The sequence below is a fragment of the Roseococcus sp. GW821-FHT12F05 genome (assembly GCF_058806835.1).
The window spans coordinates 671178-727006 of record NZ_JBXAQB010000003.1; the positions used below are offsets into that span (position 1 = coordinate 671178).

Sequence of the window (55829 nt, forward strand, 5' to 3'; positions counted from 1 at the left end):
ACGGCGGGCATCAAGGGGTTCCGCACGGGGTCGGTGACGGCGAGCGCACGCAGCCGCCCCGCCTCCACGAGTGGCTTGGAGGGCGAGAAGGACATGAAGCCGAGATCGACATGGCCGGCAACGAGGTCGGCCAGCGCCGGCGTGTCGCCGGCATAGGGCACGTGCTCCATCCGGATGCCCGCCATGTCCATCATCAGCACGGCCGCGAGGTGCGGCGGCGCGCCGGCCCCGGAGGAGGCGAAGTTCAGCCGGCCCGGCTCGGCCTTCGCGCGGGCGATCAGCGCCTGCACGTTCTCGACGCCGAGATCGTTGCGGGTGACGAGGATGAAGCTGGACGCCGCGACCCGGCTGATCGGCCGGAAGTCCGCGACGATGTCGTAGGGCAGGTTGGGCTGGAGGGCGGGCGCGAGCGTATGGGCGCCCGCCGCCATGAGCAGGGTGTAGCCGTCCGGCGCCGCGCGGGCTGCCGCCCCCGCGCCCACCGTGCCCGCGGCGCCGCCGCGGTTCTCGATGATGATCGGCTGGCCCAGGACGGCGCGCATGTGCTCGGCCACGGTCCGCGCGACGAGGTCGTTGGCGCCGCCGGCGGGGTAGGCGACGATGAAGGTGATCGGGCGCGCCGGCCAGCCGGGCCGCGTCTGGGCCAGGGCAGGGAGGGGGGCGGCGAGCCCGGCTGCCAGGATCGCGCGACGGCGGGTCATGTGGCCTTGCTCCCTGCGAAGGCGGCGCCGGCCTGCAGCACCTGCGGCGGGTCGAGCTCGACAGCCATGCCGATGATGCTGGAGGCGAGGCAGAGATAGTAGCCGGAGGTGATGTTGACGTCGGTGATCTGCCGCGGCGTGAAGTGCTGCGAGATCCGGGCGAAGAGCTCCGCCGGCACGCCCTTCAGCGTGCTGTAGGCGAGCACGTATTCGGCGAGCACCGTCTCGGCCGGACCCAGGCGCGGCGGAATGCGGCCGGCCTTCATTTCGTCGAGCTGGCCCTGGTCCAGCCCGGCCCTGAGCGCGATCGGCCCGTGGTGATGCCAAGCGTAGTCCACACTGCGCCCCGTGATGAGGATCACCAGCTCCCGCTGGAGCTCGGAGAGATCGGTGCCGTAGCGGCAGTAGCTCCCCAGTTCGACGATCGCGGAGAGCCCCGCCGGCGCATGCGCGAAGGATTTCATCACGTTGGAGACGATCCCGCGCGTCCGGCGGAAATCCTCGACGGCCGCCGCCAGCTCGGGCGTTTCAGCGGGATCGGCCTCCGGGAGGAGCATGGCGTTCAGACCCCTTGCCGGCTCAGGAAGGCGAGGACGTCCCGCGCGCAGCGCTCGGGCACGGCGTCGCCGAGGTTGTGCGGCATGCCCTCATAGGTCAGCAGCTCGGAATTCGGGATGAGGTCGCGCATGACCTCGTACTGGTTGTGCGAGCCGATGGGCTCGTGGCCGGGTGCGACGATCAGCGTCGGGCAGGCGATGCGCGGCAGGTCTTCCGTCCATTCCCGGCTGGACATGTGGGTGACGAAGCGGCCGATCCAGCCGAGGTCGTTGGTGCCGGTCTGGCGGCAGAACCAGTCGACGAGGGCGGGGTCGGCATCGGAGGGGAATCGATCCTGCGCGGTGGCGCGGACGAAGGCCTCGATGCCCGTGCGGGCCATCTCGGCCGGCCAGGTGTGGGCCTTGCTGTTGCGCAGGCCGGGCGTGGAGGCGAAGAGCATAAGCGTCGCGATGCGCTGCGGATCCTCCATGGCGAGGCGCTGGCCGACATAGCCGCCGGCGGAATTGCCGACGAGGTGAACCCGCGGAACCTCCAGCGCATCGAGCAGCTCGCGGACGTCGTCGGCGAGGCGCTCGACGGTGATGGGCTTGCTCTCGTCCGGAATCTCGGAGGCGCCGTGGCCGCGCAGCTCCAGCGAGATCACCGGATATTCCCCCGCCAGGATGGGAATCCAGCCGTACCAGCGGCGGTACTCGCCCATGGCCGGATGCAGCAGCAGGATCGGGTCGCGCGGCGGGAGCCAGGGCTTCGTGAAATCATCCACTCGCCAGGCGAGGCGGATGCCGTCGCTGGCGGTGAGGAAGGACATGTTGGGCGCAGGCGTCATCAGTAGTTCGACCTTCCGCCGTCGGCGGGAATGGTGGCGCCCGTGATCATCCGGGCGCCGTCGGAGGCGAGGAAGACGGCGGTGGCCGCGATGTGCTCGGGCTCGCCGATCCAGAAGGGGTATTCCTTCTGGCGGCCCACGGGATCCTGCGGGTCGCCGCCTGCGGCGGCCTGCTCCAGCGTGCCCCAGGTGCGGATGATGCGGTCGGTCTGCACGCGGCCGGAGGCGATGCAGTTCACGCGCACATTCTGCTTGGCATAGGTGCCGGCCATGGCCCGCGTCAGCGAGATGATGGCCCCCTTGGCCGCGCTGTAGACGTGGTAGGGGCTGGCCCCGCGCAGCGCCGCCCCGGAGGACATGTTGATCACCGCGCCGCCGCCCGAGGCGATGATGGCGGGGATGGCATGCCGGCAGCAGAGAAAGGTGCCGCGCAGGTCGAGGTTGATGGTGGCCTCGAAGATCTCCAGCGGCACGTCGGTGACGTTGCCGTCCCGCGGGTTGGTGCCGCCGGCGCAGTTGTACAGCACGTCGAGCCGGCCGAACTCGGCGACGGTGCGCTCCACGGCGGCGGCGACGGAAGCGTCCTCCCGGATGTCGGCGGCGATGGCGATGGCCTGGCCGCCCGCCTCGCGCACGGAAGAAGCGGCGGCCTCGGCGAGGCCGGCATCCAGGTCCAGGACGGCCACGGCATAGTCAGCGGCGGCGAAGGCCCGGGCGGCGGCGCTGCCGATCCCGCCGCCGCCGCCGGAGATGAGGACGGCCTTCATCAGTCGGCCCCCATCAATCCGCTCGGGCGCCGGACGCCCGCACGATGGGCCCCCAGGTGGCGAGCTCGCGCGCGAAGCGCTCGCGGAACTCGGCCGGGGTGGAGCCCTCGGGCACGAAGCCGAGGTCGATCGCGCGGGCGCGGATCGCGGGGATGGCCAGGATCTCCTTCACCTCGCGCGCGAGGCGTTCGCCGATCTCGGGCGGCGTGCCCGTCGGCGCCCAGAACCCCCAGATGGTCTCGGCACTCATGCCCGGCAGGCCGGACTCAGCGAAGGTCGGCACGTTGGGCAAGGCGGGCGAGCGCGAGGCGCCCGTCACCGCGATGGCGTTGAGCCGCCCGGTCTCGACATGCTGCCGCGTGGAGCTGATGCCCGCGAACATCATCTGCACGGTGCCGCTGAGCAGCGCGGTGACGCCCGGGCCCGTGCCGGGGAAGGGGACATGGACGATGTCGACATTCGCCACCATCCGCAGCATCTCGCCGGAGAGGTGCGTGGAGGCGCCATTGCCGCCCGAGGCGAAGTTCACCTTGCCGGGGTTGGCGCGGAGATAGGCCAGCACATCGGCCAGCGTCTTCGGGGCGAAGGACGGATGCGTGACCAGGATCACCGGCGCCGTCGCCAGCAGCGAGACCGGCTGCAGGTCGCGCTGCGTGTCGAAGGGCAGCCGCGTGTAGAGGAAGGGGTTCACCGCGATGGCGCTGTCGATCGCCAGCAGGTTGTACCCGTCCGGCGCGGAGGTCGCGATCAGGTTGGTGCCGATGGTGCTGCCGCCGCCCGGCCGGTTCTCGATGACGATGTTCTGGCCCAGCCGCTCCTGCAGCTGCGGCTGGAGCAGCCGGCTGATGATGTCGGTGCCGCCGCCGGGCGGGACGGGGACGATGATGCGGATGGACCGCGCCGGCCAGGCCTGGGCGCGCAGGGCGGCCGGGGCCGCGAGCGCGCCGGCCAGCGCCAGGGGAAGGGCACGCCGGCGCATCAGGTCAGGCCTCCCTTCGCGCGCCCGCGGAACTCGGTCTGCAGCTGGTCCAGCGTGAGGAACTCCGCGCCCATCTCGGTGAGTGCGTCGATCAGCTTCTCCAGGATCGTCATGCGGTGACCGCGGCCGATCACATAGGGATGGAAGGTGTAGACCAGCGCGCCCCATTCCTCCGTGCGCCGCATGTACTCGAAATCGGCGACCCAGTTCTCCAGCACGCCGCTGGCGTTCTGCAGCCCCGGCAGCAGCCCGTCCTTGCTGCGCAGGAACTCGAAATGGGGAAAATCGTCGAGCGACCAGGAGATGGGGATCTCCACGAGGTTGGTCGTCTCGCCGAAGACCATCGGCGCATCCGCCTTCACGACGTCGCCGCGGCGGGCGAAGTAGGGGTGGCAGTCATGCGCCATCATGCTGCTGTCATAGGCCATGCCGTGGTTGAGGATCAGGTCGATGGTGCGGTCGCTGATGTCCCAGGAGGGCGAGCGGTAGCCCTTCGGCTTATGCCCCGTCAGCTCGACGATCGTCTCGACGGCACGGCCGAACTCGTCGGCCTCGCGCGCGGCCTCGAGCTGCGCCGGCGGCACGTGGCTCCAGCCGTGATGGCCGATCTCATGACCTTCCCTCACCACGCGGTTGCAGGCGTCGGGATAGGTCTTGATGACGACGCCTGGCACGTACCAGCTCGCCTTGATGCCGCGGCTCGCCAGCAGGTCGAGGATGCGGCCCGCGCCGACAACGCCGAACTCGCCGCGCGAGACGGGGGAGGGCGTGTCCAGCCCGCGCGCGACGAGGCCGGACCAGGTGTCGAAGTCGAAGGACAGACAGGCGATGTGGCGTGGCACTTCGGGGCCCTCTCGCAGCAATGAATTCACGTGGTATGTTCGTCCAGCGTGTCCGACAAATCCCCTCCTCGCAAGGCCTTGCCGCCGATCATGTCCGTATGAGGATTCCCGCCTGGATCGGCGCGCTCTACGCCACGCTGCTGATGCAGACCGTCGCCGCCTTCCTCGCGCAGAGCCTCACCGTGGTCGCGCCGCTGATCACGCGGGACGCCGGCCTGTCGCCCGAAGCCATCGGCCATCTCTCCGCGCTGGTCGCGGCGGGGACGGCGCTGTTCCTGCTGCTGGGCGGGCCCTTCCTCACCCGATGGGGGCCGGTGCGCTCGCTGCAGGTCGGCGCGCTGGTCTCGGCCGGCGCCATCATGCTCGCGGGCTTCGGCACGGCGAGCGCCCTGATGATCGCCTCGCTCTTCCTGGGCATCGGCTATGGGCCCTCGCCGCCGGCGGGCAGCCGCATCCTGGCCGCGACGGCGCCGCCGAAGCACCGTGCGTTGATCTTCTCCGTGAAGCAGGCCGGCGCGCCGCTGGGCGGGGCGGCCGCGGGCCTCATCCTCACGCCCATTTCCACCGATCACGGCTGGATGGCGGGCGTCCTGGTCGCAGTCGTCATCGCCCTGGCCGCGGCCGCCTCGATCCAGCCCTTCAAGGCCGAGCTCGACGCCGAGCGCGATCCCACCCAGAAACTCAACCTGCACGTGGTCTTCCAGCGGCAGACCTGGCTCGCGCCCATGGTCGCGCTGACGCACCACTCCGCGCTGCCGCCGCTCACCACGCTCGCGGTCTCCTTCGCGGTGGTGCAGGGCTGCCTCTTCACCTTCACGGTGACCTGGCTGACCATCACGCATGGCGTCTCCCTCGTGCAGGCCGGCGGCGTCTTCGCCACCATGCTCTTCTCGGGGGTGGTGGCGCGCATCGTGCTGGGATGGATCGCGGACCGCATGGGCCGGCCCATGCGGCACCTCATGATCCAGTCGGTCGCCGCGGCGGTCGCCACGGCCGCCTTCGGTGCCATGCCGGACGACCTGCCGCTCCCCGCCGTCCATCTCCTCGCGGGACTGACGGGCTTCCTGGCGGCGAGCTGGAACGGCATCTACCTCTCCGAGGTCGCGCGGCTGGCGCCGCCCTCGCAGATCTCGGCGGCGACGGCCGGCTCCACGCTCTTCACCTTCCTCGCCTATCTCCTCGCCCCCGTCGGCTTCGCGCTGCTCGTCTCGCTGAGCGGCAGCTGGACGCTGGCCTTCGCGGTCTGCGCGGCTCAGCTGGCCGTCGTGGCGGGGATCGTCGCCCTGGCGCTGCGCGGCGCCGAAACCAAGGAAATGCCCTGATGCCCGGAACACCCCGCCTGCTGCTGATCAACGCCTTCCGCCTCAGCCCCGGCTCCTACTCCCTGCGCCCGGCGAGCGGCACGCGCGAGCAGCTCGTGATGGACTACGAGAACGTCGCGCACCTGCTGGCCGATGTGGAGTGGGACGTGAACGCCGGCGCGCTGGCCACCCATGGCGACTGGGCGGTCGAGGCGCTGGAGGAATTCCTGGCCGTCGCCGCCAACCGGCTGCCGCTGGTGCGCGACGCCTGCGAGAGCGGGAAGTACGACGCCATCGTGCTGCTCGGCGGCGGCGATCCCGGCTACCAGGAGTCCCGCGAGATCGGCCGGCGCCACGGCATCCCCGTGACCTCCTGCGCGCATGCGCAGATGCTGGTGGCCAGCATGGTCGGCAACCGCTTCGGCATCATCGACATCTCCGAGAAGCACAACGTGCAGATGGCGAAGCTGGTGGTGGAGTACCGCTTCACCGAGCGCTGCACCGGCATCCGCAACATCGACTTCCCGCTGCCCCGCCCGGCCAATGCGAACCGCCCTTCCATCGCGAGCGAGCGCGCCAAGGCGCTGGCCGGCGAGCACAGCGCCATGCTGGAGGCGGCCTTCGAGGCCTCGGAGGCCGCGATCCAGGAGGACGGCGCGGAGGTGCTGATCCTCGGCTGCTCGGCGGCCTACTGGATGCAGCCCTTCCTGCAGAAGCGGCTGGGCGAGGCCGGCTGGGACATCCCGGTGCTGGAGGGCTACCGCTGCGCCATCGAGCAGGCGAAGCTGCTGGCCCGCCTCGGCCTGGACGCGAGCGGGATGATGATCCCGATGGATCCGCCGGCGCGGTCCAGGAAGCGCAAGCTGGTCTGAGCTGCCCGTTTTCGCGGCGGGCGGGCGGGAAAACCTGCCTGCGGCTTAACCAGGGACGTCGGATCGTTCGGCAACCGCATGATTCTCGCAGATGTCACGAAAGTGTCATCGGTTAGGCTTCCGGCTGCCCGCACCTTCCCGCCCGACGTCCAAGGAGCCTCCCCATGCACCGCCTCCTCGCCGCAGCCGGCGCGCTTCTGCTTGGCGCCTTCAGCGCTCCCGCCGACGCGCAGCAGCGCACGCGGCTCACCGTCTACACCGCGCTGGAGAACGAGCAGCTCCAGCCCTTCAAGACCGCCGCCGAGGCCGCGCTGCGCGACATCGAGATCGCCTGGGTGCGCGACAGCACCGGCGTCATCACCGCCCGCCTGGTCGCGGAGCGCGCGCAGCCCCGCGCCGACGTGATCTGGGGCCTCTCCGCCTTCTCCCTGCTCGGGCTCGAGGCGATGGACATGCTGGAGCCCTATACGCCCAACGGCGCCGAGATCCTGCGGCCCAACATGCGCAGCGACCGCACGCCCATGACCTGGACCGGCATGGACGCCTTCGTGGCCGCCATCTGCTACAACACGGCGGTCGCGCGGCAACGGAACCTGCCGCGGCCCACCACCTGGGCGGACCTGCTGAACCCGGCCTTCCGCGGGCAGATCGCCATGCCCAACCCTGCCTCCTCCGGCACCGGCTTCCTGACCGTCGCGGGCTGGATGGCGACGATGGGCGTGCAGCCCGCCTGGACCTTCATGACCGGGCTGCACGAGAACATCCAGGTCTACACCCACTCCGGCTCGGCGCCCTGCAACAACGCCGCGCGCGGCGAGTACGGCATGGGCATCTCGCTCGACATGCGCGCGGTGACGCTGCGCAACCAGGGCGCGCCCATCGACATCATCGTGCCGACGGACGGCGTGGGCTTTGACCTGGAGGCGACGGCCATCCTGCGCGGCACCCGCAACCTGGCCGCTGCGCGGCGGCTTGCGGACTTCGCCGTGACGCGCGGGGCTATGGAGCTCTACGGCCGATTCTACGCCATCCTCGCCATGCCCGGCGTGACGCCGGCGGTGCAGGGCTATCCGGCCGATTTCGAGCAGCGGCTGGCGAGCATCAACATCCGCGAGATCGGCGGGCAGCGCGATGCCATCCTCGCGGAATGGACGCGGCGCTTCGACGGCAAGTCCGCCCCCCGGTGATTGAAGCCGCGCTTCGGCCCTACCTCCGCATCGAGGGGGTGGGCCGCGACTTCGGCGCTTTCACGGCCTTGCGCGACGTCGACATCGGCGTCGAGCGCGGCGAGTTCCTCTGTCTGCTCGGCCCTTCCGGCTGCGGCAAGACGACGCTGCTGCGCGCCATCGCCGGGCTCGACGTGCCGACGCGCGGCGAGATCTTCCAGGACGGCAAGCTGATCACGGGCCTGCCGCCCTCGCAGCGCGATTTCGGCATCGTCTTCCAATCCTATGCGCTGTTTCCGAACATGACCGTCGCGACGAATGTCGGCTACGGGCTGCGCGGCGCCGCCTGGCCGAAGGCGCGGGTCGAGGCGCGGGTGGCGGAACTGCTGGCGCTGGTCGGCCTCGCGGAGCAGACGCATCGCTACCCCGCGCAGATCTCGGGCGGGCAGCAGCAGCGCGTGGCGCTGGCCCGCGCGCTGGCCAACGAGCCGGGCCTGCTGCTGCTGGACGAGCCGCTCTCCGCGCTCGATGCCATCGTGCGGCTGCACCTGCGCACGGAGCTGCGGCTGCTCCAGCGCCGGCTCGGCGTCACCACCGTCATGGTCACGCACGATCAGGAAGAGGCGCTGAGCCTCGCCGACCGCGTGGCGGTGATGGATCGCGGCCGCGTCATGCAGATCGGCACGCCGCAGGAGGTCTACGACCGCCCGGCCAACGCCTTCGTCGCCGGCTTCGTCGGCCGCAACGCCAGCTTTGCCGCGCATGCGGCCCCGGGCGGCGTCTTCATCGGGAACGGCCGCCACATCCCCACCGCCACGACGCTGCCCGAAGGCACGCCGGTGCGCGCTTTCATCCGCCCCGAGGATGTGATGCTGGCCGACACGCCCGGAAGCCTCGGCGCGGAATTGCGCGGCATCGAGTTCCTGGGCTCCGTCTGCCGCCTCGACCTCGACGCCGAGGGCCTGCCGCTCCAGGCCGAGATCGCGCCGCGCGCGCTGAACGGCCTGGCCGTCGGCGCGATGCTGCGGGTCGCGCTGCCGCCGGACAAGCTCATGGTCTTCGCCCTGGATGGCTGAGCCGCGCCCCAGGGAGGCGATGCTGAGCGAGTCCACGCTGCTGCGGCTGTGCCTGGCCTTCGCCGCCCTGCTGCTGGCGGTGGGGCTGGTGGCGCCGCTGGGCGTGATGCTGGCGCGCGCCTTCCAGGACCTGGACGGCAACTTCGTCGGCCTCGTGCATTTCCGCGCCTATTTCGGCTCGGCCGCGCTGCTGTTGCCGGCCTGGAACAGCCTCTGGACCTCAGTGCTGTCAACGGCAATCGTGCTGCCGCTGGCCTTCGTCTTCGCCTATGGCATGACGCGCTCGCGCCTGCCGGGGCGGGCGGCGTTCCGGGCGATCATGCTGGTCCCGATCCTCGCACCCTCGCTGCTGCCGGCGCTCTCGCTGATCTACCTCTTCGGCAACCAGGGCCTTCTGCGATTCCTGCTGCCCGAGGGCGGCAGCATCTACGGTCCCGCGGGCATCGTGGTCGCGCAATGCATCTACACCTTCCCGCATGCCGCGATTATTTTGTCTGTTGCGCTCGGCATGGCGGATGCGCGCCTTTTCGAGGCGGCGGAGACACTGAAGGCCGGCCGCCTCCGCATTTTCTGTGACGTGACCCTGCCGGCGGCACGCTACGGGCTGGTCTCCGCCGCGGTCGTCGTCTTCACCCTGGCCGTGACAGATTTCGGCATCCCCAAGGTGATCGGCGGGCAGTTCCCGGTGCTCGCCACCGACGTCTACAAGCAGGTCATCGGCCAGCAGAATTTCTCCATGGGCGCGGTGGTGGCGATCGTCCTGCTGCTGCCGGCGCTCTTCTCCTTCTTCGCCGAGCGCTGGGCGCAGCGCCGGCAGGTGGCCGCCATCTCCGGCCGCGCCGTGCTCTACCGCCCGAAGCGCCGCGCGGCGCGCGACCTGCCGCTGCTGGCCGTCTGCTTCGCCATCGCGGCCGTATTGCTGGGCATCGTCGGCATGGCGGTCTGGGGCTCGCTGATCCGCTTCTGGCCCTACAACCTCGCCCTCACGCTCTCGAACTACGATTTCTCGCGCTTCGACGCGCAGGGCTGGGGCACGCTCTGGACCTCGCTAACCATGGCCGCGCTGGCCGCGCTGGTGGGCACGCCGCTGGTCTTCTCGGTGGCCTATCTGCTGGAGCGCGGCGGGATGGCCGGCTGGCTGCCCGGCTTCGTGCGGGTCGCGGCCATCGCGCCGCTGGCCGTGCCAGGGCTGGTGCTGGGCCTCGCCTATATCCTCTTCTTCAACCACCCGGCCAATCCGCTGGGCTTCCTCTACGGCACCCTGGCGATCCTGGTGCTGAACTGCGTGATCCACTTCTACACGGTGGCGCACCTCACCGCCGTTACCGCGATCCGCCAGCTCGATCCGGAATTCGAGGCGGTGGGCGCCAGCCTGCGCGTGCCGCGCTGGCGCACCTTCCTCCGCGTGATCGTGCCGATCAGCGGGCCCGCGATCCTCGACATCGCCGTCTACCTCTTCGTGAACTCCATGACGACGGTCTCGGCCCTGGTCTTCCTCTACGGTCCCGACACCAAGCCGGCCTCGGTCGCGGTGGTGCACATGGATGAGGCGGGGCAGGTGGCCTCCGCGGCGGCCATGGCCTGCGTGATCCTGGCGATCACGGCCTCGGCAAAGCTGGTGCAGCTCGGCGCGTCGCGATGGCTCGCGGGCGGGTGGCGGCCGGCGCAATAGTTCTGGGCGGGCGCCCGCGGGCGGCCTAAGCTCCCGTGCATGGGCCCGTCAGAGGCCCGCCAGGGAGAAGATGATGATCACACGCCGCCCGCTGCTGGCCCTGCCGGTGCTCGCGCCATTGGCCGCACCCGCCCTCGCACAGGCCGCCTGGCCCAACCGCCCCGTCCGCGTGCTCGTGGGCTTCCCGCCCGGCGGCTCGCTCGACGTCATGACCCGCCTCACCTGCGAGCAGATGACCCAGCGCTTCGGACAGAGCTTCGTCGTCGAGACCCGTTCCGGCGCCTCCGGCAACATCGCCGCAGAGGCCCTGGCCCGCGCCACGCCCGACGGCTACACCATCAGCACGGTCAGCATGAACACCGTGGTCATCAACCCCATGCTGTTCCAGAACCTGCCCTTCGACATGAACCGCGACTTCGCCTGGATCAGCGCCATGTGGGACATGCCCAACGTCCTGGCGGTGCCCTCCCAGTACGTGCCGGCGCGCAGCGTGCAGGAGTTCATCGCCTGGGCGCGCGAGCGGCCCGGCGGCGTCAGCTACGGCTCCGCGGGTATCGGCTCGACCATCCATCTCTCGGGCGCCTATCTCGCCGCCCGCGCCGGGCTCCAGGGCACGCACGTCCCGTTCCGCGGCGCCGCGCAGACCATCCCGGCCATGCTCTCCGGCGACGTGCAGTACGCCGTGGACAATCTCGCGAGCTATGTCGGCGTGATCCAGGAAGGGCGGATCCGGGCGCTCGCCGTGACCATGTCGGAGCGCTGGCCGACCCTGCCGGACGTGCCGACCATGGGCGAGGCGGGGATCGACAACTTCAACGTGAGCCCCTGGCATTTCTGGGCGGGCCCCGCCGGCCTGCCGCGCGAGATCGCCGAGCGCCTCTCGCGCGAGATCCGCGCCGCCTGGGCCGATCCGGCGCTGCAGCAGCGCGCGATCGGCATGGGCGCGCGGCTCACGGGATCGACGCCGGAGGAGCTCGGCGCAAGGCTGGAGAGCGAGAAGCCGCGCTGGGCGGAGATGGTGCGGGTTTCCGGCGCGACGGCGGGGTAGGAGGCGAGGGGCTCTGCCCCTCGACCCCGCCAGGGCTTTTTGCCCTGGACCCTTTAACTCATCGGAGATGCAAGAACCTGAGGTTCTTGCCGGGGTGCTCGAGGGGCAGAGCCCCTCGAGGCGCAACATCCCGGGACTTGGGCCGCGCCGATATTCGTCGCATCCTCCCTCATTCCGTCAGGAGAACAGGCCGCCATGGACCCCAACCGCATCGCCGAGGCCGCCGGCCTCCTGGCTGCTGCCCGCCTGTCCGGCACGCGCATCGCCGCTTTGCCCGCCAGCGCCACCCCCGAAAGCGTGCGCGAGGCGCATGCGATCCAGGACGAGGTGGTGAAGCGCAGCGGCGCCGTCGTCGGCGCCTACAAGGCCAATGCGCCCAGTGCGACCTCCGAGGGCGTGCGCGGGCTGATCTTCGCACCGGCCATCCATGCCTCGCCGGCTGTCTTCCCGACCGGCGACGCGCCGCAATGCGGCATCGAGGGCGAGGTCGCCTTCCGCTTCCGGAGCGACCTGCCGCCGCGCGCCGCGCCCTATTCCCGCGAGGAGGTGGCCGCTGCGCTCGACGCCTGCGCGGCCATCGAGGTGGTGAGCAGCCGCTACGCCGATTCCGACACGGCGACGGCGCTCGACAAGCTCGCGGACAACATCAGCAACGGCGGCTTCGTGCCCGGCGCGCCGGTCGAGGACTGGCGCGGTCTGGACCTCGGCCAGATCAAGGTGAAGCTGATCGTAAACGGCGCGACGGTGGTGGAGAAGGCCGGCGGCCACCCGATCGGCGATCCGCTGGGCGTCGCGGTGGCGCTGGTGGAGATGATGCGGAGCGCGGGCGGGGTGAAGGCGGGGCAGTACGCGACCTGCGGCTCCTACACCGGCCTGCGCTACTTCAAGCCGGGCGACCGCTGCCACGTCGTCTTCGAGGGGCTGGGCGAAGCGGAGCTGACCTTCACACCGTGATCCCGGCATAGGCCCGCTCGAAGCGTGCGCCATTCCTTGAGGCGCAGGGGCTTCGCGCAGATCATCGCGAGGGCACTGGCGCCGCGCCTGCGGGACGCCAGGCGCCCCCTTAGCCGGCGATGGCGATACTCAAATCCTGAAATTCCTTCGAAGCTCTCGCGCGATGGACTTCGTGCTTGTTCGAGAAATATCGCGCCGATACAGTTCGAGGGTCATCATGGAGGAACATATCATGGAAGCACCCTCGCGTCGGATCAATCGAGTTCAACCGCCTTCGATCCGGGTTGAGCGATCGATGTGCGTCGAGCCCACGCCGATTCCCAATGTCTCGTCCAAGGGCTTTGCCAAGGCGGCCCGCGAGGCTCGCTTTGCGTACGGCGATGGCGGCGCCCGCTTCGCGTTCGGTGACAGCGGTGCCCGCTTCGCGTACGGCGACAGCGGTGCCCGCTTCGCGTACGGCGACAGCGGTGCCCGCTTCGCATTCGGTGACGGCGGCGCCCGCTTTGCGTTCGGCGACAGCGGCGCCCGTTTCGCGTTCGGTGACAGCGGTGCCCGCTTCGCATTCGGTGCCGGTCGCCGGCACGTTGACTGAGGACATCTCGAAGGGCGCCCAGGAACCGCTTGTCACGTTCTATCGGTTCCTGCCCGGCCTGAAACCTCGGCGTGGAGGTCACGATGCGGCGGGCACCCTGCCGCATCGTGCGGTCCAGTATTGCGAGCCGGCCCGGACGGCCTCGGCCTATGGCTACTACGTCTTCCTTCCGTTCTCGTTTCAGGTGGAATGGGACGGTGGAACGGAAGGCCTTTGGAGCTTCGACGGCGGCAAGGAGTGGTACCCGCTGACGGAGGCGGCCTATCCCGGTTCCTTCGCGGCCTGGGACGCGATCTCGCCCGAGAAGTGCAGGGGCTATTGCCCCTCCTTCCTGACATTTTCCGAGGTACCGGGACTGCTGCAGGTCTGGACGGGCTGGTTCGCCCGCACCGCGCCAGGCTACAGCCTCCTGATCAAGAGTCCGGCGAACCTGCCGAGGTCGACCGGCTACGACGTCCTCGAGGGGATCATCGAAACGGACGAGTGGTTCGGCCCGGTCTTCGCGAATCTGCGCCTGACCCGTTCGGAACGGCCGATCGCCTTCGATGGCATGCGCCCTTTCCTGCAGGCACAGCCCGTCAGCCGCGCGGAATACTCGGATGCGCATCTGAACCGGATATCCGTGCAGGATGCCGCCGACATGCCGGGCGACCTCTGGGACCGATATGAGGAAAGCCTGATCAAGCCTTTGATGCATGATCGCGAGCGCGCCCACTACGCCAAGGATGCACGGCGGCGGCGCGCCGCGGAGGAGCGGGCCGCAGGTGTCATCAAAGAGAGCACCAAGTGAGAAGGGCCCCATGCCCTCCGAGCCGGGCAAGACCGCGAGCACATTGGGGATCGCGGCCTTCGTCCTAGCGCAGCTCTGCCTGCTCTTCGATGGACTGGCGGTCCACCACCTCGGAAAAACCGTCGGGGTCGATCAGCTCCTCCTGCTGCGTGTGCTGGGCATGGGCACGCTCATCGGATTTCTCGTCGCGCGGTCGGGGAGGAAGGTGGCCCATAGCGAGCAGCCTCGCTTGCAGGTCTTCCGCGCCGTGCTGTCCGTGACGTCGCTGTGGCTCATCTACTACAGCTACAGTCATCTTCCGATCGCCGAGGCGTCTTCCATCAACTACACGCGCCCGATCTTCGTGGCGCTCTACGGGATAGTGCTGCTCGGCGAGAGAATGTCGCCGTGGCGCTCGATCGCGACATTGATCTGCCTCTTCGGCGCGCTATTGGCGGCCAGCCCGGCCTTCGGGACCTGGAGCCCGATCTACCTGGTGGCGCTGGCCGGGGCGGCCATCAGCGGCGTCGCGACAGCGGCGCTCCGGCAGGTCGGACGGCAGGACGACCCGGCAACAACGCTCGTCTACATCACTGGTGTGACCTTGATCGCATCGGCCACGGCGATCGGCCGCCCGCTCCCCTGGGAAAGCTGGCCGTTCATGCTGGCGGTGGTGGCCTGCGGGGCCATGGCCGTCTGGTTCAGCCTGCTGGCCTTCCAGCATGCCGACGCGTCCCTGCTCGCGCCCTACGAATACGCCCGCCTGCCGCTCATGGTGGCGCTCGGACCGCTGTTCTTTTCGGAAGCCCTGGGAACATCCACGGCCATCGGGGCGTTCCTCATATTCTCCTCGGGCTTCCTTCTCTTGGTCGTCGAGCGATGGACCCGTGTGCAGAAGCTGCCGGCCCGGCAAACCGGATAGGATTCCGCGAGCGGCCCGCATCGAAGCCGGTCGTCACCCGCGGCGACGTGGAGGCGGTGGCGCCGGGCCGCCCGTTGCCCGGTCAGACGGCATAGGCCTGCCGCATCGCCTCGATGGCGACGAGCTTCTCATGCAGCTTCCGCCAGTCGTCGGCTTCGGCGATGGGGCCCCAGAGCGCCTCCACCTCCTCAATCAGCATGGTGCAGGGCTCGCCCTCGAAATAGGGATGCGGCGGGGCGGCCGCTTCGTAGCCGCTCAGCGCCTCGCGGAACGGGGCGAAGGCCGGCATGGCGTAGCCGTCGCGCTCCCGTCCGCCGCGCCAGTCGAAGAAGGCCTGCTCGAAGGGCGCCTGGCTCTCCTGCAGCGCCGTGAAGAAGGCCGCCGCCAGCGCCGCGTCGCGCTCCGGCTCGCGCGGGGCCAGCCCGAGCCGCCACAGCACCGCCGCCGCGAACTCGCGCTGGAAGACCGGGCCGAAGCCGTTCAGTTCCTCCTGGAGCGGCGACTTCAGGTCCGCATTGCCCTCCAGCAGAAGCAGGCTGCCGCCGAGCCGCGCCAGGTTCCATTGCAGCGTCTCCGGTTGGCGGCCATAGGCATAGAGGCCACCATGGTCGAAATAGGCCGCGGTGAAACCCGGCTCGTATTTCGGCAGGAAGCGCCAGGGGCCGTAGTCGAAGCTCTCGCCGGTGATGTTGATGTTGTCGGTGTTCAGCACGCCATGCACGAAGCCCGCCGTCATCCATTGCGCGCCCATCCGCGCCACGCGCCGGCTGGTCGCGGCGAAGAAGCGGGCGATGCGCTCAGCTTCCGTGGGCGCCTCGGCCTCGGGCAGGTAGCGCATGACGATGTGGCTCAGCAGCCGGCGCATCGTGTCCGCATCCTGGTGGAAGGCCAGCCGCTGGAAGGTGCCAATGCGCAGGTGCGAATGGCTGAGCCGCACCAGCACCGAGGCGCGGGTGGGGGAGGGCTCGTCGTTGCGGAACAGCTCCTCGCCTGTCTCGATCAGGCTGAAGCTCTTGGAGGTCTCGACGCCCAGCGCCTCCAGCATCGTGGTCGCCAGGATCTCGCGCACGCCGCCCTTCAGCGTGAGCCTTCCATCCGCCCCGCGCGACCAGGGCGTCTGCCCGCTGCCCTTGGTGCCGAGGTCGAGCAGGCGGCCGTCCTGGAGGTCGTGCAGCTGCGCGAAGAGGAAGCCGCGGCCGTCGCCGAGGTCGGGGTTGTAGTGGCGGAACTGGTGGCCGTGGTAGCGTAGCGCCAGCGGCTCCTCGAAGGAGCCGGGCAGGGGCTGGAAGCGGCCGAAATGCGCGACCCATTCCTCGTCGGTGAGCGTGTCGAGGCCCACGCGCGCGGCCCAGCGCTGGTCGCGGTGGCGCAGCGTGAGCTTCGGGAACTCTGCGGGAGCGACCACGTCGTAGAGGATATCGCCGAGGTCGAGATGCGCGCGCGAGGGGGAGAAGGAGGAGGAGACCGGCATGCGCCCGTGTTAACGCGGAACGCCCGGCAAAAGTATCCCGCCTTGCCCGGTTGCGCTGCATCTGCTGCCCTGGGTCCAGATCTCGGGAGGCCAGCATGCTCAGTCACATCCTCGGCGTGGACCACGTGGTGGTCACGGTCCGTGACCTCGACGCTGCGGCGCAGGTCTGGAAGGGGCTCGGCTTCACCATCTCGCCGCGCGGCACGCACAGCCCGCAAATGGGCTCGGCGAACTACACGATCATGTTCGGCGAGGACTACATGGAGCTGCTGGGCATCGTGGCCGCCACGGAGCGCAACGCGCCCATGCGGGAATGGCTGGAGACGCATGAGGGCCTGGAGCGCGCCGCCTTCACCACCGACGACGCGGCGGCCGGCGCGGCGGAGGTCCGGGCCAGGGGCGTGGAGGCCATCGGGCCCACGGCCTTCAGCCGGCCGGTCCCCATGCCGGACGGCTCGATCTCCGAGGCGCGCTTCGAGACCTTCCATTGGCCGGCCACCTTGCGCACCGGTGGCATGCGCATCTTCGCCTGCCAGCACCTGACGCGCGAGACTGTCTGGATTCCCGAACTGCAATCCCACGCCAACGGCGCAACCGGCATCCTGCGCGTCGAGGCGCTGGCGAAGGACCCCAAGGCGGCGGCCGAGCAGATGGCGGAGCTCATCGATTCCACCGTCGCGCGGGCGCCCGACGGCGCCTATGCCGTGCCGACCGGCACCGGCCGCGCCGACCTCGTCTTCCTCGACCGCGAGACGCTGGCCGCGCGGCACGAGGGCGTTTCGCTCGACGGGCTGCCGGAGGAGGGCGCGGCCGCGCTGGTGCTGAAGACGCACAGCCTCGCCCATGCGGCGGCAGCGCTCGGCACCGCGCCCGGCGCCGTCGTCGCGGTGCCGGTCTCGCGCGCCACGGGCGTTCTCCTGAGCTTCGTGCCCGAAGACCAAGATTGACCTCCGCCCGGCGCCGCAGCCATGTTGCCCGCGTTGAATCAGGAGCTTGGCATGGATTTCTCCCGCCGCGCCGCGTTGATGACCTCGGCCGCGATCGCGGCCGGCGTCAATGCGCCCGAACTCGCTTTGGCGCAGGAGACCCCGCGCCGCGGCGGCGTCATGACGGTGCATTTCGCCACCGAGCAGCGCATCCTGAACCCGAGCCTACAGGCCTCGACGGGCGTCTACATCGTCGGCGGCAAGATCCAGGAGCCGCTGGTGGACCTGGACGCCACGGGCCAGCCCACGGCCTGCCTCGCCGAATCCTGGGAATCCACGCCGGACGGCAAGACCATCACCTTCAAGCTGCGCCAGGGCGTGACCTGGCATGACGGTAAGCCCTTCACCTCGGCGGACGTGCAGTTCACCGCCATGGAGATGTGGAAGAAGATCCTCAACTACGGCACGGCGCTGCAGCTCTTCCTCGAGGCCGTGGAGACGCCGGATCCGCTCACCGCCGTCTTCAAGTATTCCAGGCCTATGCCGCTGGGACTGCTGCTGCGGGCGCTGCCCGACCTCGGTTATATCTCGCCGAAGCATGTCTACGAGGGCACGGACATCCGGCAGAACCCCGCGAACACCGCTCCGATCGGCACCGGACCCTTCAAGTTCGTGCAGTACGAGCGCGGCCAGTTCATCATCGCCGAGCGCAACCCGAACTACTGGCGCAACAACCTGCCCTATCTCGATCGCGTGGTCTGGCGCGTGATCAGCGACCGCTCGGCGGCCGCGGCCCAGATGGAGGCGGGGCAGATCCTCTACAGCCCCTTCTCCTCGCTGGCGCTGTCCGACCTCGCGCGCCTCGGCCGCGATCCGCGCTTCGAGGTGACGACGCGGGGCAACGAAGGCAACCCGCGCACCAACACGCTGGAGTTCAACTTCCGCAACCCGTTGCTGGCCGACATCCGCGTGCGCAAGGCGCTGGCGCACGCCATCAACATCCCCTTCTTCATCGAGAACTTCCTCAACTCGGATTATGCAAAGCCGGGGACGGGGCCGATCCCCTCCGTCTCCACGGATTTCTATCCGACGGCGCCAATGCCGCAGTACCCCTACGACCGCGCGCTCGCGAACCGGCTGCTGGACGAGGCGGGTCACCGCCGCGGCGCGGGCGGCGTGCGCTTCAACCTGCGGCTGAACCCGGCGCCCTGGGGCGAGGACATCGCGCTCTTCTCCACCTTCCTCCAGCAGTCGCTGCAGGAGGTCGGCATCCGCGTGGAGATCGTGCGGCTCGATGCCGCTGGCTTCCTGCGGACGGTCTACAACGACTGGAACTTCGACCTGGCGACGGGCTGGCACCAGTACCGCAACGACCCCGCGGTCTCGACGACGGTGTGGTACCGTACGGGCTCGCCGCGCGGGGCCCCGTGGACCAACCAGTACGGCTTCTCCGACACGGTCATCGACGGCATCATCGACGCGGCGGCGACGGAGCTCGATCCGGTGAAGCGCAAGGCGATCTACGCGGATTTCGTGCGGCGCGGGAATGGCGAGCAGCTGCTGTGGAACCCGATCGAGCAGCTCTTCCTGAGCTGCTACAGCCGGCGGCTGCGCAACTACGCGAACATGCCGCGCTGGGGCTCGTCCAGCTGGCATGACCTGTGGATCGCGCCTTGATTGAGAGGGGCTCCGCCCCTCCCAAACTCTCCCCGCCAGGGCTTTTGGCCCTGGACCCTTTAACTGATCGAAGGTGCAGGAAACTGGTGGAACATACATGTTCCACCCTGCTGGGGGAGTTTGAGAGGGCAAAGCCCCCTCAAACCATCCATTGATCGCCCTGGCCGGCCGCCGCCTCGCGGCCTCCATCCCCTCCCTGCTGATCATCCTGGTTGGCATGTTCCTCCTCCTCCAGCTCGCCCCCGGCGACACGGTGGATGCGCTGATGGCGCAGATGGGCGGCGGCGGCGATGCCCAGCTCATGGCGGAGCTGCGCGCCTTCTACGGGCTCGACCTCTCGGTGCCGGCGCGGCTGCTGAACTATCTCTGGCGCCTGGTGCAACTCGATCTCGGCTTCTCCTCCATCTACGGCAAGCCGGTCGCGACGGTGATCCTGGAGCGGCTGCCGGCGACGCTCTTCCTCATGACGGCCTCGCTCTCTTTCGCCTTCTTCTTCGGGCTGCTCTTCGGCGTGATCGCCGCGCGCCGGGTGAACCGCTGGCCGGACACGCTGATCTCCACGCTGGGGCTGGTCTTCTACGCCACGCCCTCCTTCTGGTTCGGGCTGATGGCGATCGTGCTCTTTTCCGTCCATCTGCAATGGCTGCCGGCGGGCGGGATGGAGAGCATCGGCGAGGGCTTCACCGGAATTCACCGCGCGCTCGACATCGCCTCCCATTTCGTGCTGCCGACGCTGACGCTGGGACTGATCTTCCTCGCGATCTACCTCCGGATCATGCGCGCCTCGATGCTGGAGGTGCTGACGCTCGACTTCGTGCGCACGGCCCGCGCCAAGGGGCTGGACGAGACGCGCGTCATCACCCGCCACGTCCTGCGCAACGCCATGCTGCCCATGGTGACGCTGATCGGGCTGCAGGCGGGGACGATGCTGGGCGGCTCGGTGGTGGTGGAGTCCGTGTTCTCGCTGCCGGGCCTCGGGCGGCTGGCCTATGAGGCGGTGGTGCAGCGCGACCTGAACACGCTGCTCGGCATCGTCTTCATCTCGGCGCTGCTGGTGATCTTCGTGAACTTCTGCGTCGACCTGCTCTACGCGCGGCTGGACCCGCGGATCGGCAAGGAGACGGGCGGTTGATCCGGTTCCTGCGCGACTACGCCCGCAGCCCCGCCGCCGTGGTCGGCCTGGTCCTGCTTCTGGCGGTGATCGGCATGGCGATCTCGGCCGACTGGCTCTTCCCCAACGATCCCCTCTCGCTCGCCGGCCGCCCGCTGCAATGGCCGGGCGCCAATCCGCGCTTCTGGTTCGGCACGGACAATTCCGGCCGCGACATCGCGGCCCAGATCTTCCATGGCGCACGGATCGCCCTGCTGATCGGCCTGGTCGCGACCTCCATCGCCGTCGTGATCGGCATCGTGATCGGCGCGGTGGCCGGCTACTACGGCGGATGGGTGGACGACGTGCTGATGCGCGTGACCGAGGCCTTCCAGACGCTTCCCAACTTCCTGCTGCTGCTGGTCTTCGTCTCGGTCTTCGGCTCGGAGATCGCGACGGTCGTGGTGGCGATCGGCGCCGTCTCCTGGCCGGCACCCGCGCGGCTCACCCGCGCCGAGTTCCTCACGCTCCGCTCGCGCGAATTCGTCGAGGCCTGCCGGACGCTGGGCATGCGCGACGCTCAGATCATCTTCCGGGAAATCCTGCCCAACGCCCTGCCGCCGGTGATCGTCTATGCCAGCGTGGTCATGGCCGTGGCGATCCTGCTGGAATCCGCCCTGGCTTTTCTCCGACTTTCGGACCCGAACGTCTCCTCCTGGGGCAATCTGATCGGTCTCGGCCGCGATGTGCTGCGGGTGCAGTGGTACGTCTCCGCGATCCCGGGCGTGGCCATCCTGATCACGGTGCTGGCGGTCTCGCTGGTGGGGCAGGGGCTCAACGACGCCCTCAACCCCAGGCTGCGCGGGCGGTGAGCGCGATCCTCTCCATCGAGAGCCTGACGGTCGCGCTGCCCAAGGGCGCCGACCGATCGTACGCGCTGGACAACGTGTCGCTGGAGCTGCGCGCTGGCGAGATCCTCTGCGTCGTCGGCGAGTCCGGCTCCGGCAAGTCGATGACGGCGAGCGCCGTGATGCGCCTGCTGCCCGACAACGTGACGCTGACCGCCGGCTGCATCCTCTTCGAGGGCAAGGACCTGGCCGCCGCCACCGAGGCCGAGATGCGCGCCATCCGCGGCGCCGGCATCGCCATGATCTTCCAGGAGCCCATGACAGCGCTGAACCCGCTGCGCCCCGTCGGCGACCAGATCGGCGAGATGTTTCGCATTCACACGGATCTCTCGGCCGAGGAGGTCCGGGCACGGACCCTGGCGCTGCTGGAGGAGGTCCGCATCCCCGACCCGAAGCTCGCGATGCGCGCCTATCCGCACGAGCTCTCCGGCGGCCAGCGGCAGCGGGCGATGATCGCCATGGCGCTGGCGCTCAGCCCGCGCGTGCTCATCGCGGACGAGCCGACCACGGCGCTGGACGTCACCACCCAGGCGCAGATCCTGTCCCTCATCCGCGACCTGCAGCGGCGGCTGGGGACGGCCGTGCTCTTCATCACCCACGACTTCGGCGTCGTCGCCGAGATCGCCGACCGCGTCGCTGTCATGCAGCACGGCGTGGTGGTGGAGCAGGGCGAGGCCGCCGCCGTGCTGAACGCCCCGCAGCACCCTTATACGAAGGCCCTCATCGCTGCAGTCCCGCCGCTGGCCGCCCCGCCGCCGCGGCCCTTTTCCGCCGAGGCGATCCTGAAGCTGGAAGGCGTGTCCAAGACCTACCGCACCGGCGGCTTCCTCGGCCGCAACCGCCGCGTCACCCGCGCCGTGCGCGACGTCTCGCTGGAACTGCCGCGCGGCGGCACCCTCGGCATCGTGGGCGAGTCCGGCTCCGGCAAATCCACGCTGGCGCGCTGCATCATGCGGCTGATCAGGCCCGACACGGGCGCGATCCGCCTCGACGGCACCGACCTCGCCACGCAGTCGCCAGCGCAGCACCGTGCCAGCGCGAAGCGCATGCAGATGGTCTTCCAGGACCCCTATGCCTCGCTCAACCCGCGCCGCAGCGTGGGCGAGCTGGTGGCGCAGGGCCCGATCATCCACGGCACGCCGCACGACACCGCCCTGGCCCGGGCGCGCGAGCTCTTCGCCCTCGTCGGCCTCGACCCGGCCTCGACCGACCGCTACCCGCACGAATTCTCCGGCGGCCAGCGCCAGCGCATCGGCATCGCCCGCGCGCTCGCGCTGGAGCCCGAGGTGCTGGTGGCGGACGAGCCGGTCTCGGCGCTGGACGTCTCCGTCCAGGCGCAGGTGCTGAAGCTGCTGGCGGAGCTGCGCGAAAGGCTCGGCCTCTCCATCATCCTCATCACCCACGACCTGCGCGTCGCCGTGCAGGTCTGCGACCTCGTGGCCGTGATGAAGGACGGCGAGGTGGTGGAGCACGGCCCCATCGGCCGCGTCTTCGAGGCGCCCGAGCACCCCTACACGCGATCGCTGCTGGCGGCGGTGCCGGGCCGGGGCTTTCAGGCCGCGCGCTGATCGCGCCTATAAGGCGCGCATGACAAGCATCGCCGTCCTCGGCGCCGGCCCCGCCGGACTGATCGCCGCCGAGATCCTGGCCCAGGCGGGGCGGCGCGTGACGGTCTTCGACCGCATGGCCTCGCCCGCGCGAAAGCTGCTCATCGCGGGAAGGGGCGGGCTGAACCTCACCCATTCCGAGCCGCTGGAGCGCTTCCTCGATCGCTACGGCCCGGCCCGATCAGCGCTGGAGCCGGCCATCCGCGCCTTCCCGCCCGCCGCGCTGACCGCCTGGTGCGAGGGGCTGGGCCAGAACACCTTCGCCGGCAGCAGCGGCCGCGTCTTCCCGCTCGCCATGAAGGCATCGCCGCTGCTGCGGGCCTGGCTGGCGCGGCTGGAGGGGCTCGGCGTGACCCTGCGCCCGCGCCACCGCTGGACGGGCTGGGACGGCGAGGCCCTGCGCTTCGAAACCCCGGGCGGCGAAGCCCGCTTCGCCGCCGATGCGACGCTGCTGGCGCTGGGCGGCGCCTCCTGGCCGCGGCTGGGCCCGGACGGCGGCTGGGCCTTGCTGCTCGGCGACGTGGCGCCCCTGCGCCCCGCGAACATGGGCTTTCTCGTGGACTGGTCGCCCCATTTCCGCGAGCGCTTCGCGGGACAGCCGCTGAAGCGCATCGCCCTGGCCTTCGAGGGCCAGACTCTGCGCGGCGAGGCCATGATCACGGCGGGAGGCATCGAGGGCGGCGCCGTCTACGCGCTCGCCGCCCCCCTGCGCGAGGCCATCGCCCGCGACGGTACGGCGGTGCTGCATCTCGACCTGCGCCCCGACCTCGATGCCGCCGCCCTGGCCGCGAAGCTGTCCGGCCGCGGCCTCTCGCTCTCCAACCAGCTGCGCAAGGCCGGGCTTTCGCCCGCCGCCATCGGCCTGGTCCAGGAGGCCCGCCATGCCGGCGACGCCACGCCGCCGGAGCGCCTGGTGAAGTCCCTGCCGCTCCGGCTGACCGGCGCCCAGGGCCTGGACCGCGCCATCTCCTCCGCCGGCGGCCTGCGCTTCGGCGCCCTCGACGCCCGCTACATGCTCCGCGCGCGCCCCGGGGTCTTCGCGGCAGGCGAGATGCTGGACTGGGAGGCGCCGACCGGCGGCTACCTGCTCCAGGCCTGCTTCTCGACCGGCGTCGCGGCCGCGCGCGGCGTGCTGGACTGGCTTGGCGGGGCTTGACCGGCAGGGCAGGGTTGGGCGAACCCAATCCACCGAAGCGATCCAGGGAAAAAATCCCGTCGATGAACCGCCGTCACGTCCTCCTGGCCCTGGCCGGACTGCCCGGCCTGGCGCGCGCCCAGGACAACCCGCAGCTCCAGGCGCAGCTCGAGGCCCTGGCCGAGCGCGCCAGGCCGGGCATGCTCGGCATCACCGTCTTCGATCCGCGGAGCGATCTCAGCTGGCGCGTGAACGCCGATCGCCTCTACCCCATGGGCAGCGTGTTCAACGTGCCGGTCGCGGCGCTGGTCCTCTCGCGCATCGACAGCGGCGAGTTTCCGGCGGACCGCGGCGTCGTGCTGACCCGCGCGGATCTGCGCACCGGCTGGAGCCCCCTCGCGCGGGCCTTCCGCGGCGATCGCATGTCCTTCACCGTCGCCGACCTGCTGACCCGCGCCGTCAGCGCCAGCGACAACACCGCCGCCGATGCGCTGCTTGCCCTGGCCGGCGGGCCCGAGGCGCTGATGGCCTTCCTGCGCGCCCATGGAATCGAGGGCATGCGGGTGGACCTCGACCATCGCGGCCTCGCCCGGCTGGCGGAGGGCGAGGGCACGGGACCGTCCGGCGAGTCGCGGCCGGCCCGGCTGCGGCGCGGCTTCGAGGAATTCCTGCGCGACCCCCGCAACACCAGCACGCCCGGCGCCGCCGTCACCTTCCTGGACAAGCTCCGCCGGGGCGAGCTGCTGCAGCCGGACTCGACTCGGGAGCTCGTCCTGCTGATGGAGGGCGAGCGGACGCCGCGCCGGCTGCTGGCCGGGGTGCCCGAGAGCATCCGGCTGGCGCACAAGACCGGCACCTCCCGGGTCTTTGAGGGGGTTTCCGGCGGCTTCAACGACATGGGCATCCTCGCCTGGCCGGATGGCCGCAGCGTGATCGTGGCGGCCTTCCTGACGGAATCGCCGGCGCCGGAGCGCGAGCGCGAGGCGCTCTTCGCCGACCTCGCCCGGCTGGTCGTGAGCACCTTCAGCGGCGGATGAGCCCGCCCGGGACCAGGGCGAACTGGCGCCCCGTCACGGGAATCGGCGCGGCGCGGTAGGCGTCGAGCCCGCGGCCCCGGCCGGCGGCCGGGGCCGGAAGCACCGCCGCCCGCTCGATCCGGTTGGAGAGCGACAGAGCGACGGGCGGCCGCGCGCCGGCCAGCGAGGCATCCTGCCATGCGCGCGCCTGCTCCGCCGGCCAGGCCGCCTGGACCCGCGCGCGATAGGCCTGGGCCAGCTCCGGCGTCTGGGAATGGTAGTTCCCGGCCGCGGCCATCCAGTCCGCGCGGGTGGACTGCAGCTCCGTGAGGAAGCGCGCGGCGTAGCGCGCATTGGCGGCGGGATCGAAGGCCTCCTCCAGAGTCGCGAAGGCCCGGGGGTGGTGGTGCAGGTTCACCTGCATGCAGCCGACGTCGATGACCCTGACGCCGCGGCCCTGCAATTCCCGCACGGCGGCAATCGCTGCCTCCCTCGTGGGGAAGAATTGGCCGCGTCCCTCGGCGTTCAGGGTCCAGGGCCAGGGGCCGGCGATGCCGGTCTCGGGGTTGCGGCGGCCCGATTCCACCCGACCTATGGCCTGCAGCAGCCCCGCGGGGATGCGGGCCTCACGCTCGGCCTGGGCGATGGCGGCTCGGCATTGCAGCGTGGGGTCGACGCCGGGATTCGGCTGGGCGCGGCCGTTTCCGGGGCTCAGCGTGGCCAGGAGGAGGAGCAGGAGGGCGATCCGCATGCCCTCTGCAGCGCAAGGCCTGTGCCAGCCCGCCTCCGGAACGGGCCCATGCGTTCTGGGAATGCTGCAATGCAAAATATCGCTTGCATGCGAGCGATCTCTGCCCTATATCTGTCCTCGGCGGCAAGAACTTAGGTTCTTGCCTGCTTTCTTGGACGTTTCCTCCCTAAACTTGGCGGCCCAGCAATGGGTCGCCATTTTTTTTTACGTGCGAGACGGCCGGGATCCTACTGGCGGTTGAGCCAGGCATCCACCCCGGTTGCGGAGCGCGCCGCGAAGCGGGAGAAGAGGGGCATGCAAGGCTCCCTCCTGATCCTGGTGCTTTCGCTGGCGGCGCCGCTCTTCGCCAGGGGCTCGGAGGGCTGGTTCGGCCTCGCCCCCTGCGAGCTCTGTCTCTGGCAGCGATGGCCCTACTGGATCGCGGTCGGTTTCGCGGCCCTCTCCCTCTTCGTGGCGCGGCGGTGGATGCTGCGCTTCGCCGGATTCGCCGCTGCGGCCTCGGCGGCCGTGGCCGTCTTCCACCTGGGCGTCGAATGGGGCTGGTGGCCTTCGCCGCTGGCCGGCTGCCAGGCGCCGACGGCCGGTACCGCCATGTCGGTGGACGACATGCTCCGCTCTCTGGCGCCCACCCCTTCCAAGCCCTGCGACCTGCCCGCCTTCCTGATCCCGGGCCTGCCGCTCTCCATGGCCGGGATGAACTTCTTCTACGGCCTCTTCGTCGCCATCCTGGCCTGGAGCCTCGCCCGCAGGGAGACCCGCGCATGAGCACGCCCCGCCGCTATCTCGAAGAGGTGATCCGCGTGGATCATGCGGGCGAGTACGGCGCCAAGCGCATCTACCAGGGCCAGCTCGCCGTGCTGCGCGGCACGCGCCACGGCCCCATCATCGAGCACATGCAGGAGCAGGAGCAGGAGCACCTCGACACCTTCTCCCGCCTCATCGCCGAGCGCCGGGTGCGGCCGACGGCGCTGCTGCCCTTCTGGCACGTCGCGGGCTTCGCGCTTGGCGCCGCCACCGCCGCGATGGGCTACCGCGCCGCCATGGCCTGCACCGTCGCCGTCGAGGAGGCGATCGACGAGCACTACCAGGCGCAGGAGGCCACCCTCGGCGAGGACGAATCGGCGCTGAAGGCCGACATCGCCCGCTTCCGCGCCGAGGAGCTGGAGCACCGCGACATCGGACTCGCGAACGAGGCCGAGCTGACGCCGGCCTACCGGCTGCTCTCCGCCGCCATCAAGCTGGGCTGCAAGGTGGCGATCAGGGTCGCCGAGAAGGTCTGATTTCCCCAGGAATTTCGCCGCTTAAAGGCTTCCGTAACCCTTTGGCACGATCCTTGCCTTGACCCCTCCGGGTCCGCCCCCCATAGAAGCCGGGTGGATCAAGCTTCCCCCCCTTCCTTGGCCCTTTCGAGCCTCGAAACCGCCCGCCGCGTCCTGAACCTCGAAGCCCAGGCGCTGGCCGCCATGTCGGCCGGGCTGGACGAGCGCTTCGACCGTGCCGTGCTGGTGCTCGCGGGCGCCACGGGCCGTGTCGTCGTCTCCGGCATGGGCAAGTCGGGCCATGTCGGCCGCAAGATCGCGGCGACCCTGGCCTCCACCGGCACGCCGGCCCAATTCGTCCATCCCGGCGAGGCGAGCCATGGCGACCTCGGCATGATCGTCCGCGGCGACGCCGTACTCGCCATCTCCAATTCCGGCGAGACGGCCGAACTCGGCGACCTCGTGGCCCATGCCCGGCGCTTCGGCATCCCGCTGGTCGCGATCGTCGGGCGCGGGGCCAGCTCGCTGGCCCGGGACGCCGACATCGCGCTGGTCCTGCCGCCGGCCGAGGAGGGCTGCCCCAACGGGCTCGCCCCCACCACCTCCACCACCATGCAGATGGCCATGGGCGACGCGCTCGCCGTGGCGCTGCTGGAACGGCGCGGCTTCGGCCCCGAGGATTTCCGCGTCTTCCACCCCGGCGGCAAGCTCGGCGCGCGGCTGCAGCGCGTCGCCGACATCATGCACGGGCCGGAAGAGGTGCCGCTGGCGCCGCCCAACCTGCCCATGGCCGAGGGGCTGGTCGCCATGACGGCCAAGCATTTCGGCTGCCTCGGCATCGCCGGCGGCGACGGCAGGCTGGTCGGCGTGATCACCGACGGCGACCTGCGGCGCGCGCTGCGCTCGGGGCTGGGGGACGGGCTGCTCGCGCGGCCGGTCTCCGAGGTCATGACCACCCAGCCGCGCACCATCCGGCCGGAGGTCCTGGCCGCCGAGGCGCTGCGGATCATGAACGAGGGCGCCATCACCGCGCTCTTCGTGGTGGACGACTCGCGGCGGCCGATCGGAATGCTGCACATCCACGACCTGCTGCGGCTGGGCGTCGCCTGATGAGCGAGAAGGTCCACCGCGCCGATTTCGGCGCGCCGCTGCCCGAGCGCAGGCGCGTTCTGACGCCCTCGCGGACGCGCGAGGTGCCGAGCGCGGGCGCCATCCACCGCCGGCACCGCCTCGTGCAGGCGATGAAGTTCCTGTTGCCGCTGGCGGCGGCGGGCCTGCTGGCGCTGCTGCTGCTCTGGCCGGAATTCGAGGGGCGGGACGGCCGGCTCTCCTTCCGCCGCGGCCCGGCCCTGGTGCCCGAGGCGCTGCAGCTCGTGGCGCCGCGCTTCCAGGGCATCGACGAGCTGGGGCGGCCCTACACCATCACGGCCCGCGTCGGGCGCCAGGTCGGCCAGGAGGAGGTCATGCTCCTCGACCAGCCGCGCGCCGACATCCTGCTGAACGACGGCGCCTGGGTCTATGTCGAGGCCGACAACGGCCGCTACGACAAGCCAGCGCAGCATCTCGACCTCGAGGGCCACGTGCGGATCTTCCACGACAGCGGCATGCTGTTCCGCACCGAGCAGGCCTCGGTGCAGATCGACCAGGGCAGCGCCGACGGCAACCGGCCGACCCAGGCGCAGGGCTCCTTCGGCACCATCGAATCCGAAGGGTTCCAGCTGCGCGACCGCGGCGCGGTGATGATCTTCACCGGCAAGGCGCATGCCGTGCTGGAAGGGCGCCAGCGATGAGGGCGCTTCTGGCCGCATTGCTGCTGCTGCCGGGGCTGGCCGCGGCCCAGGGCATCGACATGTCCCAGGGCGGACCGGTGGACATCACGGCCGATGATGGCATCGAGTGGCGGCAGAACGAACAGGTCGTGATCGCCCGCGGCAATGCGCGGGCGGTGCGCGACGGCACGACGGTGGACGCGGCCCGGCTGCTTGCGCGCTACCGGCCCCAGGGAGGGGCAGCCGGGGGGACGGCCGCCGCGCAGGCCCAGCCGCAGCAGCCCGCGCAGCCCGGCGAGAGCCCGCTCTCGGGCGGCAACGAGATCTGGCGCATGGAGGCGGAGCAGAACGTCCGCATCTCCACCGCGACCGACATCGCCGTGGGCGACCGCGCCGTCTACGACATGGACCAGGCCGTGCTGGTGCTGACGGGCCGCAACATCAGCTACACCACGCCGCAGCACGTCATCTCCGCGCGCGACAGCCTGGAATACTGGAGCCAGCGGCGCATGGCCGTGGGTCGCGGCAGCGCGCTGGTCGTCACCCAGGACGGGCGGCGCATCACGGCCGACACGCTGGTGGCCTACATGCTCGAGGATCCTCCGGCGGGGGCGCCGCCCACGGCGGTCGGCGCGCCGGCGGGGCAGCCCGTCTCCGTCCGGGTGCCGACCCAAGCGCGGCCCGGCACCGAGGGCACGCAGGGCCCGCCGCCCGGCCAGGGCCGCATCGACCGCGTCGAGCTCTTCGGCAATGTCGAGATCCGCACCGAGACCGAGGTCGTGCGCGGCGACCGCGGCGTCTATTCCGCGGCCACAGGCCTCGCCCGCGTGCTCGGCAATGTCCGCATCACCCGCGGCGAGAATCATGTGAACGGCCGCGAGGCGCTGGTGAACCTCAACACGGGCGTGTCGCGCATCGTCTCGCAGCCCGGCCAGCGGGTGCAGGGGCTGATCGTCCCGGGCTCGCAGGGGGCGCAAGGCGCCGATCCCGGCGCGAGCGTCACCGCGCCCTCCCGGGGCCAGGCGCCGCGCGGCAACCGGCCCGCCGCTCAAACGCCCGCTGGTCAAACGCCCCCTGGCCAAGCGCAAGGAGCCCCGCGTTGAACAAGGCCGGCCCGACCATCATCGCCGCCAAGCCCGGGCTCACGGCCCTTGAGGGGACGGGCGGGCTGATCGCGACCGGCCTCGGCAAGCGCTACAAGAAGCGCCCCGTGGTGCGGAACGTCTCGATCTCGCTGAAGCGCGGCGAGGCGGTCGGGCTGCTCGGCCCGAACGGCGCCGGCAAGACCACGACCTTCTACATGATCACCGGCCTCGTGCAGCCCGACGAGGGCACGGTGATGATGGACGGCTCGGACGTCACGCGGCTGCCCATGTACCGCCGCGCGCGGCTCGGCCTCGGCTACCTGCCGCAGGAGGCCTCGATCTTCCGCGGCCTGACCGTGGAGGAGAACATCCGCGCCGCGCTGGAGGTGGTCGAGCCCAAGCGCGACCGGCGCGAGCAGATGCTGGACAGCCTGATGGCCGAGTTCGGCATCGCCCATCTGCGCCGCGCCCCGGCCCTGGCGCTCTCGGGCGGCGAGCGGCGGCGCTGCGAGATCGCCCGCGCGCTCGCGACGCACCCGTCCTACATCCTGCTCGACGAGCCGCTGGCCGGCATCGACCCCATCGCCGTCTCCGAGATCCGCGACCTCGTGAAGCACCTGAAGGACCGCGGCATCGGCGTGCTCATCACGGACCACAACGTCCGCGAGACGCTGGAGATCATCGACCGCGCCTACATCATGCATGACGGTCAGGTGCTGATGGAGGGGCTGCCGCACGAGATCGTGGCGCATGAGGGCGTCCGCCGCGTCTATCTCGGCGAGAAGTTCAGCCTCTGATGACGGCGATGCGCGAAGCGGCGTCCACCCTTCGTTCATCCCTTTTCGCCACCCTGGGCCGCTAGCATGGCCATAGGTCCCCGCCTCGACCTGCGGCAGTCGCAATCGCTGGTGATGACGCCGCAGCTGCGGCAGGCGATCAAGCTGCTGCAGTCCTCCAACATGGAGGTGCTCGCCTTCGTGGAGGAGGAGCTGGAGCGCAACCCGCTGCTGGAGCGCGACGAGACCCGCGCCGTTGCCGCCGAGCCCATGGCGCCGGTCCAGGACGCCGCCACCGCGGCCTCGGCCGAGACGATGGCGGTGGGCGAGTCCTCGGCGCTGGACGCCGACTACTCCAACGTGATGGACGAGGGCGAGGCCTATACGCCCAGCATGGGCGCCGGCGGCCGCGCCGATTTCAGCGACGACCTCAGCGGCATCGACGAGATGGCGGGGCAGGGGCCCACGCTGCGCGAGCGGCTGGCCGAGCAGATCCGCCTGAACTTCGACGACGCCCGCGACCGGCTGATCGGCTCGGCGCTGCTGGCCATGCTGGAGCCCACGGGCCGGCTGACGCTGGACGCCGCGGCGCTCGCGGAGCGGCTCGGCTGCGAGGTCGCCGTCGTGGAGCGCGTGCGCCGGGCGATGCAGCGCTTCGAGCCCACCGGCATGTTCTGCGCCGACCTGCGCGAGTGCCTGGCCGTCCAGCTCCAGGAGGCCGGGCGCTACGATCCCTTCATGGAGCGGCTGCTCGGCAACCTGTCGCTGCTTGCCCGCCGCGACTTCCGGGCGCTGATGGAGGTCTGCGGCGTCGACACCGAAGACCTCACCGAGATGATCGCCGAGGTGAAGCGCCTCGACCCCAAGCCCGGCGCGGGCGCCGACGACGCGCCGCTCACCGCGATCCAGCCCGACGTCCTCATGCGGGCGACGCCGGACGGCAACTGGGTGCTGGAGCTCAACCCCGACACCCTGCCGCGCGTGCTGGTCAACCGCGGCTTCGCGGCGCGGGCCGTGGTCAGCCTGCGCGACCGGGAGCAGCGCAGCTTCCTCGCGGAGCAGCTGCAGAGCGCCAACTGGCTGGTGAAGAGCCTGGAGCAGCGGGCCAACACCATCCTGAAGGTCGCCTCGGAGATCGTGCGGCGGCAGGATGGCTTCTTCCGCCACGGCGTCGCCTTCCTCCGCCCGCTCATCCTGCGCGACGTCGCGGAAGCCGTGGAGATGCACGAGAGCACCGTCAGCCGCGTCACCGCCAACAAGTACATGGCGACCCCGCGGGGCATGCTGGAGCTGAAATACTTCTTCACCACGGCCATCCAGGGCACGGCGGGCGGCGAGAGCGTCAGCGCCGAGGCGGTGCGGCACCGCATACGCGGCATGGTCCATGCCGAGACGGCCGAGTGCGTGCTCTCGGACGATGCGATCGTGTTACGGCTGCGTGAAGAAGGTGTGGACATCGCCCGGCGGACGGTGGCCAAATACCGGGAAGCGATGCGCATCCCGTCCTCGGTGCAGCGCAAACGCGAGAAGGCCGTCACGGCCTGAAGGGCTCCTCCCTGCTGGCCGGATGGCGGCTGGGTAGAGGGAAGCCGGTACCGGATGTCGGGGCTTTCGGGTTTTTTCGGACAGGTCGTGCAGCCAGCGACGTTGATTCGCGTTGAATCAACGGGTTGGCCGATTCCGCTCACACGGGGACCTGTCCGCCGCCCTGGCCAGCCGACCTATGGTCGCGGCGTCTCGAAAGGGAAAGACCAGATGCAAATCACTGTCGCCGGCAAGCAGCTCGCCACCAGCGATGCCCTGCGGTCCCATGTCGAAACCGGCCTCGGCACCATCACCGGCAAGTACTTCGACCATGCGCTCGAAGCGCGGGTCACCTTCCGGAAGGACGCCAAGGGCAGCAATGGGGGCCATTACGCCTGCGACATCAATCTCCACGCTGGGCGAGGGCTCATGATGCGCGGCGAGGGGCAGGGGCCGGACGCCATGCGCGCCTTCGACATTGCGGCCGAGCACGTGGGCAAGCGGCTCAGGCGCTACCGGCGAAGGGTGAACGAGCACGCGCGCAGCCAGGCGGGCGTGCGCGACGGCGGCGAGGTGCTCCGCGAATACGTGCTGCCGCTGGAGGATAGCGCGGAGGAGGAGGCGCCCGAGGTGAACGGCGCCGAGCATCCGGCCGTGGTGGCGGAGCCGCTGGGCGAGCTGCACCAGCTCACGGTGAGCGAGGCGACCATGCGGCTGGATCTGGCGGGAAGCACGGTGGTCGTGTTCCGCAACAGCGCGAGCGGGGCGATCAACGTGGTGTACCGCCGGCAGGATGGGCATGTGGGGTGGATCGACCCGCCCCTGGCCTGAGGGGGGGGCTTCGCCCCCTTGTTGCCTCCCCTTCGGGGCCCCTCGCCGAGAAACTCAGTTTCTTGGATCTTCGATCAATAAACGGGTCCAGGGCCAAAAGCCCTGGCGGGGAGAGTGTGAGAGGGGCGGAGCCCCTCTCACTTCCTAATGCGCAAAAATATCCGGATCCTCGTATCCGAGCAGGTCCAGCTTCCCCCTTGCCGGCAGGAACCGGAAGCACTCCTCCGCCAGCTCCAGCCGCCCTTCGCGCTTCAGCAGCGCCTCCAGCCGGGCCGAGAGCGCGTGCAGGTACAGCACGTCGCTGGCGGCGTAGGCGCATTGCTCCGGCGTGAGCTCGGGCGCGCCCCAGTCGCTGGTCTGCTGCTGCTTGCTGATCTCGACGCCGAGCAGGTCGCGGCAGAGGTCCTTCAGCCCGTGCCGGTCCGTGTAGGTCCGCACCAGCTTGGAGGCGATCTTCGTGCAGCGCACGGGCGCCACCGTCGCGCCGATTCCCTGGTACAGCGCCGCCACGTCGAAACGCGCGAAGTGGAACAGCTTCACCACCCCGGCATCCTCCATCAGCGCCTTGAGGTTGGTGGAGGGCCCGCCGCCCGGCACGATCTGCACGAGATGCGCCACGCCGTCGCCCGAGGAGATCTGCACCAGGCACAGCCGGTCGCGCCGCGGGTCGAGCCCCATGGTCTCGGTGTCCACGGCGATGACGGGGCCGAGGCTCAGGTCGGGCGGCAGGTCCTGGACGTGCAGGTGGATCGTGCCGGAGGGGGTGAAGAGCGTCTTCGCCATGTCGGGAACCTCGGCGGGGAAGGGCCGCGCCTGTTGGAGTGATGCTGTCCGCCGCCGTTTACCGTGCTTTCCCGGCGATCACCAATCTGGCGGCCCTGGAGCACGATCCGCTGAGGCCCGGCGACGGCGCTGATGAGCATGCTCCCCGCCTTCGAGAGCGGCGAGGCCTTCGCCTCGTGGGTGCAAGGTCCGTGACGCGCTCGTCCGCCGCCCCGGTGTGCGCGCAGCCTGAGTCCCGCATCTCTTGCTGGCATGCCTGGCCCGGATCGGCCAAGGTCCGCACGACAGGGCAAAGACCCTGCGCACCAGGGAGAAAAATCCATGATCCGTCGCCGTGATACCCTCATCGCTCCAGCTCTGGCCGCTGCTGGCCTGGCGTTGCGCCACGCTCCGGCGGCCGCACAGGGGCAGGGCGCCCCGACCGGCTGGCCGAGCCGCCCGCTTCGCATGGTCATCCCCTGGCCGCCCGGCCAGGCGACCGATATCGTCGGCCGCCTCGCCGCGCAGCGCCTGTCCGAGCGGCTCGGGCAAAGCGTGGTCCCGGAGAACCGCGCCGGCGCCGGCGGACAGATCGGCACCGACGCGATCGCCAAGGGCCCGGCCGATGGCTATGCGATCCTCTCGGCCTCGATCGGGCCGATCAGCTTCAGCCCGCTGGTGCAGCGCACGCCCTATGACGTGCTGAAGGAGCTCGCCCCAGTCGTCAATTTCGGCTTCGCCCCCTTCATGCTGCTGGTCAAGCCGGGGTTCCCGGCCCAGGACGTGCCGAGCTTCCTCAGCCTGCTGAGGGCCAATCCCGGCAAGTACACGCACAATTCCTCGGGCATCGGCGGGGCACAGCATCTGGTCTGCGCGCTCTTCCTGGCCAAGGCGGGGGTGGAGGCGCTGCACGTGCCTTTCCAGGGCAGCGGCCCGGCTCTGGCGGCCCTGCTCGGGGGACAGGTGGATTTCGGCTTCGATACCCCGGCGGCGGCCGGGCGGCTGGTGCGGGAGGGGGAGCTTAAGGCGCTGGGCCTCTCCACGGGCCGGCCCTCGGCCCAGGTGCCGGGAATCCCGCCTCTCGCCGCGGTGGGCGGCCCGCCGGACTACGACGTTGCCGGATGGAACGGGCTGATGGTGCAGGCAGCGACGCCGCAGCCGATCATCGACCGGATCTGGACCGAGATCCGCGATGGCATGGCGGTGCCGGAGGTCCGCCAACGCTACGAGCGGGTGGGATTCGATGTCGATCCGCTGGGCCCCGAGGCGATGGCCAGCATGCTTCACCGTTACTGGGAATTGTTCGGGCCGCTGATCCGCCAGCTCGGCATCCGGGCGGAGTGATGCCGGCAGCCCTGGGGAACGGCGAATTATCGAACGGTCGGATGCTGCGGTTGAGCGGAGCGAAACCGCAGCGGCGCGATGGGTTGGCGGGCGGCTTTGCAGGAAACGGATGGTGCCCAGGAGAGGACTCGAACCTCCACGACCTTGCGGTCACTGGCACCTGAAGCCAGCGCGTCTACCATTCCACCACCTGGGCAATCTGTAGGGGCGAAGTGAGCGGCGGAATAGACGCGGCTGCGCGGGTCGTCAACCGGGGTACGACATGATTGTGACGCTTGGCTCCGGCAGCCGGCGCTCGTATTGGATTCCCCGGACGGAGGGATTTTTTGCGATGCGCAAGGTGGCGACGGTCTTCGGCGGCGACGGCTTCATCGGCCGCCAGGTGGTGCAGCGCCTGGCGCGCGAGGACCACGTGGTCCGCGTCGCGACGCGCGACCCCATGGGCGCGCAGGGCATGCACACGATGGGCCGCGTGGGCCAGATCGCGGGACTCGCCGCCGACATCACCGACGAGGCCGCCGTGGCCCGCGCCGTCGAGGGCGCCTCGGTGGTGGTGAACTGCGTGGGCCTCCTGCACGGCAACTTCGCCGCGGTGCAGGCCGAGGGGCCGGGCCGCATCGGGCGGCTGGCCGCGGCGGCCGGCGTGGAGCGGGTGGTGCACATCTCCGCGATCGGCGCCGACGCATCGAGCCCCAGCGCCTATGCGCGCAGCAAGGCCGAGGGCGAGGCGGAGCTGCTGGCGGCCTTCCCCAAGGCGACCATCCTCCGCCCTTCCATCGTCTTCGGTGAGGCCGACCACTTCTTCAACCGCTTCGCCCAGATGGCGATGGTCCTGCCCTTCATGCCGGTCATCCATGGCGAGACGAAGTTCCAGCCGGTCTTCGTGGGCGACGTCGCGCATGCCGTCATGGCCGCGCTGGCCGAGCCGGCCACGGAGGGCCGGATCTACGAGCTCGGCGGCCCCAAGGTCTGGACCTTCCGCGAGCTGATGGCCTTCGTCGTGAAGGAGACGGGGCGCAACCGGCGGCTGGTCAACATCCCTGCCGGGCTGGCTGCCTTCCAGGCCCGGATCGGCGAGCTGCTGCCCAACCCGCCGCTGACCCGGGACCAGCTCCTGCTGCTGCAGAGGGACAATGTCGTGACCTCCGGCGCGCTGACGCTGGGCGACCTCGGCATCACGCCGGCGGCCGTCGAGGCGCTGGTGCCCTTCTATCTCTCCCGCTTCAAGGTCGGCGGAGCGCGGCGCGTGCGCCCGGCCATGTGAAGGTCCGATACGGACCTTCAAGCCCAGGATGTGACAGCGCCTGATTTCGATCAGGCAATGGCGAGACGATAATACGACAGCATAGCTGCCATGATTGTCGTTTTTGCTCTGGCGCGCTCGAAAAACGTCATATAGTTGCACTGCAGCGGCGCCTCGCGGAGGCGATCGATCTGTGAGGTGCCCCCATGGCTGAGCGCATGTTGCAATTCGTCCGTCTTCAGCAGCAGACGCCCGACAAGCGTGCGGCCTCCATGCGCCGCGAGGACTTCAACGAGATCTATGCGAAGTTCGATCCGGACCGGGCCTCGGCGCAGGCCAGCCGATGCTCCCAGTGCGGCGTGCCATTCTGTCAGGTGCACTGCCCGCTCAACAACAACATTCCCGACTGGCTGAAGCTCACCGCCGAAGGCCGGCTGGAGGAGGCCTACGAGGTCGCCGCCGCCACCAACACCTTCCCGGAAATCTGCGGCCGCGTCTGCCCGCAGGACCGGCTCTGCGAGGGCAACTGCGTCATCGAGAAGGGCTTCGAGAGCGTCACCATCGGCTCGGTGGAGCGCTACATCGTCGACACCGCCTGGGAGCAGGGCTGGGTGAAGCCGCCCACCCCGATGCGCGAGCGGCCGGAGAGCGTCGGCATCATCGGCGCCGGCCCGGCCGGCCTGGCCGCCGCCGAGCGGCTGCGCGTGCGCGGCTTCCAGGTCCATGTCTACGACCGCTACGACCGCGTCGGCGGGCTGATGATCTACGGCATCCCCAACTTCAAGCTGGAGAAGGAGATCGTGCTGCGCCGCTGGGAGCAGTACGCGGCGGGCGGCATCCAGTTCCACATGAACGTGGCCGTCGGCAAGGACGTGACCCTGGCCGAGCTGCGCGAGCGGCATGACGCCGTTTTCATCGCGACCGGCGTCTACAAGGCCCGCGACATCGACCTGCCCGGCGCCGAGCTCGGCGGCGTGGTGCCCGCGCTCGAGTACCTCACCGCCTCCAACCGCACGAATCTCGGCGACGCCGTGCCCGAGTTCGAGGCCGGCACGCTCAACGCCGCGGACCGCGACGTGGTCGTCATCGGCGGCGGTGATACCGCCATGGACTGCGTCCGCACCGCCGTCCGGCAGGGCGCGAAGTCCGTCACCTGCCTCTACCGGCGCGACCGGGCGAACATGCCGGGATCCATGCGCGAGGTGTACAATGCCGAGGAGGAGGGCGTGCGCTTCCTCTGGCTCTCCGCGCCCGAGGCCTTCCTGGGCGGCCAGGACGTCACCGGCGTGCGCGCGGTGAAGATGCATCTGGGCCTGCCGGACGCCACCGGCCGCCAGCAGGTCGCGCCCATCGAGGGCAGCCATTTCGTCGAGCCCGCCAGCCTCGTCATCAAGGCGCTGGGCTTCGACCCCGAGGATCTTCCCGTGGCCTTCGACGAGCCCGGCCTGCCGGTCTCGCGCTGGGGCACGCTGAAGGTCCACCACCGCACCTTCATGACGGACCTGCCCGGCGTCTTCGCCGGCGGCGACATCGTGCGCGGCGCCTCGCTCGTCGTCTGGGGCATCCGGGACGGGCGCGACGCGGCGGAGCAGATCGAGGCGTATATCAAGGCCAAGGCCGAAATCCCCCAGGCGGCGGAGTGACCGACATGAGCGAGACGGGACAGCAATTCGTCGAAGCCTACGAGGCCAACAAGGCGCTGCTGGACAAGGCCGGCATCGACACGATGGAGCATGACGCCTGCGGCGTCGGCATGGTCGCGGCACTCGACGGCAAGCCCTCGCGCGCCGTCGTCGAGGCCGGCATCAACGCGCTCAAGGCCGTCTGGCACCGCGGCGCCGTGGACGCCGACGGCAAGACCGGCGACGGCGCCGGCATCCATGTGGAGATTTCCCCGGGATTCTTCGAGCAGGCCGTCCGCGACGGCGGCGACAAGATCAAGCCCGGCCGCATCGCGGTCGGCCAGGTGTTTCTCCCCAAGACCGATTTCGGCGCGCAGGAGCGCTGCCGCCAGATCGTCGAGACCGAGATCCTGGCCGGCGGCTACGGCATCTACGGCTGGCGCCAGGTGCCGATCGACGTCTCCGTCATCGGCGAGAAGGCGAACGCCACGCGCCCCGAGATCGAGCAGATCCTCATCTACGACCCTGATGAGCGCGACGCCGCGACCATGGAGCGCGACCTCTACGTCATCCGCCGGCGGATCGAGAAGCAGGCCATCGCGGCGCAGATCCCCGAGCTCTACCTGTGCTCGCTCTCCTCGCGCAGCATCGTCTACAAGGGCATGTTCCTCGCGGAATCGCTGACCCAGTTCTATCCCGACCTGACGGACGAGCGCTTCGTCTCGCGCTTCGCCATCTTCCACCAGCGCTACAGCACCAACACCTTCCCGACCTGGCGGCTGGCGCAGCCCTTCCGCATGATCGCGCATAACGGCGAGATCAACACGCTCTCGGGCAACGTGAACTGGATGAAGGCGCACGAGACGCGCCTCTCGCACCCGCTGCTCGACGCCCAGCTGGACGACATCAAGCCGGTCATCCAGGCCGGCGGCAGCGACACGGCGAGCCTCGACAACGTCTTCGAGCTGCTGGTGCGCGGCGGGCGCGACGCGCCCATGGCCAAGGCCATGCTCATCCCGGAATCGCTCGGCAGCAACGCCACGATGCCGCCGGCGCATCACGACTTCTTCCTCTACTGCAACGCCGTCATGGAGCCCTGGGACGGGCCGGCCGGCCTCTGCGCGACCGACGGCCGCTGGGTCGTCGCCGGCCTCGACCGCAACGGGTTGCGCCCGCTGCGCTACACCGTGACGCGGACCGGCCTGCTCTTCGTCGGCTCCGAGACGGGCATGGTGAAGATCGCCGAGGATGCGATCGCCGCGAAGGGCCGCGTCGGCCCCGGCCAGTGCATCGGCGTGGACCTCGACGAGGGCCGCCTCTACCTCGACGACGAGCTGAAGGACACGCTCGCCGCCCGCAAGCCCTTCGGCCAGTGGGTGAGCCGCACCACGCCGATCGACCACATCGTGAAGTCGCGCGCCGTCGCCTGCGAGCCGATGGCCGGCGAGGGGCTGCGCCGCGCCCAGCGCGCCATGGGCTACACGCTCGAGGAGCTGGAGCAGATCCTCCATCCGATGGTGGAAGACGCGCAGGAGGCCGTCGGCAGCATGGGCGACGACACGCCCATCGCCGTGCTCTCCAGCCAGTATCGCGGCCTGCACCACTACTTCCGGCAGAGCTTCAGCCAGGTCACCAACCCGCCCATCGACAGCCTGCGCGAGACGCGGGTGATGTCGCTGAAGACCCGCCTCGGCAATCTCGGGAACATCCTCGACGAGGACCCGACGCAGTGCGACATGCTCATGCTGGACAGCCCCGTGCTCTCCAGCGCCGAGTTCGCGGCGATGCGCGACTACATGGGCACCGACGCCTGCGAGGTGGACTGCACCTTCGAAGCGGCCGCCGGCGAGGCCGGGCTGCGCCAGGCGCTGCTCCGCATCCGCCGCGAGGCGGAGGAGGGGGTGCGCAGCGGCTGCCAGCACGTCGTGCTCACCGACGAGCACCAGGGGCCCGAGCGCGCGGTCATCCCGATGATCCTCGCGGTCTCGGCGGTGCACACGCATCTGGTGAAGACCTCGCTGCGCACCTTCGTCAGCCTGAACGTGCGCTGCGCGGAATGCCTGGACGTCCACTACTTCGCGGTGCTGATCGGCGCCGGCGCCACCACGGTGAACGCCTATCTGGCCGAGGCCTCCGTGGCCGACCGCCACCGGCGCGGCCTCTTCGGCAAGACCACGCTCGCAGAGGCGATCGGCAAGTACAAGAAGGCCGTGGACAAGGGGCTGCTGAAGGTGATGTCCAAGATGGGCATCTCCGTCGTCTCCTCCTATCGCGGCGGCATGAACTTCGAGGCGATCGGACTCTCCCGCGCGCTGGTCGCTGAGTTCTTCCCGGGCGTGGCCTCGCGCATCTCGGGCATCGGCCTCGCGGGCCTCGCCCGGCGGGTGCTGGCGCTGCACGAGAAGGCCTTCGGGCCCGAGATTCCGACGCTCCCGGTGGGCGGCCTCTACAAGCTGCGCCAGAAGGGCGAGGCGCATGCCTTCGGCGGGACGCTGATCCATACGCTGCAGAAGGCGGTGGAGACCGACAGCTACCAGACCTTCAAGCGCTACAGCGAGGCCGTGCGCAAGCAGCCGCCCGTGGCGCTGCGCGACCTGCTGGACTTCCGCACGGACAACGTGAAGCCCGTCGCGATCGAGGAGGTCGAGAGCATCACCGAGATCCGCAAGCGCCTGCTGGCGCCCGGCATCTCCCTCGGCGCCCTCAGCCCCGAGGCGCACGAGACGCTCTCGATCGCCATGAACCGCATCGGCGCCCGCAGCGACAGCGGCGAGGGCGGCGAGGACCCCGCGCGCGCCAAGCCGCGGCTGAACGGCGACAACGCCAACTCGGCCATCAAGCAGATCGCCTCGGGCCGCTTCGGCGTCACCGCCGAGTACCTGAACAACTGCCGCGAGATCGAGATCAAGGTGGCCCAGGGCGCCAAGCCCGGCGAGGGCGGGCAGCTGCCGGGCTTCAAGGTCACGGGGCTGATCGCGAAGCTGCGGCACTCCACCCCGGGTGTGATGCTGATCTCGCCGCCGCCGCACCACGACATCTACTCGATCGAGGACCTGGCGCAGCTCATCTACGACCTGAAGCAGATCAACCCGGAGGCCTCGGTCTGCGTGAAGCTGGTCTCGCGCTCGGGCATCGGCACGATCGCGGCCGGCGTGGCCAAGGCCAAGGCCGACGCCATCCTGGTCTCGGGCCATTCGGGCGGTACGGGCGCCTCGCCGGTGACCTCGATCAAGTATGTCGGGCTGCCCTGGGAGATGGGGCTGACCGAGACGCACCAGGTGCTGCTGCTCAACCGTCTCCGGCATCGCGTGAAGCTGCGCACCGATGGCGGCCTCAAGACCGGGCGCGACATCGTGGTCGCGGCCATGCTCGGAGCCGAGGAATTCGGCATCGGCACGGCCTCGCTGGTGGCCATGGGCTGCATCATGGTCCGCCAGTGCCACAGCAACACCTGCCCGGTCGGCGTCTGCACGCAGGACGATGCGCTCCGGGAAAAGTTCACGGGCACGCCGGAGAAGGTCATCACCCTCTTCAGCTTCGTGGCGGAGGAAGTGCGCGAGATCCTGGCCTCGCTGGGCTTCCGCAAGATCGAGGAGATCATCGGCCGGACGGACCTGCTCAAGCAGGTCAGCCGCGGCGCCGACGACCTGGACGACCTCGACCTCAACCCGCTGCTGGTGAAGGCCGATGCCGGCCCGCACAAGCCCTACTGCACGATCGAGGGCCGCAACGAGGTGCCGGAGACGCTGGACGCGGACATGATCCGCGACGCGGCGCCGCTCTTCGACCGCGGGGAGAAGATCCAGCTCGCCTACAACATCCGCAACACGCACCGCGCGATCGGCACCAAGGTCTCGTCGAAGATCGTGCGGCAGTACGGGATGAGCGGGCTGCAGGACGGGCACCTCACGGTGCGGCTGCGCGGCAGCGCGGGCCAGTCGCTGGGCGCCTTCGGCGTGAAGGGGCTCAAGCTCGAGGTCTACGGCGACAGCAACGACTATGTGGGGAAGGGGCTCTCGGGCGCCACCATCGTGGTCCGGCCGGCGCCTTCCTCGGGGCTGATCTGGAACGAGAACTCCATCATCGGCAACACCTGCCTCTACGGCGCGACGGCGGGCGCGCTCTTCGCGGCGGGCCGCGCGGGCGAGCGCTTCGCGGTGCGCAACTCCGGCGCCATCACCGTGGTCGAGGGCGTGGGCGCCAATGCCTGCGAGTACATGACCGGCGGCACGGTGGTGATCCTGGGCGAGGTCGGCGACAACTTCGGCGCCGGCTTCACGGGCGGCGCGGCCTTCGTCTACGACCCCGCCGGCACCTTCGAGTGCCGGATTAACCCGGACACGCTGCAGTGGCAGAAGCTGGGCTCGGCCTTCTGGGAGGGCGAGCTGCGCCGGCTGCTGGAGCGGCACGTGGCGGAGACGGCGAGCCGCCATGCGGCGCGGCTGCTGAACGACTGGAACACGGAGCGGGACGCCTTCTGGCACGTGGTGCCGAAGGAATACGCGAAGTACCTGGAGCGGCCGATGACGGAGGTCGCCGAAGCGGCGGAGTGATGTGGGTCCAGGGAGCGGTGAACCTACAGGTTCACCCCGTGCCGGGTGAGCGCGAGAGGGCGGCGCCCTCTCGCTACCCTCCCGTAAAGGCCCCCGTCCTGCTGTCGTAGGGAAACGTCCCCAGCCCCCGGCTGGCGTAGAATCCGCGGCAGGCCGCGGCGCCGTCGAGGAACTCGGTCTCTCCCTCATAGAATCCGGCGAAGGGATCCTCCGGCTTCACGCCGCGGTTGTCGGACGACACCCAGTCGTCCTGGCACCCATGCTGGATCTTGGTGACCAGCGACCGGTTGACCCGCCGCAGGAGCTCGGCCGCCTCCGCGCCGTAGCTGCCGCGCTTGCCGCCGTTCTGGGCGGTCACGCGCACGCGCTGCCAGGCGCCGCGCCATTTCTGCCAGATGCCCATGAGGTCGTAGTCGGAGACGTAGATGGCCGCGTCGATGATGGGCTCGCCGTTCCGGAACAGGGGCGCCCCATTCGCGTCGCGCCGCAGCTTGTGCATGGAGACGACGCCGGAATCGCCCGTCTTCTTCGAGACCGCGCCGATCTTGGCCGGCAGCAGCCCCTGCCAGGCATAGGCGCTGGCCTTGGGGCAGCGCACGACGATGCAGAAGCCGGGCTGGCTCGCCGTGAAGGCGCGCAGCGCCGCGACATCGGCCGGCAGCATGCCGGCCTGCCGCGCCAGCCTGATGTCCTTCTCCGACACGCCGCCGGCCCGCGCCTCGTGGTCGCGGGCCAGGGTCATGATCTCTCCAAGCGTGATCATCGCGCCAACCTCTCCTGCGCGTCATGTTTGTGGGAAGCTGCGGGGGAATGGAACGCCCGCAACTGTCGCGTGTGTCGCGCCGTGCGACGACTTCCGGGAATCGCGTGCGAGTGGCATAGATGCCGCGTGCGTATCCTCTATCATCTGCCGCTTTCGCCTTTTGCGCGGAAGGTCCGCCTGGCCCTGGCCGAGAAGCGAATCCCCTTCGAGCTCCGCGTCGAGAAGGTGTGGGAGCGGCGGCCGGAATTCGTGGACATGAACCCGGCCTGCACGGTGCCGGTGCTGGTGGAGGAGAACGGCCTCGTCCTCTGCGAGAGCTACGCGATCTGCGAATACCTGGACGAGGCCTATCCCGACGTCCCGCTCTTCGGCCGGACCCTGGCGGAGCGCGCCGAGGTGCGGCGGCTGCTCGCCTGGTTCGACAACCACTTCGGCCAGCAGGTCTACCGGAACCTGCTGTGGGAGCGGCACATGAAGCGCCAGCTCGGCCAGGGCAATCCGGACGGGGCGGCGATCCGCGCGGGCTACGCGAACCTCAAGACGCATATGGAGGTGATCGGCTGGCTGGCGGAACGGCGGACCTGGCTGGCCGGCGCGCAGCTCAGCCTCGCCGATTTCGCGGCGGCCGCCCATCTCTCGGCGCTGGACTACGTGAACGACATTGACTGGTCGCTGAATTCAGCGACGCGCGACTGGTACAGCCGGGTGAAGTCGCGGCCCTCCTTCCGCACGCTGCTGTCCGACCGGGTGACCGGGCTGGAGCCGCCGCCGCACTACGCCGACCTGGATTTCTGACCCCGGATTTCTGGCCCCGGATTTCTGGCCGGACATAAAGCGCCTATATGGCGCCCATCGACAGCGCCAGGGCCCCAGGACATTCCCGACGATCAGCGACCGACGCCGCAAGTGGAGGCGGCCCTGGCCGCGCCGCCCGTGCAGCGCGGGCTGCGCAACGGGCTGGTGCTGGGCGGGCTCGCGCTTGTCGGCATCGTCGCGCTGAATGCGCGCGACCTCGCGGGGCTGGGGACGGTGCTGGCGGCTTTTCCGCTGGCGCTGGCGGCCTCGCTGGCCTCGCACCTGCCGCAGCTGATGTTCACCGGGCTGGCCTGGCTGGCGCTGCTGCCGCAGGCGGAGCGGCCCTCGATCGGGCGCATCCTCCTCCTTCGCTGGTACCGCGAGGCCTGCGATTCCCTGGTGCCGGCGGGCGCGGTGGTGGGGCAGGCGGCGGTGACGCGGCTGATGATCCGCGACGGCATGCCGGCGGACCTCGCGGCGGGGACGGCGACGCTGGGGATCACGCTGGAGGCGGTGTCGCAGACGCTGTTCACCCTGATCGGCCTCGCAACGTTCCTCGCGCTCGGCCACGGGACGGAGGCGGGGGGCTTCTGGGTGGGGGCGGCGGTCGCCGCCGTCACGGCCGTCCTGCTGGTGGCGCTGCAGCGACCCTGGGCGCTGAACCTGCTGCGGCGGGTGCTGGAGCGCCTGTCGGTCCGCTGGCCGCGGCTGCAGCCGGTCTGGCTGGACCGCTTTCAGCGGTCGATCCTGCGGCTGCACGAGGACCGCAAGGCGCTGGCGCTCTCCACGTTGTCGCATCTCGGCTCCTGGATGATGGGGGCCACCGAGATGTTTCTTCTGCTGAACATCACCGGCTTCCCCGTGAGCTTCGCGGAGGCCCTGGTGATCGAGAGCTTCGCCCAGGTGGTGCGCAGCGCAGGATTTCTCCTCCCCGGTGCAGCGTTGGTTCAGGAGGGGGCGATCGTCGCCGCCGGCGCGCTGATCGGCGTGCCGCCGGGGATCGCGCTCAACGCGGCGCTGATCCGGCGTACCCGGGAGATTCTGGTGGGGCTGACGGGGCTCGTCGCCTGGCGCCGCGACGAGGCGCGTCAGCCGTAGGGCACGCTGGCCTCGGCGTGCCGTCCGCTGCTCCGCACCGGTCCGCCATCGGTCATGTCCAGCGCCACCGCCTCGGCCACGCGGATCCCGTCCACGCCCGCCGAGAGGATCCCGCCCGCATAGCCCGCGCCCTCTCCGGCCGGGAACAGGCCCTTCACGTTGAGGCTCTGGCAGTCCTCGCCGCGCTCGATGCGCAGCGGCGCGGAGGTGCGTGTCTCCACGCCGGTCATGACGGCATCGGCCAGGGCGAAGCCGGGCAGGTCGCGGTCGAAGGCGGGCAGGGCCTCGCGGATGGCGGCGACGGCGAAGTCCGGCAGGCAGGTCGAGAGGTCGGCGGGCGTCACGCCCGGCCGGTAGGACGGCACCACCTCGCCCAGATGCGTGGAGGGCCGTCCCGCCAGGAAATCGCCGACGCGCTGGGCCGGCGCGGCATAGGTGCCGCCGCCGGCCTGGAAGGCGCGCTCCTCCCAATGCCGCTGGAAGGCGATGCCGGCCAGCGGCCCGCCGGGATAGTCCTCGGGCGTGACGCCGACGACGATGCCGGCATTCGCGTTGCGCTCGTTGCGCGAGTACTGGCTCATCCCGTTGGTGACGAGCCGCCCCGGCTCGGACGCCGCGGCCACGACCGTCCCACCCGGGCACATGCAGAAGGAATAGACCGAGCGCCCGTTGCTGGCGTGGTGCACCAGCCGGTAGTCGGCGGCGCCGAGCAATGGATGCCCGGCGTGCGGCCCGAATCGCTGCCGGTCGATCAGCGATTGCGGATGCTCGATGCGCACGCCGATGGAGAAGGGCTTGGCCGACATCGCGACGCCGCGCTCATGCAGCATCGCGAAGGTGTCGCGCGCCGAATGCCCGATGGCGAGCACCACATGCCGTGCGGCGATGCGCTCGCCCGTGTGCAGGATCACGCCGGCCGCGCGCCGCGCGCCGTCGGCCGCCGTCTCGATGTCCAGCCCGTCCACGCGGCTTCCGAAGCGGTACTCGCCGCCCAGCCCCTCGATGGTCTCGCGCATCGCTTCGACCATCTGCACCAGGCGGAACGTGCCGATATGCGGCTTGCTGACGTAGAGGATCTCCTCCGGCGCGCCCGCCTTCACGAACTCCTCCAGCACCTTCCGGCCGAAATGGAAGGGATCGCGGATCTGCGAATGCAGTTTGCCGTCGGAGAAGGTGCCCGCGCCGCCCTCGCCGAACTGCACGTTGCTTTCGGGGTGCAGGACGCCGCGGCGCCAGAGGTCCCAGGTGTCCTTCGTGCGCTCGCGCACCTGCTTGCCGCGGTCGAGGATGATCGGCCGGAACCCCGACTGCGCCAGGATCAGCGCGGCGAAGAGGCCGCAGGGCCCGGTGCCGACGACGACCGGCCGTTCCCTTTGCCCCTCTGGCAGCCGCTCCGGCGCCTGCGCCACGAATCGGTAGCGCATGTCCGGCGCGGCACGGACCATCGAGCCGCCGCGCGCGAGCAGCGCCGCCTCGTCCGCCACCTCCACGTCGAGCGTGTAGGAGAGGATGATGCGCTTCGGGTTCCGCGCGTCGTAGCCGCGGCGGACGATCGTGTAGCCTTGCGCCGGCGCGCCGAGCCGCTCGGCCAGCGCCGCCCGCAGCGCCTCGGGCGGGTGATCGAGGGGCAGTCGGATTTCATGAAGGCGTAGCATCGCCGTTCACTCGTCCCGGGCCATGCTCCGCGTCAAGAGACGCCATGCATTTCCCCCCTCTCCCAAGCCGCCGCGAGCTTTGCTAGGAGGCGCGCCATGGCAGCCCGCAAAGACACATTCGACGAACGCCGCAACGACGCGGCCGCCGCGCGTCAGAAGCTCCTCGAGCGATTCAAGGCCCGCCCGCCGGCCGATGATCCCGAGGTGATCGCCCGCCTGGAGGCCCAGAAGGCCCAGGGCGAGGCCCGCCGCCAGCGCGAGGCCGCCGCAATCCAGCGCGCTGCCGAGAAGGCCGCCGCCCTCGCGGCCGAGAAGGCGGCCGAAGAGGCGGCGAAGAAGGCCGCCGCCCTCGCGGCCGCCGCCAATGCCGCGCAGGAAGCCCGCCGCCGCACCGCGGCGATGCTCGCCGCGCAGAAGGCCGAGCGCGACGCGCGCATCGCCGAGAAGAAGAAGCGCCGCTGAATCAGGCGGTTTTGTCACCGAAGCATCCTTTGATCGCTTCTGGACGCCGGATTACCCACGATTGATGCTTTGGGCAGGTCGCCCGGGCCGATCGGGAGACCTCCGGTGCGATTTCTGAAGACTGCCTTCCTGGCTCTGCTCGCGATGGGGGCCGCCGTGCCGGCCGTCCAGGCTCAAGGGTCTACCGGGGGCTTCGCCGGGGCGGGCTCCACCCTGGCCTATCCGATGCTGCAGCGCTGGGAGCGCTCGCTCGCGCCGCGCGACGGCGAGGGCCGCCCGCAGGTCGATACCGAGAACGGCCTCGACTACGAGGCGGTCGGCTCCACTGCCGGCGTCGCCCGCGTGATCCAGCGCGCGGTGGATTTCGGCGCGACCGACATTCCGCTCGCCGCGGCCGATCTCGAGCAGCACGGCCTCGCGCAGTTCCCGATCGTGACCGGCGGCATCGCCGTGGTGACGAACATCCGCGGCGCCGCGAACCTGCGCCTCTCCGGCGAGGTGCTGGCCCGCATCTATCTCGGCCAGGTGACCCGCTGGTCCGACCAGGCGCTGCGCGAGCTCAACCCGGGCCTCACGCTGCCGGACGCCGCTATCGCCGTGATCCGCCGCGGCGACGGCTCGGGCACCACGCACCACTTCACCGCCTATCTCGCCGCGGCCAGCGAGGAGTGGCGCGGCCGATTCGGCGCCGCGGCCGCCGCGCCGGCCTGGACGGTTGGCACCGCCGTCCGCGGCAACGCGGCCGTCGCAGAGCGCGTGCGGGCCACGCAGAACGCCATCGGCTATGTCGAGGCCAGCGAGGCCGCCCGCCTCGGGCTGAGCATCGCGATGGTGCAGAACCGCGCGGGCGCCTTCACCGCGCCTGGCCTCGCGGCCCTGCAGGCAACGGCGGACAGCGCCGAGGCCTACCCGATCATGGCCACCGTCTACATCCTGATGCCGCGCCGCCCGGCCTCCGTGGCCCGCTCGCGCCGGACGCTGGAGTTCTTCCGGCTGGCGCTGGAAGAAGGCGGCGACGACGCGCGGCGGCTGGGCTACGTGCCGCTGTCGCCGACGCAGGTGCGCGAGGTGGTGGCGTCCTGGCGCGCGAACATCCAGGGCGCACGCTGAGGCGCTGAATGCGAGGGGCTCTACCCTCATAATTGAACGAAGGTGCAGGAAACTGAGTTTCCTGCTGAGGGGAGTTTGAGGGGAGCGAAGCTCCCCTCAAAGATCCAGCTGAGTGGCCAATTCGGAGAACAGAAAAGCGCCCAGCCGCGCATCCGCCCCCGGCGCCGCGCAGAGCAGCGCTCCCACCGGCATCCCGCTCTCCGCCTCCAGCCCCGCCCGCAGCGTCGCGATCGGCCCGCCCAGTGCCGTGAAGGGGATCACGAAGGACGGATCCCCCGTCGTCCCGTCCATCGGCGCCACGTCCGGCGCCGCCGGCAGCAGCAGCAGGTCGTCCGGCCCGCAGCCGCGCCAGAAGGCTTGCCGGAAGCGCGCGAGCTCGCGCAGCGCGGCGTGGTACTCCTCTTCCGGGATGGCCAGGCCTGCCTCGATATCCGCCGCCAGCCGCGGCGAGATCAGCTCCTTCGGCAGCCGCGCATGGGTGCGCCCGGCCTCGGCCAGCAGCACGCGCCGATGCGCTGTCAGCACCGCCTCCAGCGACACCGCCGATTCCGCCCGGCTCACCCGCAGCCCCGCGCCGCGCAGCATCTCCGCGAAGCCGGCGAGCCGCGCCGCCGTGCCAGGCTGCGTCAGCCGCGCGATCAGCGCGTCCTCCAGCATCAGGATACGCGGCGGCGGCGCCTTGGGCTCCGCCAGCCGCAGATGCGCGGCCGCGTAGCCGCTCGCCAGATAGGCCGCGTCCTGCGCCGAGGCGCCGAAGGCCCCCACCGTGTCGAAGGACGGCGCCAGCGGCACGATGCCGACGCCGCCGATCGCCAGGGTCGAGGGCTTGAAGGCGCAGGTGCCCGTATAGGCCGCCGGCCGGTTCACGCTGCCCGCCGTCTGCGTGCCCAGCGCCAGCGGCACCGTGCCGGCCGCGATCGCCGCGCCCGACCCGGCCGAAGAGCCGCCGGGCGTGCGCCGGAGGTCCCAGGGATTCCGCGTCGGCGGGGCAGGGGAGAAATAGGCGTATTCCGTCGTGTGCACCTTGCCCAGCACGATGGCGCCGGCCGCGCGCAGATGCGCCACCACCGTTGCATCCGCCGTGGCCGGCGGCAGCTCGGCGCGCGAGGGGCTGAAGGCCCGCGTCGGCAGGCCGCGCACGTCGATCACGTCCTTCACCGCGAAGGGGATGCCGTGCAGCGGGCCGCGCCGCACGCTCTCGGCGTCCAGCGCGCGCGCCGTGGCCAGCGCCTCGTCGGCGAGCACGTGGATCCAGGCCTGCACCGCGCCGTCCACCGCGGCGATCCGGTCCAGGCAGCGCCGCACCAGCGCCTCGGAGGTCAGCTCGCCGGAGCGCATCGCAGCCGCGAAGTCGCGGAGACGTCCGGCATCGGACACATATTCGCTCACGGGGATCTCCTGGCCGGGGGTGCGGCAGCGTCTCACCCCGGCCTTCCGCCGTGAAGACGGCCCAAACGCATAGGAGGGGGCGCATGGGAGGCCTGGATATTGCTAGCCTCCCGGCGGCACAGCATCACGGATCCGGGCATGGAACAGGACGTCTACGCGGCGCGCGGCTACGGCGCGCATCAGGTCGGCTTCGGCGAGAAGCCGGGCCTCGTCGTCATCGACTTCCAGACCGGCTTCACCGACCCGGCCTATCCGCTGGGCGGCGCGCCCATGGTCGAGCGCGCGGTGGTCCACACCGCCCGCGTGATGCGCGCGGCGAAGGCGGCCGGCATCCCCGTCATCGCCTGCGTCGTCGCCTTCGACGGGCCCCGCGGCGCGCCGCACTGGAAGATCGCCTCCGTCCTCGACATGCAGGCCGGCGACCCCGCCACCCGCCTCGACCCGCGCATCGCCGCCGAGGGGCCGGACGTCGTGATGTCCAAGACCGCGCCCTCCATCTTCTTCGGCACCGCCGCCGGTGCCATCCTGACGCGCGAGCGGGTGGACACCGTCATTGTCACGGGCTGCATCACCTCGGGCTGCGTGCGCGCCAGCATCATCGACGCCTTCTCGCTCGGCTTCCGCGTGCAGGTGCCGGAGGATTGCGTGGGAGACCAGGACCAGGTGGCCCATGATCAGAACCTGAAGGATGTGGGGCGGCGCTACGCCGACATCATCGACGCCGACACCGCCATCAAGGCCATCGAGGCTTACAGAGTGCGCAATACGCCTTAGCTGCATGGGGGACTTTGTCCCCCATACCCCCTACCAAAGGCCGAGAGGCCTTTGGAAACCGGAACTTTATCGGCGGAACTTCAGGTCCAGGCCCTGCCGCTGCCAGGCGGCCTCCATCGCGTCCAGGTCCGTGCTGCCCGAAGGATTAGCCCGGCGCGGCGCCAGCCGCAGGCCCGGCGCACGGCCGGCGCGCCAGAGCCGCAACAGCCGCTCCAGCTCGTCCAGCGGCGCGGCATGGTCGTCCACGCGCAGGTCGATGTCCGGGAAATCCTCGGTGGTGACCAGCTTCAGCGCCGCGGACTGCCGGCCCCGCTTGTCCCCGCCCACGCCCTCGCCGGCCTGGAGCGCGTTCAGCATCCGCTCCGGCAGGGCCAGGTCCTGCCGCGCGATGAAGCTCGCCACCGTATCGCCGACAACCTCCGCGCCGGCCAGCATGTTCCCCGCCACCGACCAGCCCGTCCCCGAGCGCGACCCGCACCACTCGACGCAGTTCTTCCCCGTCCAGGCCGCGCTGCGGCCATGGCTGTCGATCGCGTGGATCTGCCGCAGGTGCCTGCCCTCGTCGCCCACCAGCGCGCCCTCGATCGCTGCCGCCGGCGAGAGGCCGCGCGCCATGGCGTCCAGCACGGCGGGGCCGAGATAGCGGTTGGTGATCGACTGGGTGGAGACCGCGCCCACCCCCGTCCGCACGAAGGGGCAGGAAGCGCCGACGGCCAGCGCGCAGGTGGTCACCGCCACGGCGAAGCTGCCCGTCTCGGGCTCGTGGGCGAGCAGGGACCAGGTCACGACGAATCCTCTCCGGAGCGCCCAGGTCGCGGCGCGTCGATGAAACTTGCACCGGGAGCTTGGGCAGGGCAAAGCCGAGTTCAAGAACACGACCAAGGCTTTCGGGAGAAGCTTCATGATGTCCAGCCCTGCCACGCGCCGCGGCCTGCTCGCCGGAGGGGCCGCTCTGCTCGCCGCCCCCGCGCTGACCCAGACTGCGCTTGCACAGACCGGCTGGCCCGACCGCCCCATCCGCCTGATCGTGCCCTTTGGCGCCGGCGGCGCCATCGACACGCTGAGCCGCACCGTCGCCGCGCGCTTCGCCGAGCACGCCAACGGCCAGACCCTGGTGGTGGAGAATCGCCCCGGCGCGGGCGGCGCCATCGCCGGCGCCTATGTCTCGCAGCAGCGGCCGGACGGGCTGACGCTCATGATGTCCGACGTGGGCGCCAACTGCATCGCGAAGGAGATGAATCCGGGCCTGAACTACGACCCGATGACGGCCTTCACGCCGATCATCCACCTCGTGAAGCTGCCGGGCGCCCTGATCGCCCATCCGGACGTGCCCCAGCGCACGGTGGCGGAGATCATCGCCGCGGCCAAAGCGCGGCCAGACGGCTTCACCTTCTCCTCGGCCGGGAACGGCAACGGCAGCCACCTCTTCATGGAGCTCTTCCTGAAGCGTGCGGGCGTCCGCATGGTCCATGTGCCCTACCGCTCGGGCGCCGAGATGGTGACGGCGCTGGTGCGCGGCGACGCGCAGTTCGGCTTCCCCACCGTCTCCTCGGCGTTGAACATGGTTCGAGACAACCGGGCCAGGGCGATCGCGGTGAGCTGGCCGGACGGCACGCCGCTGCTGCCGGGCGTGCCGGGCCTCGCGCGGGACCTGCCGGGCTACGACACCTCGGTCTGGCACGGCATCGTGGGGCCGGCGGGGATGGACCGCGGCCTGGCGCTCCGGATCAACGAGGTCTTCGGGAAGATCGCGGCCATGCCGGAGGTGGCGGCCTCCGTCCTAAACCAGCAGGCGGGACGGATGGTCGGCGGCACGCCCGAGCAGTTCGCCGACTTCATCCGCCGGGACTACGAGACCTGGGCGCCCATCATCCGCGAGGGAAACATCCGCTCGGAGTAGCCGTCCGGACCTTTCCGGGCTTCACTGCGCGCCCATGAGCACCCCAGCGATTCCCCGGCCCGCCGCCACCATCCTCCTGCTGCGCGACGGCACGGAGGGGTTGGAGGTGCTGATGATCTGCCGGGCGAAGGAGGTGGCCTTCGCCGGCGGTGCGCTGGTCTTCCCGGGCGGCCGGGTCGAGGAGGCGGACGCGCTGCTGGCGCCCTCGGGCGATCCGCTCGGCGCCTTCCGCATCGGCGCGATCCGCGAGGCCTGGGAGGAGACGGGGATGCTGCTCGCCCGCCCGCCCGGTCCCGACGAGGCGGCCGAGACCGAGTTCCACGCCCATCTGCGCGAGAGGGGCGTGACGCCGGACCACGGCGCCCTGACCCATTTTGCCCATTGGATCACGCCCGCGCACAGCCCGAAGCGCTTCGACACGCATTTCTTCCTCGCCGAGGCACCGGAAGGGCAGGAGGCCGTGCATGACGGCCACGAGGCCGTGGAGGCGCTCTGGATTCCTCCCGCCAAGGCCGTCGAGGAGACCGAGGCCGGCCGGCGCACGCTGGTCTTCGCCACGCGGCTGAACCTGCTGCGGCTGGCGCGCTTCGCCACGGTCGCCGAGGCCCTGGCCGCCGCGCGCACCGCGCCGGTCGTCACCGTGATGCCCCAGCCGGAGCCTGACGGCGCCGGCGGCACCAACCTCCGCATCCCGGAGGAGGCGGGCTACGGCGCGGCGCTTTTCCCGGCCAAGGACCGGCCGGCGGCCGGCGGTCTCTGGCCCGGCCAGACTCCCCGGTAATCCGTCACTGGATTTCGGCGGCGGGGCTTCCCATGCTGGGGGCATGGACAATGCACCCCTCCCACCCTCGATCGAGACCCTGATCCTCCCGCGCGCGCATGACGTCGGCGGCTTCGAGGTCCGCCGCGCCTTGCCGACGAAGGAGCGCCAGATGATCGGGCCCTTCATCTTCTTCGACCAGATGGGCCCCGGCGAGTTCCTCACCGGCCATGGGCTCGACGTGCGGCCGCACCCGCATATCGGCCTCTCCACCGTGACCTATCTCTTCGAGGGCGAGGTCTATCACCGCGACACGCTGGGCAGTTCCCAGCCGATCCGGCCCGGCGCGCTCAACTGGATGACGGCCGGGCAGGGGATCGCCCATTCCGAGCGGACCGACCCGGCGCTGCGGTCCCATTCCAACACGCTCTTCGGCATCCAGTCCTGGGCAGCGCTGCCGAAGGACCAGGAGGAGCGCGCCCCGGCCTTCACCCATTACCCGGCCGAGGCGCTGCCGATCCTGGAGGATGGCGGCGCGCGCGTGCGGCTGGTCGCCGGCGAGGCCTGGGGCGCCCGGGCGCCGGTCGAGACCCACTGGCCGCTCTTCTACGCCGATCTGGAGCTGGCGCCCGGCGCCGCCTGGCCGCTGCCGGACACGCATGAGGAGCGCGGCGCCTATGTGGTCTCCGGCACCGTGGAGGTCGCGGGGCAGCGCTTCGAGGCCGGGCGGATGCTCGTCTTCCGGGCCGGCGACGCGCTGGCGATCCGGGCGGTGGAGGATGCCGGGCAGGGGGCTCGCCTGCTGCTTCTGGGCGGCGCCGTCATGGACGGCCCGCGGCACATCTTCTGGAACTTCGTCTCCTCCAGCCGGGAGCGGATCAACCAGGCCAAGGACGACTGGGAAGCCGGACGCTTCGGCAGGGTGCCGGGCGACGACAAGGAATTTATCCCCCTGCCGCGACTCTAGGATTGTTTTCTAAATAGGCGAAAAGGCCTAAAGGATTAAAGTCCCTGGCGCTTCGCCTCGCGCCAGGCTTCCTCCATCTCGTCCAGCGTGGCGTCGGCCGGCGTCCGGCCCTCGGCGGCCAGCGAGGCCTCGACGGCCCCGAAGCGCCGCTCGAACTTGCGGTTCGCGCCGTCGAGGCAGAGCTCCGGATCCAGGTCGAGCTTCCGCGCCAGGTTGGCCAGGACGAAGAGCAGGTCGCCGACCTCGTCGGCGAGACGGGCAGGATCGGCCTGCGGCAGCTCGGCCCGGAGCTCGGCGGCTTCCTCCTCGAGCTTGTCCAGGACGGCGCCGGCATCCGGCCAGTCGAAGCCGACCCGGGCGGCGCGCTTCGTCAGCTTGGCGGCGCGGGTGAGGCTGGGCAGGCCGGTGGCGATCCCGGCCAGCACGCCGGTCTCGGCCCGGGCGGCGCGCTCGGTCGCTTTCTGGGCCTCCCAGATGTCCACGGCTTTCGAGGCGTCGGCGTCGCCGAAGACGTGGGGGTGGCGGCGGATCATCTTGGCCGCGCTGCCGGCCGCCACGTCCTCGAAGCGGAACCAGCCGCGCTCCTCGGCCATGCGCGAGTGATAGACGACCTGGAGCAGCAGGTCGCCCAGCTCGTCCACCAGCATGGCGGGCTCGGGTCCGCGCCGGATGGCGTCCGCGACCTCGTAGGATTCCTCCACCGTGTAGGGCGCGATCGTCGAGAAATCCTGGACGACGTCCCAGGGGCAGCCCGTGTCCTTGTCGCGCAGCCGCGCCATGACCGCGAGGAGGGCGTCGATCGAGGGGGCTTCGGTCATGAGGGTCTCCGGTTGTCCACAGGTCTAGTTACCGCATAAGATTTATTATGGAAAAAATTAGCATGGGGAAAAGCCTGTGGATTCAGGCTCCAGCTCAGGCCGGTGCCTCCAGCACGACGCCGTCGACACCCATCTCCACCCCGGCCGGCAGGCGTGCGGAGACCTTGGCGAAGTCCATCCGGTCACCCTGGTGCGTCAGGATCGTCCGCCGCGGCCGCAGCTCGGCGACCCAGTCCAGCACCTGGTCCAGCCCGGCATGCACGGGGTTCGTGCCGGAAGTCATGCAGCCGACGACCCAGGTGTCGAGGCCGCGCAGCCGCTCGAAGCTCTCGGGCGGAAAGCGCAGCACGTCGGTCGTATAGGCGAAGCCGCCGATCCGGATTCCCAGCGTCCGCATGACCACGTGGTCCTGGTCGAAGAGCTCGACCGCCATGGGGCCGATCCGGATCGTCTCGCCGGGCGCCACGACCTGGCCCTCGAGCGCCGGCCGGAAGAAGCCCTCGGTGGCGGGACGGAAGGCATAGCCGAAGCGCTCCCGGACCTCGCGCAAGGTCGGCTCGGAGGCGAAGACCGGCAGCACCCGGCCCGTGGAGCGGTTGACACCGCGCAGCTCGTCGATGCCGGCGATGTGGTCCGCATGGGCGTGGGTCAGCAGCACGGCCTCGAAGCCGGCGATCCGGTTGTCCAGGAGCTGCATCCGCAGGTCCGGGCCGGCATCGATCAAAAGCCGTGTTCCGTCAGCCGCTTCGATCAGCGCCGAGGTCCTCCGGCGCCGGTTGCGCGGTTCGGCCGGATCGCACTGGCCCCAGTTTCCGCTGCCGTCAGCCCCTCCGACGGCCGGAACGCCCTGGGACGGACCGGTGCCGAGCAGCGTGACCCGCAGCCTCATGCAGCCTTGGTGAACAGACGATGAAAGTTGTCCGTGGTGATCGCGCCGATCTCGG

General features: G+C 70.5%; 53 protein-coding genes and 1 tRNA gene (2 of these 54 cut by a window edge). 37 read left to right on the forward strand and 17 right to left on the reverse strand.

Annotated elements, in window-relative coordinates:
• The 6 genes in view from AC1ROY_RS11570 to AC1ROY_RS11595 are tightly spaced (at most 13 nt apart) and all read right to left on the reverse strand, a layout consistent with a single transcriptional unit that may run on beyond the window.
• Positions 1 to 701: the 5' portion of a tripartite tricarboxylate transporter substrate binding protein gene (locus AC1ROY_RS11570; protein ID WP_493148956.1), read on the reverse strand. The gene continues 265 nt to the left of window position 1, outside the view; the window shows 701 of its 966 coding nt (coding positions 1–701); its start codon is at positions 699 to 701; its stop codon lies off the left edge, out of view.
• Complete coding sequence (locus AC1ROY_RS11575) at positions 698 to 1258, reverse strand: carboxymuconolactone decarboxylase family protein (protein ID WP_493148957.1); 561 nt, start codon at positions 1256 to 1258, stop codon at positions 698 to 700. Before AC1ROY_RS11575 ends, AC1ROY_RS11570 begins: the two co-directional genes overlap by 4 nt.
• Positions 1259 to 1263: 5 nt before the next feature.
• Entirely contained in the window at positions 1264 to 2085 is an 822-nt protein-coding gene (locus AC1ROY_RS11580; protein ID WP_493148958.1) for an alpha/beta fold hydrolase, read from the reverse strand.
• Complete coding sequence (locus AC1ROY_RS11585) at positions 2085 to 2852, reverse strand: SDR family NAD(P)-dependent oxidoreductase (protein WP_493148959.1); 768 nt, start codon at positions 2850 to 2852, stop codon at positions 2085 to 2087. Before AC1ROY_RS11585 ends, AC1ROY_RS11580 begins: the two co-directional genes overlap by 1 nt.
• Positions 2853 to 2865: 13 nt before the next feature.
• Positions 2866 to 3831: a tripartite tricarboxylate transporter substrate binding protein gene (locus tag AC1ROY_RS11590; protein WP_493148960.1), complete on the reverse strand. Its 966-nt coding sequence runs from the start codon at positions 3829 to 3831 to the stop codon at positions 2866 to 2868.
• Positions 3831 to 4673, reverse strand: coding sequence for a polysaccharide deacetylase family protein (locus AC1ROY_RS11595; protein ID WP_493148961.1), 843 nt, complete (start codon positions 4671 to 4673; stop codon positions 3831 to 3833). The genes AC1ROY_RS11590 and AC1ROY_RS11595 overlap by 1 nt, the downstream gene beginning before the upstream one ends.
• Before the next feature lie 98 nt (positions 4674 to 4771).
• Here AC1ROY_RS11595 and AC1ROY_RS11600 point away from each other — a divergent pair, with 98 nt between their 5' ends.
• The 10 genes from AC1ROY_RS11600 to AC1ROY_RS11645 all read left to right on the forward strand — a co-directional run bounded on the left by AC1ROY_RS11600 (position 4772) and on the right by AC1ROY_RS11645 (position 15045).
• Complete coding sequence (locus AC1ROY_RS11600) at positions 4772 to 5995, forward strand: MFS transporter (RefSeq protein ID WP_493148962.1); 1224 nt, start codon at positions 4772 to 4774, stop codon at positions 5993 to 5995.
• Positions 5995 to 6846 carry an aspartate/glutamate racemase family protein gene (locus AC1ROY_RS11605; RefSeq protein ID WP_493148963.1) on the forward strand — a complete coding sequence of 284 codons (852 nt, stop codon included), beginning with the start codon at positions 5995 to 5997 and terminating at the stop codon, positions 6844 to 6846. Before AC1ROY_RS11600 ends, AC1ROY_RS11605 begins: the two co-directional genes overlap by 1 nt.
• Positions 6847 to 7010: 164 nt before the next feature.
• Complete coding sequence (locus AC1ROY_RS11610; RefSeq protein ID WP_493148964.1) at positions 7011 to 8033, forward strand: putative 2-aminoethylphosphonate ABC transporter substrate-binding protein; 1023 nt, start codon at positions 7011 to 7013, stop codon at positions 8031 to 8033.
• Entirely contained in the window at positions 8030 to 9088 is a 1059-nt protein-coding gene (locus tag AC1ROY_RS11615) for an ABC transporter ATP-binding protein (RefSeq protein WP_493148965.1), read from the forward strand. Before AC1ROY_RS11610 ends, AC1ROY_RS11615 begins: the two co-directional genes overlap by 4 nt.
• A 19-nt stretch (positions 9089 to 9107) precedes the next feature.
• Positions 9108 to 10760, forward strand: coding sequence for a putative 2-aminoethylphosphonate ABC transporter permease subunit (locus AC1ROY_RS11620; protein WP_493148966.1), 1653 nt, complete (start codon positions 9108 to 9110; stop codon positions 10758 to 10760).
• A gap of 73 nt (positions 10761 to 10833) precedes the next feature.
• Positions 10834 to 11808, forward strand: coding sequence for a Bug family tripartite tricarboxylate transporter substrate binding protein (locus tag AC1ROY_RS11625; RefSeq protein ID WP_493148967.1), 975 nt, complete (start codon positions 10834 to 10836; stop codon positions 11806 to 11808).
• A 195-nt stretch (positions 11809 to 12003) separates the two neighbouring features.
• Positions 12004 to 12762, forward strand: coding sequence for a 2-keto-4-pentenoate hydratase (locus AC1ROY_RS11630; RefSeq protein ID WP_493148968.1), 759 nt, complete (start codon positions 12004 to 12006; stop codon positions 12760 to 12762).
• 232 nt (positions 12763 to 12994) lie between these two features.
• Positions 12995 to 13354, forward strand: a complete 360-nt coding sequence (locus AC1ROY_RS11635; protein ID WP_493148969.1) for a hypothetical protein — start codon at positions 12995 to 12997, stop codon at positions 13352 to 13354.
• On the forward strand, positions 13347 to 14144 hold the full coding sequence (locus AC1ROY_RS11640) for a DUF6065 family protein (RefSeq protein ID WP_493148970.1): 798 nt from the start codon (positions 13347 to 13349) through the stop codon (positions 14142 to 14144). Before AC1ROY_RS11635 ends, AC1ROY_RS11640 begins: the two co-directional genes overlap by 8 nt.
• A 10-nt stretch (positions 14145 to 14154) precedes the next feature.
• Complete coding sequence (locus tag AC1ROY_RS11645) at positions 14155 to 15045, forward strand: DMT family transporter (RefSeq protein WP_493148971.1); 891 nt, start codon at positions 14155 to 14157, stop codon at positions 15043 to 15045.
• An 82-nt stretch (positions 15046 to 15127) separates the two neighbouring features.
• Here the strand turns inward: AC1ROY_RS11645 and AC1ROY_RS11650 are convergent, their stop codons facing one another.
• Positions 15128 to 16516: a protein adenylyltransferase SelO family protein gene (locus AC1ROY_RS11650; RefSeq protein ID WP_493148972.1), complete on the reverse strand. Its 1389-nt coding sequence runs from the start codon at positions 16514 to 16516 to the stop codon at positions 15128 to 15130.
• Between the two features lie 95 nt (positions 16517 to 16611).
• Here AC1ROY_RS11650 and AC1ROY_RS11655 point away from each other — a divergent pair, with 95 nt between their 5' ends.
• From AC1ROY_RS11655 to bla, 7 genes are all read left to right on the forward strand, one after another.
• Positions 16612 to 17463, forward strand: coding sequence for a VOC family protein (locus tag AC1ROY_RS11655; protein WP_493148973.1), 852 nt, complete (start codon positions 16612 to 16614; stop codon positions 17461 to 17463).
• A 51-nt stretch (positions 17464 to 17514) separates the two neighbouring features.
• Positions 17515 to 19119: an ABC transporter substrate-binding protein gene (locus AC1ROY_RS11660; RefSeq protein WP_493148974.1), complete on the forward strand. Its 1605-nt coding sequence runs from the start codon at positions 17515 to 17517 to the stop codon at positions 19117 to 19119.
• A gap of 151 nt (positions 19120 to 19270) precedes the next feature.
• On the forward strand, positions 19271 to 20251 hold the full coding sequence (locus tag AC1ROY_RS11665; RefSeq protein ID WP_493148975.1) for an ABC transporter permease: 981 nt from the start codon (positions 19271 to 19273) through the stop codon (positions 20249 to 20251).
• Positions 20248 to 21081, forward strand: coding sequence for an ABC transporter permease (locus AC1ROY_RS11670; protein WP_493148976.1), 834 nt, complete (start codon positions 20248 to 20250; stop codon positions 21079 to 21081). Before AC1ROY_RS11665 ends, AC1ROY_RS11670 begins: the two co-directional genes overlap by 4 nt.
• Complete coding sequence (locus AC1ROY_RS11675) at positions 21078 to 22685, forward strand: ABC transporter ATP-binding protein (protein WP_493148977.1); 1608 nt, start codon at positions 21078 to 21080, stop codon at positions 22683 to 22685. Before AC1ROY_RS11670 ends, AC1ROY_RS11675 begins: the two co-directional genes overlap by 4 nt.
• A 19-nt stretch (positions 22686 to 22704) precedes the next feature.
• On the forward strand, positions 22705 to 23880 hold the full coding sequence (locus tag AC1ROY_RS11680; protein WP_493148978.1) for a TIGR03862 family flavoprotein: 1176 nt from the start codon (positions 22705 to 22707) through the stop codon (positions 23878 to 23880).
• Between the two features lie 62 nt (positions 23881 to 23942).
• A complete protein-coding gene (bla, locus tag AC1ROY_RS11685; protein WP_493148979.1) occupies positions 23943 to 24896 on the forward strand; it encodes a class A beta-lactamase in 954 nt (317 codons plus the stop codon).
• Here bla and AC1ROY_RS11690 read toward each other — a convergent pair.
• Entirely contained in the window at positions 24883 to 25626 is a 744-nt protein-coding gene (locus AC1ROY_RS11690; protein ID WP_493148980.1) for a lytic transglycosylase domain-containing protein, read from the reverse strand. The two genes, bla and AC1ROY_RS11690, sit on opposite strands and share 14 nt — an antisense overlap.
• Before the next feature lie 294 nt (positions 25627 to 25920).
• Between AC1ROY_RS11690 and AC1ROY_RS11695 the strand changes: the two genes are divergently transcribed.
• From AC1ROY_RS11695 to hpf, 8 genes are all read left to right on the forward strand, one after another.
• The gene (locus AC1ROY_RS11695) at positions 25921 to 26391 is read left to right on the forward strand and encodes a disulfide bond formation protein B (protein ID WP_493148981.1); all 471 of its coding nucleotides are present in this window, start codon (positions 25921 to 25923) and stop codon (positions 26389 to 26391) included.
• Positions 26388 to 26906 (forward strand): demethoxyubiquinone hydroxylase family protein, encoded by a 519-nt coding sequence (locus AC1ROY_RS11700; RefSeq protein ID WP_493148982.1) that lies wholly within the window; start codon positions 26388 to 26390, stop codon positions 26904 to 26906. Before AC1ROY_RS11695 ends, AC1ROY_RS11700 begins: the two co-directional genes overlap by 4 nt.
• Before the next feature lie 117 nt (positions 26907 to 27023).
• On the forward strand, positions 27024 to 27995 hold the full coding sequence (locus AC1ROY_RS11705; protein WP_493148983.1) for a KpsF/GutQ family sugar-phosphate isomerase: 972 nt from the start codon (positions 27024 to 27026) through the stop codon (positions 27993 to 27995).
• A complete protein-coding gene (gene lptC, locus AC1ROY_RS11710; protein ID WP_493148984.1) occupies positions 27995 to 28675 on the forward strand; it encodes an LPS export ABC transporter periplasmic protein LptC in 681 nt (226 codons plus the stop codon). Before AC1ROY_RS11705 ends, lptC begins: the two co-directional genes overlap by 1 nt.
• Entirely contained in the window at positions 28672 to 29757 is a 1086-nt protein-coding gene (locus AC1ROY_RS11715) for an LptA/OstA family protein (protein ID WP_493148985.1), read from the forward strand. Before lptC ends, AC1ROY_RS11715 begins: the two co-directional genes overlap by 4 nt.
• A gap of 17 nt (positions 29758 to 29774) precedes the next feature.
• Positions 29775 to 30536, forward strand: coding sequence for an LPS export ABC transporter ATP-binding protein (lptB, locus tag AC1ROY_RS11720; RefSeq protein ID WP_493149027.1), 762 nt, complete (start codon positions 29775 to 29777; stop codon positions 30534 to 30536).
• A gap of 66 nt (positions 30537 to 30602) precedes the next feature.
• Positions 30603 to 32060 (forward strand): RNA polymerase factor sigma-54, encoded by a 1458-nt coding sequence (rpoN, locus tag AC1ROY_RS11725; RefSeq protein WP_493148986.1) that lies wholly within the window; start codon positions 30603 to 30605, stop codon positions 32058 to 32060.
• 210 nt (positions 32061 to 32270) lie between these two features.
• The gene (gene hpf, locus AC1ROY_RS11730; protein ID WP_493148987.1) at positions 32271 to 32870 is read left to right on the forward strand and encodes a ribosome hibernation-promoting factor, HPF/YfiA family; all 600 of its coding nucleotides are present in this window, start codon (positions 32271 to 32273) and stop codon (positions 32868 to 32870) included.
• A gap of 144 nt (positions 32871 to 33014) precedes the next feature.
• Here hpf and AC1ROY_RS11735 read toward each other — a convergent pair whose 3' ends face one another.
• Positions 33015 to 33653 (reverse strand): ribonuclease D, encoded by a 639-nt coding sequence (locus AC1ROY_RS11735; protein ID WP_493148988.1) that lies wholly within the window; start codon positions 33651 to 33653, stop codon positions 33015 to 33017.
• 321 nt (positions 33654 to 33974) lie between these two features.
• Between AC1ROY_RS11735 and AC1ROY_RS11740 the strand changes: the two genes are divergently transcribed.
• Positions 33975 to 34976 carry a Bug family tripartite tricarboxylate transporter substrate binding protein gene (locus AC1ROY_RS11740; protein ID WP_493148989.1) on the forward strand — a complete coding sequence of 334 codons (1002 nt, stop codon included), beginning with the start codon at positions 33975 to 33977 and terminating at the stop codon, positions 34974 to 34976.
• 110 nt (positions 34977 to 35086) lie between these two features.
• Here AC1ROY_RS11740 and AC1ROY_RS11745 read toward each other — a convergent pair.
• A tRNA-Leu gene (locus AC1ROY_RS11745) sits at positions 35087 to 35172 on the reverse strand.
• Positions 35173 to 35307: 135 nt separating this feature from the next.
• On the opposite strand from AC1ROY_RS11745, the gene AC1ROY_RS11750 reads away from it, so the two are divergent.
• The 3 genes from AC1ROY_RS11750 to gltB all read left to right on the forward strand — a co-directional run bounded on the left by AC1ROY_RS11750 (position 35308) and on the right by gltB (position 42394).
• Positions 35308 to 36240: a complex I NDUFA9 subunit family protein gene (locus tag AC1ROY_RS11750; protein WP_493148990.1), complete on the forward strand. Its 933-nt coding sequence runs from the start codon at positions 35308 to 35310 to the stop codon at positions 36238 to 36240.
• 185 nt (positions 36241 to 36425) lie between these two features.
• Positions 36426 to 37862 (forward strand): NAD(P)-dependent oxidoreductase, encoded by a 1437-nt coding sequence (locus AC1ROY_RS11755; RefSeq protein WP_493148991.1) that lies wholly within the window; start codon positions 36426 to 36428, stop codon positions 37860 to 37862.
• Positions 37863 to 37867: 5 nt separating this feature from the next.
• Entirely contained in the window at positions 37868 to 42394 is a 4527-nt protein-coding gene (gltB, locus tag AC1ROY_RS11760; protein ID WP_493148992.1) for a glutamate synthase large subunit, read from the forward strand.
• 73 nt (positions 42395 to 42467) lie between these two features.
• Here the strand turns inward: gltB and AC1ROY_RS11765 are convergent, their stop codons facing one another.
• Positions 42468 to 43157, reverse strand: coding sequence for a hypothetical protein (locus AC1ROY_RS11765; protein WP_493148993.1), 690 nt, complete (start codon positions 43155 to 43157; stop codon positions 42468 to 42470).
• 126 nt (positions 43158 to 43283) lie between these two features.
• Between AC1ROY_RS11765 and AC1ROY_RS11770 the strand changes: the two genes are divergently transcribed.
• Positions 43284 to 43952, forward strand: coding sequence for a glutathione S-transferase family protein (locus AC1ROY_RS11770; RefSeq protein ID WP_493148994.1), 669 nt, complete (start codon positions 43284 to 43286; stop codon positions 43950 to 43952).
• Between the two features lie 111 nt (positions 43953 to 44063).
• Positions 44064 to 45050 (forward strand): lysylphosphatidylglycerol synthase domain-containing protein, encoded by a 987-nt coding sequence (locus AC1ROY_RS11775; protein ID WP_493148995.1) that lies wholly within the window; start codon positions 44064 to 44066, stop codon positions 45048 to 45050.
• On the opposite strand, the gene AC1ROY_RS11780 is transcribed toward AC1ROY_RS11775, so the two are convergent.
• A complete protein-coding gene (locus AC1ROY_RS11780; RefSeq protein WP_493148996.1) occupies positions 45041 to 46705 on the reverse strand; it encodes an NAD(P)/FAD-dependent oxidoreductase in 1665 nt (554 codons plus the stop codon). The two genes, AC1ROY_RS11775 and AC1ROY_RS11780, sit on opposite strands and share 10 nt — an antisense overlap.
• Before the next feature lie 96 nt (positions 46706 to 46801).
• Between AC1ROY_RS11780 and AC1ROY_RS11785 the strand changes: the two genes are divergently transcribed.
• Positions 46802 to 47167, forward strand: a complete 366-nt coding sequence (locus AC1ROY_RS11785; protein WP_493148997.1) for a DUF6481 family protein — start codon at positions 46802 to 46804, stop codon at positions 47165 to 47167.
• A 105-nt stretch (positions 47168 to 47272) separates the two neighbouring features.
• Positions 47273 to 48277 carry a phosphate ABC transporter substrate-binding protein PstS gene (pstS, locus tag AC1ROY_RS11790; RefSeq protein ID WP_493148998.1) on the forward strand — a complete coding sequence of 335 codons (1005 nt, stop codon included), beginning with the start codon at positions 47273 to 47275 and terminating at the stop codon, positions 48275 to 48277.
• Positions 48278 to 48373: 96 nt separating this feature from the next.
• On the opposite strand, the gene AC1ROY_RS11795 is transcribed toward pstS, so the two are convergent.
• Positions 48374 to 49666 (reverse strand): amidase, encoded by a 1293-nt coding sequence (locus tag AC1ROY_RS11795; protein ID WP_493148999.1) that lies wholly within the window; start codon positions 49664 to 49666, stop codon positions 48374 to 48376.
• Between the two features lie 138 nt (positions 49667 to 49804).
• Between AC1ROY_RS11795 and AC1ROY_RS11800 the strand changes: the two genes are divergently transcribed.
• Positions 49805 to 50440, forward strand: coding sequence for an isochorismatase family protein (locus AC1ROY_RS11800; protein ID WP_493149000.1), 636 nt, complete (start codon positions 49805 to 49807; stop codon positions 50438 to 50440).
• Between the two features lie 66 nt (positions 50441 to 50506).
• On the opposite strand, the gene AC1ROY_RS11805 is transcribed toward AC1ROY_RS11800, so the two are convergent.
• The gene (locus tag AC1ROY_RS11805) at positions 50507 to 51226 is read right to left on the reverse strand and encodes a DUF1028 domain-containing protein (RefSeq protein WP_493149001.1); all 720 of its coding nucleotides are present in this window, start codon (positions 51224 to 51226) and stop codon (positions 50507 to 50509) included.
• Positions 51227 to 51341: 115 nt separating this feature from the next.
• Between AC1ROY_RS11805 and AC1ROY_RS11810 the strand changes: the two genes are divergently transcribed.
• Genes AC1ROY_RS11810 through AC1ROY_RS11820 form a run of 3 tightly spaced genes read left to right on the forward strand, consistent with a single transcriptional unit; the run spans position 51342 to position 54067 of the window.
• Positions 51342 to 52340, forward strand: a complete 999-nt coding sequence (locus AC1ROY_RS11810) for a Bug family tripartite tricarboxylate transporter substrate binding protein (protein WP_493149002.1) — start codon at positions 51342 to 51344, stop codon at positions 52338 to 52340.
• Positions 52341 to 52374: 34 nt separating this feature from the next.
• Positions 52375 to 53121, forward strand: coding sequence for an NUDIX hydrolase (locus tag AC1ROY_RS11815; protein WP_493149003.1), 747 nt, complete (start codon positions 52375 to 52377; stop codon positions 53119 to 53121).
• A gap of 43 nt (positions 53122 to 53164) precedes the next feature.
• A complete protein-coding gene (locus AC1ROY_RS11820; protein ID WP_493149004.1) occupies positions 53165 to 54067 on the forward strand; it encodes a pirin family protein in 903 nt (300 codons plus the stop codon).
• A 35-nt stretch (positions 54068 to 54102) separates the two neighbouring features.
• Here AC1ROY_RS11820 and mazG read toward each other — a convergent pair whose 3' ends face one another.
• The 3 genes from mazG to AC1ROY_RS11835 all read right to left on the reverse strand — a co-directional run.
• Entirely contained in the window at positions 54103 to 54885 is a 783-nt protein-coding gene (mazG, locus tag AC1ROY_RS11825) for a nucleoside triphosphate pyrophosphohydrolase (protein WP_493149005.1), read from the reverse strand.
• Positions 54886 to 54979: 94 nt separating this feature from the next.
• The gene (locus AC1ROY_RS11830; protein ID WP_493149006.1) at positions 54980 to 55774 is read right to left on the reverse strand and encodes an MBL fold metallo-hydrolase; all 795 of its coding nucleotides are present in this window, start codon (positions 55772 to 55774) and stop codon (positions 54980 to 54982) included.
• Positions 55771 to 55829 carry the end of a TatD family hydrolase gene (locus tag AC1ROY_RS11835; RefSeq protein WP_493149007.1) on the reverse strand. It continues 712 nt past the right edge of the window, so 59 of the gene's 771 nt are visible here — the last part of the coding sequence; its start codon lies off the right edge, out of view; its stop codon occupies positions 55771 to 55773. The genes AC1ROY_RS11830 and AC1ROY_RS11835 overlap by 4 nt, the downstream gene beginning before the upstream one ends.

What these genes read in the sequence shown, in the direction of transcription:
- AC1ROY_RS11575 (WP_493148957.1), bottom strand. Translation starts at nt 1,258, where the DNA reads ATGCTCCTCCCGGAGGCCGATCCCGCTGAAACGCCCGAGCTGGCGGCG.
- AC1ROY_RS11580 (WP_493148958.1), bottom strand. Translation starts at nt 2,085, where the DNA reads ATGACGCCTGCGCCCAACATGTCCTTCCTCACCGCCAGCGACGGCATC.
- AC1ROY_RS11585 (WP_493148959.1), bottom strand. Translation starts at nt 2,852, where the DNA reads ATGAAGGCCGTCCTCATCTCCGGCGGCGGCGGCGGGATCGGCAGCGCC.
- AC1ROY_RS11590 (WP_493148960.1), bottom strand. Translation starts at nt 3,831, where the DNA reads ATGCGCCGGCGTGCCCTTCCCCTGGCGCTGGCCGGCGCGCTCGCGGCC.
- AC1ROY_RS11600 (WP_493148962.1), top strand. Translation starts at nt 4,772, where the DNA reads ATGAGGATTCCCGCCTGGATCGGCGCGCTCTACGCCACGCTGCTGATG.
- AC1ROY_RS11605 (WP_493148963.1), top strand. Translation starts at nt 5,995, where the DNA reads ATGCCCGGAACACCCCGCCTGCTGCTGATCAACGCCTTCCGCCTCAGC.
- AC1ROY_RS11610 (WP_493148964.1), top strand. Translation starts at nt 7,011, where the DNA reads ATGCACCGCCTCCTCGCCGCAGCCGGCGCGCTTCTGCTTGGCGCCTTC.
- AC1ROY_RS11620 (WP_493148966.1), top strand. Translation starts at nt 9,108, where the DNA reads ATGCTGAGCGAGTCCACGCTGCTGCGGCTGTGCCTGGCCTTCGCCGCC.
- AC1ROY_RS11625 (WP_493148967.1), top strand. Translation starts at nt 10,834, where the DNA reads ATGATCACACGCCGCCCGCTGCTGGCCCTGCCGGTGCTCGCGCCATTG.
- AC1ROY_RS11630 (WP_493148968.1), top strand. Translation starts at nt 12,004, where the DNA reads ATGGACCCCAACCGCATCGCCGAGGCCGCCGGCCTCCTGGCTGCTGCC.
- AC1ROY_RS11635 (WP_493148969.1), top strand. Translation starts at nt 12,995, where the DNA reads ATGGAAGCACCCTCGCGTCGGATCAATCGAGTTCAACCGCCTTCGATC.
- AC1ROY_RS11645 (WP_493148971.1), top strand. Translation starts at nt 14,155, where the DNA reads ATGCCCTCCGAGCCGGGCAAGACCGCGAGCACATTGGGGATCGCGGCC.
- AC1ROY_RS11650 (WP_493148972.1), bottom strand. Translation starts at nt 16,516, where the DNA reads ATGCCGGTCTCCTCCTCCTTCTCCCCCTCGCGCGCGCATCTCGACCTC.
- AC1ROY_RS11655 (WP_493148973.1), top strand. Translation starts at nt 16,612, where the DNA reads ATGCTCAGTCACATCCTCGGCGTGGACCACGTGGTGGTCACGGTCCGT.
- AC1ROY_RS11660 (WP_493148974.1), top strand. Translation starts at nt 17,515, where the DNA reads ATGGATTTCTCCCGCCGCGCCGCGTTGATGACCTCGGCCGCGATCGCG.
- AC1ROY_RS11680 (WP_493148978.1), top strand. Translation starts at nt 22,705, where the DNA reads ATGACAAGCATCGCCGTCCTCGGCGCCGGCCCCGCCGGACTGATCGCC.
- bla (WP_493148979.1), top strand. Translation starts at nt 23,943, where the DNA reads ATGAACCGCCGTCACGTCCTCCTGGCCCTGGCCGGACTGCCCGGCCTG.
- AC1ROY_RS11690 (WP_493148980.1), bottom strand. Translation starts at nt 25,626, where the DNA reads ATGCGGATCGCCCTCCTGCTCCTCCTCCTGGCCACGCTGAGCCCCGGA.
- AC1ROY_RS11695 (WP_493148981.1), top strand. Translation starts at nt 25,921, where the DNA reads ATGCAAGGCTCCCTCCTGATCCTGGTGCTTTCGCTGGCGGCGCCGCTC.
- AC1ROY_RS11700 (WP_493148982.1), top strand. Translation starts at nt 26,388, where the DNA reads ATGAGCACGCCCCGCCGCTATCTCGAAGAGGTGATCCGCGTGGATCAT.
- lptC (WP_493148984.1), top strand. Translation starts at nt 27,995, where the DNA reads ATGAGCGAGAAGGTCCACCGCGCCGATTTCGGCGCGCCGCTGCCCGAG.
- AC1ROY_RS11715 (WP_493148985.1), top strand. Translation starts at nt 28,672, where the DNA reads ATGAGGGCGCTTCTGGCCGCATTGCTGCTGCTGCCGGGGCTGGCCGCG.
- rpoN (WP_493148986.1), top strand. Translation starts at nt 30,603, where the DNA reads ATGGCCATAGGTCCCCGCCTCGACCTGCGGCAGTCGCAATCGCTGGTG.
- hpf (WP_493148987.1), top strand. Translation starts at nt 32,271, where the DNA reads ATGCAAATCACTGTCGCCGGCAAGCAGCTCGCCACCAGCGATGCCCTG.
- AC1ROY_RS11735 (WP_493148988.1), bottom strand. Translation starts at nt 33,653, where the DNA reads ATGGCGAAGACGCTCTTCACCCCCTCCGGCACGATCCACCTGCACGTC.
- AC1ROY_RS11740 (WP_493148989.1), top strand. Translation starts at nt 33,975, where the DNA reads ATGATCCGTCGCCGTGATACCCTCATCGCTCCAGCTCTGGCCGCTGCT.
- AC1ROY_RS11750 (WP_493148990.1), top strand. Translation starts at nt 35,308, where the DNA reads ATGCGCAAGGTGGCGACGGTCTTCGGCGGCGACGGCTTCATCGGCCGC.
- AC1ROY_RS11755 (WP_493148991.1), top strand. Translation starts at nt 36,426, where the DNA reads ATGGCTGAGCGCATGTTGCAATTCGTCCGTCTTCAGCAGCAGACGCCC.
- gltB (WP_493148992.1), top strand. Translation starts at nt 37,868, where the DNA reads ATGAGCGAGACGGGACAGCAATTCGTCGAAGCCTACGAGGCCAACAAG.
- AC1ROY_RS11765 (WP_493148993.1), bottom strand. Translation starts at nt 43,157, where the DNA reads ATGATCACGCTTGGAGAGATCATGACCCTGGCCCGCGACCACGAGGCG.
- AC1ROY_RS11780 (WP_493148996.1), bottom strand. Translation starts at nt 46,705, where the DNA reads ATGCTACGCCTTCATGAAATCCGACTGCCCCTCGATCACCCGCCCGAG.
- AC1ROY_RS11785 (WP_493148997.1), top strand. Translation starts at nt 46,802, where the DNA reads ATGGCAGCCCGCAAAGACACATTCGACGAACGCCGCAACGACGCGGCC.
- AC1ROY_RS11800 (WP_493149000.1), top strand. Translation starts at nt 49,805, where the DNA reads ATGGAACAGGACGTCTACGCGGCGCGCGGCTACGGCGCGCATCAGGTC.
- AC1ROY_RS11810 (WP_493149002.1), top strand. Translation starts at nt 51,342, where the DNA reads ATGATGTCCAGCCCTGCCACGCGCCGCGGCCTGCTCGCCGGAGGGGCC.
- AC1ROY_RS11815 (WP_493149003.1), top strand. Translation starts at nt 52,375, where the DNA reads ATGAGCACCCCAGCGATTCCCCGGCCCGCCGCCACCATCCTCCTGCTG.
- AC1ROY_RS11820 (WP_493149004.1), top strand. Translation starts at nt 53,165, where the DNA reads ATGGACAATGCACCCCTCCCACCCTCGATCGAGACCCTGATCCTCCCG.
- mazG (WP_493149005.1), bottom strand. Translation starts at nt 54,885, where the DNA reads ATGACCGAAGCCCCCTCGATCGACGCCCTCCTCGCGGTCATGGCGCGG.
- AC1ROY_RS11830 (WP_493149006.1), bottom strand. Translation starts at nt 55,774, where the DNA reads ATGAGGCTGCGGGTCACGCTGCTCGGCACCGGTCCGTCCCAGGGCGTT.